Origin of the sequence: Streptomyces sp. NPDC090798 (assembly GCF_044768965.1) — a bacterium.
Taxonomy (GTDB): domain Bacteria; phylum Actinomycetota; class Actinomycetes; order Streptomycetales; family Streptomycetaceae; genus Streptomyces.
This window is the reverse complement of the sequence record NZ_JBIVXA010000008.1, coordinates 1-57,161: the sequence shown is the minus strand read 5'-3', so window position 1 is coordinate 57,161 and position 57,161 is coordinate 1. Positions and strand designations below refer to the sequence as shown.

Genomic DNA, 57,161 nt, shown 5'->3' with positions numbered 1-57,161 from the left:
GCTCGCCAAGGGCGCGACCTTCGACGAGCTGGTCGCCAAGTCGGCGAAGCGACTTCGGGGCGTCGTGCTCATCGGCGCGGATCGGGCTCTGATCCGTGAAGCCCTTGTGCGACACGCGCCGGAAGTACCCGTCGTCGACCTCGACCGGACCGACACTGGGGCGATGCTCGCGGCGGTTCGGGAGGCGCGGGGGCTCGCCCGCGAGGGCGACACGGTGTTGCTGGCGCCGGCCTGTGCCTCCATGGACATGTTCGCCAACTACAACAAGCGCGGGGACGCGTTCGCGGAGGCGGTCCGCGAACTCGGCGCGAGCGCCTGACGGCGGGTCTCGGACGGTCCGGGCGCGCCCGGGACCCTTGGGAGGGACGCGTGACGCCATTGTGGGGATCCCCATCGCCCTCCGGGACGCCCTCCCGGGGCACGGCGGACTCCGGGACGCCCTCCCGAGGTACGGCGGACTCCGGGACGCCCTCCCGAGGTACGGCGGACCCCGGGACGCCCTCCCGGGATATGGCGGACGGAGCCGGTGATGGTCAGTAGCCGTACTGGCCGTCCCCCCGTCCAGCGTGCCCCACGGCGCCCCGCCGGACGCCCCCGTCCCTCGCGCGACAACCCCCTGCGTCTGCTCCGCCTGCGGGCCCGCAAGGCCTGGGACCGTCCGCTCACCGCGTACTATCTGATCTTCGGCAGCAGCCTGCTGATCACCGTGCTGGGCCTCGTGATGGTCTACTCGGCCTCGATGATCACGGCGCTGCAGCTGTCGCTGCCGGGGTCGTTCTTCTTCCGCAAACAGTTCCTCGCGGCCTCCATCGGCACCGTGCTGCTCCTGATCGCCATGCGGGTACCGGTGAAACTGCACCGGGCGCTGGCGTATCCGATCCTGGCCTGCGCGGTCTTCCTGATGATCCTCGTGCAGGTCCCGGGGATAGGGATGGCGGTCAACGGCAACCAGAACTGGATCTCCCTCGGCGGCTCGTTCCAGATCCAGCCCAGCGAGTTCGGCAAGCTCGCGCTCGTGCTGTGGGGAGCCGACCTGCTCGCCCGCAAGCAGGACAAGGGCATGCTCGCGCAGTGGAAGCACATGCTGGTGCCGCTCGTCCCGGGCACCTTCCTGCTGCTCGGGCTGATCATGCTCGGCGGTGACATGGGCACGGCGATCATCCTCACCGCCATCCTCTTCGGACTGCTGTGGCTGGCCGGAGCGCCCACGCGGCTGTTCGGCGGCGTGCTGGCGGTCGCCATGACCATCGGTTTCATCCTGATCAAGACGAGCCCCAACCGTATGTCCCGGCTCGCCTGCATCGGTGCCACCGAACCCGGCCCGAACGACACCTGCTGGCAGGCCGTGCACGGCATCTACGCCCTGGCCTCCGGCGGACTGTTCGGTTCCGGCCTCGGCGCCAGTGTGGAAAAATGGGGCCAACTCCCCGAAGCGCACACCGACTTCATCTTCGCCATCACCGGGGAGGAACTCGGCCTCGCGGGGACGCTGTCGGTACTCGCCCTCTTCGCGGCTCTAGGCTATGCGGGTATCCGCGTGGCCGGACGCACGGAGGACCCCTTCGTGAGGTATGCCGCGGGAGGCGTGACCACCTGGATCACGGCCCAGGCCGTGATCAACATCGGTGCGGTGCTCGGTCTGCTGCCGATCGCCGGAGTCCCGCTCCCGCTGTTCTCCTACGGAGGGTCCGCCCTGCTGCCGACCATGTTCGCCATCGGGCTGCTGATCGCCTTCGCACGCGACGAGCCCGCTGCGCGGGCGGCGCTTGCGATGCGGCAACCCCGCTTTGGTAGAAAGCGTGCTGCGGTGAGAGGCTCCGCGGGGGCCGCGGGGCCTCGGAGATGGAACACGATGCGACGGCGTGCCTCGGCGGCGCGTTCGTCCGGAGAGCGGTGAATTTCGGTGCATGTCGTACTCGCCGGCGGGGGGACCGCCGGCCACATCGAGCCCGCGCTCGCCCTCGCGGACGCCCTGCGCAGGCAGGACCCGACCGTGGGGATCACGGCCCTGGGCACGGAACGCGGACTTGAGACCCGGCTCGTACCGGAGCGGGGCTACGAACTCGCGCTGATCCCCGCCGTCCCGCTGCCCCGCAAGCCCACCCCCGAGCTGATCACCGTCCCGGGGCGGCTGCGCGGCACGATCAAGGCGGCCGAGCAGGTCCTGGAGCGCACCAAGGCGGACGCGGTCGTCGGCTTCGGCGGCTATGTGGCGCTGCCCGCCTACCTCGCGGCCAAGCGCCTCGGCGTGCCGATCGTGATCCACGAGGCCAACGCCCGGCCGGGCCTCGCCAACAAGATCGGTTCCCGGTACGCGGCGCAGGTCGCCGTCTCGACCCCGGACAACAAGCTGCGCGGCGCCCGCTACATCGGCATCCCGCTGCGCCGCTCGATCGCCACCCTCGACCGGGCCGCCGTACGCCCCGAGGCGCGCGCCGCGTTCGGTCTCGACCCCTCGCTGCCGACCTTGCTGGTTTCCGGCGGCTCGCAGGGCGCACGGCGCCTCAACGAGGTCGTTCAGCAGGCGGCTCCCTACCTCCAGCAGGCCGGCATCCAGATCCTGCACGCGGTCGGCCCGAAGAACGAACTGCCGCAGGTCCACCAGATGCCGGGAATGCCCCCGTACATCCCGGTACCGTACGTGGACCGGATGGACCTCGCGTACGCCGCGGCCGACATGATGCTCTGCCGCGCGGGCGCGATGACCGTCGCCGAACTCTCCGCCGTCGGGTTGCCCGCCGCCTACGTCCCGCTGCCCATCGGCAACGGCGAGCAGCGGCTGAACGCCCAGCCGGTGGTCAAGGCCGGTGGCGGCCTCCTTGTCGACGACGCGGAGCTGACGCCTGCGTGGGTTCAGCAGAACGTGCTGCCCGTGCTCGCCGACCCGCACCGGCTGTACGAGATGTCCCGCGCCGCCAGCGAGTTCGGTCGCCGGGACGCCGACGACCTGCTCGTCGGCATGGTGTACGAGGCGATCGCCTCTCGCCACCGCTAGGACCGTATGAGGGAAGGCAGGGAGCGTGGCCGGACCGACGACCGCCGAGCGCGGCGAACGGCAGAAGTTGGAGTCCGGCTCGCCCCGCCGCAGGCGGCTGCGTCGCCTTCGTATGCTCATCATCCTTTTGATCGCGGTGATGTTGGTGACGGCGGCCGCGCTCTGGCTGCTCTACGGCTCGCCGTGGCTGCGGACCGAGAAGGTGTCGGTCTCCGGGGTGCGGGTCCTGACGGACCGGCAAGTGCGCGACGCGGCCGACGTGTCGGTCGGAGCGCCGCTGATTTCCATCGATACCGATGCCATTGAGGCGCGATTGCGTCAGAAATTGCCCCGAATTGACTCGGTTGATGTCGTCCGTTCCTGGCCGCACGGAATCGGGCTGAAAGTGACCGAACGCACCCCGGTGCTCATTCTCAAAAACACCGGAAACGGCGGCAAGTACGTCGAAGTGGACGCCGAGGGCGTGCGTTTCGCGACGGTTTCGGCCGCCCCGACGGGTGTGCCCACGCTGGAATTGGCGGTGTCCGGAAAGTCCAAGGCGGCGGTTCTGCGCCGCTTCCCGGTCGACCGGCTGGTGCGCGAGGCGGTGGGGGTGGCCGGGGACATTCCGGCCGCCGTCCGTCGCGACACCCGGATCGTCAAGGTCCGTTCGTACGACTCGATCTCGCTGGAGTTGAGCGGCGGGCGCAGCGTCGAGTGGGGGAGCGGCGAGAAGGGCCGTGCGAAGGCCAGGACGCTCACCGCTCTCATGAAAGCAGCTCCAGGGGCCCGGCACTTCGATGTGAGTGCCCCCATCGCCCCTGCCTCATCGGGGAGTTGACGCACATCAGTGCAGGCCAGCACCCTGGTTGGGCAGCGCTACGGCTGATCACATAGGGTGAAAAGAAAAACGGGAGGTTCGGCGTGTTCGTTGAACGTGCGCCACTTGTCGACTTAGTGTCCTGTTCGGAAGAGTCCAAGGAACAGACACACTGGTAACCCTAAACTTCAGCGTTAGGGTTCGGGTCGGCGTTCGGACCGTCCCATTCGGCATCAGTCGTCGGATCGCGAGCGTGCGAGGCGACGACACGTAACTCGAGGCGAGAGGCCTTCGACGTGGCAGCACCGCAGAACTACCTCGCAGTCATCAAAGTCATCGGTGTCGGCGGCGGTGGTGTCAATGCCATCAACCGGATGATCGAGGTCGGTCTCAAGGGCGTCGAGTTCATCGCCATCAACACGGACGCGCAAGCTCTGTTGATGAGCGACGCCGACGTCAAGCTCGACGTCGGCCGCGAACTCACGCGCGGACTCGGCGCCGGAGCCAACCCGGCCGTCGGCCGCAAGGCGGCCGAGGACCACCGCGAGGAGATCGAGGAGGTCCTCAAGGGGGCCGACATGGTCTTCGTGACGGCCGGTGAAGGCGGCGGCACCGGCACCGGCGGCGCACCCGTCGTGGCCAACATCGCCCGCTCGCTCGGCGCCCTCACCATCGGCGTGGTCACCCGCCCCTTCACCTTCGAAGGACGGCGTCGTGCCAACCAGGCCGAGGACGGCATCGCGGAACTCCGCGAAGAGGTCGACACCCTCATCGTCATCCCGAACGACCGGCTGCTGTCCATCTCGGACCGCCAGGTCTCCGTCCTCGACGCTTTCAAGTCGGCGGACCAGGTCCTGCTGTCGGGTGTTCAGGGCATCACCGACCTCATCACCACGCCCGGTCTGATCAACCTCGACTTCGCCGACGTCAAGTCCGTGATGTCCGAGGCGGGTTCCGCGCTCATGGGCATCGGCTCGGCCCGCGGCGACGACCGCGCCGTGGCGGCGGCCGAGATGGCGATCTCCTCGCCGCTCCTGGAAGCCTCCATCGACGGCGCACGCGGCGTGCTGCTCTCCATCTCCGGCGGCTCCGACCTCGGCCTTTTCGAGATCAACGAGGCCGCCCAGCTGGTCAGCGAGGCCGCGCACCCCGAGGCCAACATCATCTTCGGCGCGGTCATCGACGACGCGCTCGGCGACGAGGTGCGGGTCACCGTGATCGCCGCCGGCTTCGACGGCGGCCAGCCGCCGGCCAAGCGGGACAACATCCTCGGCTCCACCTCCGCCAAGCAGCGCGAGGAGCCCGCGCCGGTACGGGCCGCCGAGAGCCGTCCGTCCTTCGGCTCGCTCGGCAGCGTCACGCCGAAGGAGGCCCCGGAGCCCACCCCGGAGCCGGTCAACGAGGTCCAGGTCGCTCCGCCGGTCCCGCCGTCCCGCGCCTACTCGGACAGCGCGGCCGAGGAGCTGGACGTGCCGGACTTCCTGAAGTGATAGGACATCGCTCCGAAACGAGCACCGTGAGCGGCGCGCACTTCGCCTTCACCGACCGGTGGGGCGGGGTGAGCGCCGTTCCGTACGAGGAGCTCAACCTCGGCGGAGCGGTCGGCGACGACCCCGACGCCGTACGGACCAATCGTGAACTGGCCGCCAAGTCGCTCGGACTGGACCCGGCCCTGGTCGTCTGGATGAACCAGGTGCACGGGCCGGACGTGGCGGTGGTCGACGGACCATGGCTCTCCTCGCAGATCCCGTCCGTCGACGCGATCGTGACCGCGCGGCGCGGTCTCGCCCTCGCCGTCCTCACCGCCGACTGCACGCCGGTCCTGCTGGCCGACCCGGTCGCCGGGATCGCGGCCGCGGCCCACGCGGGACGGCCCGGCATGATCGCCGGGGTCGTCCCCGCCGCCGTACGGGCCATGGTGGAACTCGGCGCCGAGCCCGAGCGGATCGTCGCCCGCACCGGACCCGCGGTCTGCGGCCGGTGCTACGAAGTGCCGGACGAGATGCGCGCCGAAGTCGCCGCCGTCGAGCCGGCGGCGTACGCCGAGACCAGCTGGGGCACTCCCGCGGTCGATGTGACCGCCGGAGTGCACGCGCAGTTGGAACGGCTCGGGGTGTGCGACCGGGCGCAGTCACCGGTGTGCACGCTGGAGTCGGACGACCACTTCTCGTACCGACGAGACCGCACGACCGGGCGGCTCGCGGGCTATGTCTGGCTGGACTGATGGGGCATGACGGACCGTAAGGCTCAACTCGCCGCAAATCTGGCGAAAGTGGAAGAGCGCATCGCGGCGGCCTGTGTGGCCGCCGGGCGCAAGCGTGAAGAGGTGACCCTGATCGTGGTCACCAAGACCTATCCCGCCAGTGATGTGCGGATCCTGTCGGAGCTCGGTGTGCGCCACGTCGCCGAGAACCGGGACCAGGACGCGGCGCCCAAGGCCGCGGCTTGCTCGGATCTGCCCCTCTCGTGGCATTTTGTCGGTCAGTTGCAGACCAACAAGGTACGTTCTGTGGTCGGTTACGCGGATGTGGTGCAGTCCGTGGACCGTGCCCGACTTGTCACGGCCCTGTCGAAGGAAGCGGTGCGGGTGGAGCGCGAGGTGGGCTGCCTCATCCAGGTCGCGCTGGACGCGCAGGAGAGCGGCCGGGGTGAGCGGGGAGGCGTCGGAGTCGGCGGAATCGAAGAGTTGGCCGACCTCGTCGCCGGGGCGCCCGGGCTCCGGCTCGACGGACTGATGACCGTCGCGCCGCTCACCGGCGGGTACGCCGGGCGCCAACAAGCGGCGTTCGAGCGGCTGATGGATTTGTCGACTGCTATGCGCCGCACGCATCCTGCTGCGAACATGGTGTCCGCAGGGATGAGTGCGGACCTCGAGCAGGCCGTGGCGGCCGGAGCGACACATGTACGCGTCGGTACGGCGGTACTCGGAGTCCGACCCGGGCTCGGGTAACGTCGCCAAGAAGTCGGACCACAGCAGAAAATATGGTCATTACCGCCACTGGCGGGCATAACGACCTCGTGGATCGCGGGCACTTGGCACTTCGTCAGCCGATCCACCACAGAGCGGAGGACTCAGAGCATGGCCGGCGCGATGCGCAAGATGGCGGTCTACCTCGGCCTCGTGGAGGACGATGGGTACGACGGCAGGGGATTCGACCCCGATGACGAGTTCGAGCCCGAGCTCGACCCGGAGCCCGAGCGTGACCGGCGGCGGCACGAGCCGCCCCACCAGTCGCATCAGGCACACCAGTCCCAACGGGACGAATCGGTACGAATGGTGCAGCCTCCGGCACCTCGCGATCCGGTGCCGCATTCCGCTTCGCTCACTGCGGAATCCAGCCGTCCGGCGCGGATCGCGCCCGTGGCATCCATCACACAAGAACGCGCAAGCCTGGAGAAGAACGCACCGGTGATCATGCCCAAGGTCGTGTCGGAACGAGAGCCGTACCGGATCACCACACTTCACCCGCGGACCTACAACGAGGCCCGTACCATCGGGGAACACTTCCGTGAGGGCACCCCGGTGATCATGAATCTGACTGAGATGGATGACACAGATGCGAAGCGACTTGTCGACTTTGCGGCCGGTTTGGTGTTTGGTCTCCACGGCAGCATCGAGCGGGTGACGCAGAAGGTGTTCCTGTTGTCGCCTGCTAACGTCGATGTCACGGCGGAGGACAAGGCCCGCATCGCAGAGGGCGGGTTCTTCAACCAGAGCTGAGACGCAGGACCGGATCAAGGTACGGAAACAGGGGAGAGGGAAGCGCGGATCATGAGCGTGGTCGGGCAGGTTCTCTACGTCGCGCTGACGTGTTTCCTCGTCGTGTTGATTTTCCGGTTGGTCATGGACTACGTCTTCCAGTTCGCCCGCTCATGGCAACCCGGCAAGGCGATGGTGGTCGTTCTCGAGGCCACCTACACTGTCACCGATCCACCGCTCAAGCTTCTGCGGCGGTTCATTCCGCCGCTGCGTCTCGGGGGCGTGGCGCTTGACCTGTCCTTCTTCGTACTGATGATCATCGTCTACATCCTGATCTCCGTCGTGAGCCGGCTGTGAACGATACGGTCTTGCCGAATGCCGACGACTACGTTGAGGTGAAGAGATGCCGTTGACCCCCGAGGACGTGCGGAACAAGCAGTTCACGACCGTCCGCCTCCGAGAAGGCTATGACGAGGACGAGGTCGATGCCTTCCTCGACGAGGTCGAAGCCGAACTGACGCGACTGCTCCGCGAGAACGAGGACTTGCGCGCCAAACTGGCGGCGGCCACGCGCGCGGCTGCGCAGAACCAGCAGCAGGGCATGCGCAAGCCGCCCGAGCAGCAGGATCAGCAGGGCCCGCCGCAGGGCATGCGAGGTCCCGGTGCGCCCGTACCCGCCGGCATATCGGGCCCGCCGCAGCAGCAGATGGGTGGCCCCATGGGTGGGCCGCCCCAGCTGCCGAGCGGTGCGCCGCAGCTGCCCGCGGGCCCCAGCGCCCAGGGCGGCCAGCAGGGCCAGGGCCCCATGGGTCAGGGTCCGATGGGCCAGGGCCCCATGGGTCAGGGTCCGATGGGCCAGGGCCCCATGGGCCAGGGCCAGATGGGTCAAGGCCAGATGGGCCAGGGTCCGATGGGCCAGGGCCCCGGCCAGCAGATGCAGCAGCAGATGCCGGGCCAGATGCAGCCCCAGATGCAGCAGCAGATGGGTGGCCCGATGGGCGGACCCATGGGTGGCCCCATGGGCGGTCACGGCCCGCAGATGGGACAGCCCGGTCAGGGTCCCGGTGGCGACAGCGCCGCCCGGGTGCTCTCGCTGGCCCAGCAGACCGCTGACCAGGCGATCGCCGAGGCCCGCTCCGAGGCCAACAAGATCGTCGGCGAGGCTCGCAGCCGCGCCGAGGGTCTCGAGCGTGACGCCCGTGCCAAGGCCGACGCGCTGGAGCGGGACGCGCAGGAGAAGCACCGCGTCGCGATGGGCTCCCTGGAGTCCGCCCGCGCCACGCTGGAGCGCAAGGTCGAGGACCTGCGTGGCTTCGAGCGCGAGTACCGCACGCGTCTGAAGTCCTACCTGGAGTCGCAGCTGCGCCAGCTGGAGACGCAGGCGGACGACTCGCTCGCCCCGCCGCGCACTCCGGCCACGGCCTCCCTGCCGTCGCCTTCCGCGCCCTCGATGGCTCCGGCCGGCGCGAGTGCGCCGTCCTACGGCGGTCAGGGCATGGGCGGCGCTCCGGCACCGGCCGCGCCCTCCTACGGCGGGCAGCAGCAGATGTCGCCGGCCATGACCCAGCCGATGGCTCCGGTACGGCCCCAGGGGCCGTCGCCGATGCAGCAGGCTCCCTCGCCGATGCGTGGGTTCCTCATCGACGAGGACGACAACTGACGGCCTTGCGTACGCCTTAGGCGTCGGCAGCGTTCAGGGCGGAGCCCCGGATCTTTCCGGGGCTCCGCCCTTTTGCCGTGCTGTTTCGGGCGGCGAGGTTTCGGGCGGCCGTGCGGTTCCTTGGGGCATCTGTACGGGGCACGAAACGCCGAAGGCCGGGTCCCACCAAGATCTTTGGTGGACCCCGGCCTTCGTTCTTCGGCTCCGGGTGGGTGGGGGCTGGTCGCGCAGTTCCTCGCGCCCCTTGGGTCGGGGCTTCGGCCCGAGTCTCCGGGCCGCGCGGGTCGTTTGGCTGCGGGCCCGGTCTCAAGGGCGCTGGCGCGCGTCTTTTGGCTTGTCCGGCGTTTGGGGTCGAGGCCGTTCAGGCCGATAGGGTGGCCGGGGGGCGCAGCCCCGGCTCAGGGACGCGGGGAACTGCGCGACCAGCCCCCACCGGGCCGCAGCCGACGAACCCACCCGGGGGTCTGGGGGCGGAGCCCCCAGGTGGGGATGGGACGGGTAGGGGCGGCGGGGGCGAGGAACAGCCCCCGCCGCCGCCCGGGGCTACGCCTTGCGGAGGCGGAAGGTGAGGGACAGGCCCTCGTCGGTGAACGGAGCACCGTAGGTGTCGTCGGCCTCGCCCTGGGCGAAGTCGGTGGCGAGGACCTCGTCGGCGATCAGCGCAGCGTGCTCGCTCAGAGCGGCGATGACGGCCGGGTCGGTGGACGTCCAGCGCAGAGCGATGCGGTCGGCCACGTCGAGGCCGCTGTTCTTGCGGGCCTCCTGGATCAGCCGGATCGCGTCACGGGCGAGGCCCGCCTGCCGCAGCTCCTCGGTGATCTCCAGGTCCAGAGCGACCGTGGCACCCGAGTCGGACGCCACCGACCACCCCTCGCGCGGGGTCTCCGTGATGATGACCTCGTCCGCGGCCAGCGTCACCGTCTCGCCGTCGACCTCCACCGAGGCGGTGCCCTCGCGCAGGGCGAGGGAGAGGGCCGCCGCGTCCGTCTCGGCGATCACCTTGGCGACCGCCTGGACGCCCTTGCCGAAGCGCTTGCCCAGCGCGCGGAAGTTCGCCTTGGCCGTGGTGTCGACCAGCGAGCCGCCCACCTCGGAGAGGGAGGCGAGGGAAGTGACGTTGAGCTCTTCGGTGATCTGCGCGTGCAGCTCCCCGTCGAGGGACTCGAAGCCGATCGCTCCGACCAGCGCACGGGAGAGCGGCTGCCGCGTCTTGACGCCCGACTCCGCGCGCGTGGCGCGGCCCAGCTCCACCAGACGCCGGACGAGGACCATCTGCCTCGACAGCTCCGGGTCGATGGCGGACAGGTCCGCCTCCGGCCACGAGGACAGGTGTACGGACTCGGGCGCGCCCGGCGTCACGGGGACGATCAGGTCCTGCCAGACCCGCTCGGTGATGAACGGGGTCAGCGGGGCCATCAGCCGCGTGACCGTCTCCACGACCTCGTGCAGGGTGCGCAGCGCGGCCTTGTCGCCCTGCCAGAAGCGGCGGCGGGAGCGGCGCACGTACCAGTTCGAGAGGTCGTCGACGAACGCGGAGAGGAGCTTTCCGGCGCGCTGGGTGTCATACGCCTCCAGTGCCTGTGTGACCTGGTCGGTGAGCGCGTGCAGCTCGGAGAGCAGCCAGCGGTCGAGGACCGGACGGTCGGCCGGAGCCGGATCGGCCTCGGAGGGGGCCCAGTCGGAGGTGCGGGCGTACAGGGCCTGGAAGGCGACCGTGTTCCAGTAGGTCAGGAGCGTCTTGCGCACCACTTCCTGGATCGTGCCGTGGCCGACGCGGCGGGCCGCCCAGGGGGAGCCGCCGGCCGCCATGAACCAGCGCACCGCGTCCGCGCCGTGCTGATCCATCAGCGGGATCGGCTGCAGGATGTTGCCCAGGTGCTTGGACATCTTGCGGCCGTCCTCGGCGAGGATGTGGCCCAGGCACACGACGTTCTCGTACGACGACTTGTCGAAGACGAGCGTGCCGACCGCCATGAGGGTGTAGAACCAGCCGCGGGTCTGGTCGATGGCCTCGGAGATGAACTGCGCCGGGTAGCGGCTCTCGAAGAGCTCCTTGTTCTTGTACGGGTAGCCCCACTGCGCGAACGGCATCGAACCCGAGTCGTACCAGGCGTCGATGACCTCCGGCACGCGCGTCGCCGTCCGTCCGCAGCCGTCCTGAGGGCACGCGAAGGTGACCTCGTCGATGAACGGGCGGTGCGGGTCCAGGTTCGACTGGTCGGTGCCCGTCAGCTCGGAGAGCTCGGCGCGGGAACCGACACAGGTGAGATGGCCCTCCTCGCAGCGCCACAGCGGGAGCGGGGTGCCCCAGTAGCGGCTGCGGGACAGCGCCCAGTCGACGTTGTTGTTCAGCCAGTCGCCGAAGCGGCCGTGCTTGACGGACTCCGGGAACCAGTTGGTCTTCTCGTTCTCCTGGAGGAGACGGTCCTTGATGGCGGTGGTGCGGATGTACCAGGACGGCTGCGCGTAGTAGAGGAGCGCGGTGTGGCAGCGCCAGCAGTGCGGGTAGCTGTGCTCGTACGGGATGTGCTTGAAGAGCAGACCGCGCTGCTGGAGGTCCTCCGTGAGCTTTTCGTCCGCCTTCTTGAAGAAGACACCGCCGACGAGCGGGACGCTCGCCTCGAAGGTGCCGTTCGGGCGGACGGGGTTCACCACCGGCAGTCCGTACGCCCGGCAGACCTTGAGGTCGTCCTCACCGAAGGCCGGGGACTGGTGGACCAGACCCGTACCGTCCTCGGTCGTCACGTACTCGGCGTTGACCACGTAGTGGGCCTCGGCGGGGAACTCGACCAGCTCGAACGGACGTTGATAGGTCCAGCGCTCCATCTCGGCGCCGGTGAAGGTCTCACCGGTGGTCTCCCAGCCCTCGCCGAGCGCCTTCTCGACGAGCGGCTCGGCGACGACGAGCTTCTCGTCGCCAGAGGGGCCCTTCGTCGCGACGACGTAGGTGACCTCGGGGTGCGCGGCGACCGCGGTGTTGGAGACCAGCGTCCACGGGGTCGTCGTCCACACCAGGAGCGCGGCCTGGCCCGCCAGCGGACCGGAGGTGAGCGGGAAACGGACGTAGACGGACGGGTCGACGACCGTCTCGTAGCCCTGCGCCAGCTCGTGGTCCGACAGACCCGTCTCGTCGCGCGGGCACCACGGTGCCACGCGGTAGTCCTGGACCAGCAGACCCTTGTTGAAGATCTCCTTGAGCGACCACCACACGGACTCGACGTACTCGGGGTCCATCGTGCGGTAGGCGTCGTCCAGGTCGACCCAGTAGCCCATGCGGTTCGTGAGCTCGGTGAACGCGTCGGTGTGGCGGGTCACGGACTCGCGGCACTTGGCGTTGAACTCGGCGATGCCGTACGCCTCGATGTCCTGCTTGCCGGTGAAGCCGAGCTCCTTCTCCACCGCGAGCTCGACCGGGAGGCCGTGGCAGTCCCAGCCGGCCTTGCGGGCCACGTGATAGCCGCGCATGGTGCGGAAGCGCGGGAAGACGTCCTTGAAGACGCGCGCCTCGATGTGGTGGGCGCCCGGCATGCCGTTCGCGGTGGGCGGGCCCTCGTAGAACACCCACTCGGGGTGGCCCTCGGACTGCTCAAGGCTCTTGGCGAAGATCTTCTGCTCGCGCCAGAAGTCGAGCACGGCGTGCTCGAGGGCGGGCAGGTCAACCTGGGCGGGCACCTGGCGGTACGTCGGCGTTGTCATCAGCGAGCTTCCTCCGGCGGACTTTCTGCCTTCCGTCCGGAGGGACGAGAGCCTGGGCAGCCATCTCCTGGATGCTGCGGACGCCGTGCGCGGCGCGCTCCCGCGGTACCACCCTCCTTGGCTCCCCGGTGCGTGCTGTGCACCAGTGAGCCCCCTCATTGGGGTCGCGATGCCGGTTCTACCGGCCGCTGCTCGCTCGCTGCGGCTTTCTTCCGGCGGCTCCGGGGTGATCTTCGCGTCGCGCTCGCCCCCGGGCTTCCACCGTCCCCGGGTCGCTCTTGGCCGCGTACGCCGCTACTCGTCCCCATCCACGCTTCTCGCTGCGCCCAGTGTACGGCGCCGCGCGGACAGCGGCCGACCGGTTTTCCGGGGTACGCCGCGGGGGCCGCCCGGGGCGGTGCCGCGGCCCGCGCGGTGACCCGAATGGCGAGGCGTGGGCGTCCGGATCCTGGGACGCCGGACCTGGCGGATTACCCGGCGGGGAGCTGGGCACAACGCATGCAGGTTCGTCGCGCGGGACCCGCGGGACGGACGAAACGTCGGTGGGCCCGGTTGCCGCGGGCCGGAAGTCGATTTATCGTCCCAGCACGATTTGCGCGCAAAATCACAATGTGTGAAGGGGCCGCGGCCATGGTGGCGAAGAAGACCGCCGTACAGCAGTCGGCGTCCGGCAGATCCACGGGTCCGGCGGCCAAGGACGTGAGTGGGAAGAAGAGCGCGTCGGTGGCGCCCGTGGCACACGCGGCCAACCCGGTGAAGACCGCCACGAAGACCGTCACCAAGACGGCCACGAAAGCCGCTGTCGGCAAGAAGGCGGCGGCCACCGGGAAGGCGGCTGCCGGTAAGGCCGCCGGAGTCGGGAAGACGGCCGCTGCGAAGACCGCCACCGGCAAAGCGGCCGCTACGAAGAGGGTCACCAAGAAAGCGGTCGTCAAGAAAGCGGTCGCCGAGGAAACGGTGGCCGAGGAAGCGGTGGCCAAGGAAACGGTGGCCCGGAAGGCGGTGGCCAAGAAGGCCGACGGGAAGAGCGCGGCCAGGAAGAGCACCGGCACGGCAAGGAAAAGCACCAGTACGGCGAAGAAGTCGGTCGCTTCCGCGACCGAAGGCGCGGCCAAGGCCGCGAAGACGACGGGAGCCACGACGGTGGTTGCGAAGAAGACTCCTGGCACGGCCACGGCGGCGCAGAACCCCACCGCGGTTCCCAAGGCGCGGATCGCCGCGGTGGAGCCCGGCGAGCTCGCGGTGCGCCCCGGTGAGGACCCCTGGACTCCGGAGGAGGTCGCGGAGGCGCGTGCCGAACTCCAGTCCGAGGCGCTACGGCTGAGCACCGAGATCTCGTCGTCCGAAGAGTCGATCGCGGGCCTGATGCGCGACTCCGGCGACGGCGCGGGCGACGATCAGGCGGACACCGGCACGAAGAACATCACGCGCGAGCACGAGATGGCCCTGGCGGCCAACGCGCGCGAGATGCTGGAGCAGACCGAGCGAGCGCTGGAGCGGCTCGACGCGGGCACGTACGGGCTCTGCGAGAACTGTGGCAACCCCATCGGCAAGGCGCGGATGCAGGCCTTCCCGCGAGCCACCCTGTGCGTCGAGTGCAAGCAGAAGCAGGAACGCCGCTACTGAATGGTGCGGGAGGGCTCCTGCGCACGTGGGCGCCGGGGGGTGTGCCGTACCCTCGTCCTCAGTCAGGCACCTAGGTCGAGGGACTCACTCACGTGGCAGAGGCGGAGCGCATCATCGGTACGCCGGATACCCCAGGAGCGGGGGGCGCCGAGCCGGAGCAGTCCGGCGTGGAAGGGACCGGGGCCCCGGCCGAGGGGCCCAGGGGCAGGCGCAGGATCGCCGTCCTGTTCACGGTCGCCGCCCTGGCGTACGCCCTCGACCTGGTCAGCAAGCTGATCGTGGTCGCGAAGCTGGAGCACCACGCGCCGATCCGGATCATCGGGGACTGGCTGAGGTTCGAGGCGATCCGCAACGCGGGAGCGGCCTTCGGCTTCGGCGAGGCGTTCACGATCATCTTCACGGTGATCGCCGCGGCGGTGATCGTGGTGATCGCGCGGCTCGCGCGCAAGCTCTACAGCCTGCCCTGGGCGATCGCGCTCGGTCTGCTGCTGGGCGGTGCGCTCGGCAACCTGACCGACCGGATCTTCCGCTCGCCCGGGATCTTCGAGGGCGCGGTCGTGGACTTCATCGCGCCCAAGCACTTCGCGGTCTTCAACCTGGCCGACTCGGCGATCGTCTGCGGCGGCATCCTGATCGTGCTGCTGTCCTTCCGCGGGCTCGACCCGGACGGCACGGTTCACAAGGACTGACCGGTTCACAAGGACTGACCGGTCCACACGGCCTGATCGGCCCGCACGGAATGTCGTACGGGGACGTCTGGCCGGACGTCTGAAGGCAGGTCCACGGGCACTGCTGTTCGGGCGATGGTCCGGCGGTGTCCGACCCGTCCGGCATACTCGACGGGTGAGTACCATTCCCGAGATCCGCAACCTGCCCGTGCCCGACGGCCTGGAGGGCGAGCGCGTCGACGCCGCCATCTCCCGCATGTTCGGCTTCTCCCGCACGAAGGCCGCCGAGCTCGCCGCGGCGGGGAAGGTCACGGTCGACGGCTCGGTGGTCGGAAAGTCCGAGCGGGTGCACGGCGGCGCCTGGCTGGAAGTGGAGATGCCGCAGGCTCCCGCCCCCGTGCAGATCGTCGCCGAGCCCGTCGAGGGCATGGAGATCGTGCACGACGACGACGACATCGTCGTGATCATCAAGCCGGTCGGTGTGGCCGCGCACCCGAGCCCCGGCTGGAACGGTCCGACGGTGATCGGCGGCCTCGCGGCGGCCGGATACCGGATCTCGACCTCGGGTGCCGCCGAGCGGCAGGGCATCGTGCACCGGCTGGACGTGGGCACCTCCGGGCTGATGGTCGTGGCCAAGTCGGAGCGCGCGTACACCTCGCTGAAGCGGCAGTTCAAGGAACGCACGGTCGACAAGCGGTACAACGCGCTGGTCCAGGGGCACCCCGACCCGATGAGCGGCACCATCGACGCGCCCATCGGCCGGCACCCGAACCACGACTACAAGTGGGCGGTGACGGCCGAGGGCAAGCCGTCCGTCACGCATTACGACCTGATCGAGGCGTTCCGTGCGGCCAGCCTGCTCGACATCAAGCTGGAGACCGGCCGCACCCATCAGATCCGTGTCCACATGGCGGCCCACCGCCACCCCTGCGTGGGCGACCTGACCTACGGCGCGGACCCGACGATCGCCAAGCGGCTCGGTCTGACCCGGCAGTGGCTGCACGCGGTGCGGCTCGGCTTCGAGCACCCCGGGGACGGGCAGTGGGCGGAGTTCGAGAGCGACTACCCCGAGGACCTGCAGAAGGCGCTCGACAAGGTGCGTGAGGAGAGCTACGCGTGAGCGGCTCGGACGGGGCGCGGGGCGGCTCCTACGTGGTGCGGGTGGCCGAGGACGCCGCGGACCGCGAGGCGTGCTTCGCGGTGCGCAAGGAGGTCTTCGTCGGCGAACAGGGCGTCCCCGAGGACATCGAGTACGACGCGTACGACGCCGGTGCCCTGCATGTGCTGGCGATCCGCGAGGACGGGGTGCCGCTGGGCACCGGGCGGCTCCTGTACGGCCCGGAGGCCGGCGCCAAGACCGACGGCGACCTGACGGTCGGCTCGCTCGGCCGGCTCGCCGTGACGAAGGCGACGCGCGGGCTCGGCGTCGGCGTGGCCCTCGTACGGGCCATCGAGGACGCGGCACGCGCGCGTGGGCTCGCCGCGGTGGACCTGCACGCGCAGACGCAGGCGATGGGTTTCTACGAGCGGCTCGGGTACGTGGCGTACGGCGAGGAGTTCCTCGACGCCGGGATCGACCACCGGGCGATGCGCAAGGCTCTGTGAGACGGGGTTCGTCGCACGCGGGTTGCCGGGAGGGCATTGTCGTAGGCGCGTGGCACGCTTGAGGTCTGGCTTTTCCTTGATCGCCTAGACCTTGCCGGAGCGCTGACCGTGGATCAGTTGGCCCTGTTGTTCGTGCTGATGCTCGGGGCCGTGGTGAGCGTCCCGGTGGGAGACCGGTTCGGGCTGCCGGCGCCCGTCCTGATGACGCTCCTCGGGATCGTGCTGGCCGTGCTGGACTTCGTGCCCAACGTGGATGTCCCGCCGGACCTGATCCTGCCCCTGCTGCTGCCTCCCCTGCTGTACGCCTCGGTGCGACGCACCTCCTGGAGACAGTTCACCGCCAACAAACGGCCGATCTTCCTGCTCGCCGTGGCGCTGGTGTTCGTCACCACGGCGGCCGTGGCCTTCGTCGCCGGCGCCATCGTGCCAGGGCTGCCGGTCGCCGCCGCCGTCGCCCTGGGCGCGCTGGTGGCACCGCCCGACCCGGTCGCCGCGACGGCCGTCGCGGGTCAACTCGGGCTGCCCCGCCGACTGGTGTCGATCCTGGAGGGCGAGGGGCTCTTCAACGACGTGACGGCCATCGTGCTCTACCACGTCGCGATCGCCGCCGCGGTGAGCGGCACCTTCTCGCCATGGCGGGCCGGGCTCGATCTCGTGCTGTCCGCCGTGGTCGCGCTCGCCGTCGGGCTGGCGCTGGGGTGGGCGGCGAACAAGCTGATGTCGCTGCTCGGTGACGCCACGCTGCAGATCGGGATGACGCTGCTGGTGCCCTTCGCGTCGTACGTCCTGGCGGAGGAACTGCATGGGTCAGGGGTGCTCGCCGTGCTCACCACCGCCCTGTTCCTCGCGGAGTACGCCACCGATGCCGACGACGTCATGACGCGGCTCGCCGGGTACACGTTCTGGGACGTGGTGGACACGCTGGTCACCGGGGTCGCGTTCGGGCTGATCGGGCTCGAGCTGCACAACGCGATCAGGACGGCGTCGGGGCGGTGGGGGGAGATGCTGGGGTGGGCCGCCGCGATCGTCGCCGTCGTGGTGTTCGTACGGCTGGCGTATCTGATGCCGGCGACGTGGCTGACGAAGCGGCTGCACGCGAAACGGGACTACGACGAGGAGATTCCGACCTCGTGGCGGGAGACCGTGATCATGTGGTGGTCGGGGATGCGGGGGGTCGCGTCCGTGGCCCTCGCGCTGGCCATTCCGTTGAAGATGGACGACGGGTCGCCGTTTCCCGACCGCGACGAGATCATCTTCATCGCGTTCGGGGTGATCATGGCGACGCTGGTGCTCCAGGGGCTCACGCTGCCGTGGCTGGTGCGAAGGCTCGGGGTGCGGGCCGACGAGGATGTCGAGAAGGCGTTCGAGAAGGAGCTGGCGGTTCGGGCGGCGAAGGCGGCGAAGCGGAGGCTCAAGGAGATCGAGGAGGTGGAGGAGCTGCCGGAGGAGTTGTCCGAGCAGCTGATTAGGCGGGCCTTCGACATCGGGATGCGGATCAGTCCGGATCTGGGGGACGAGGAGCGGAGGGAGGCGCATGAGCAGCGGGCTCGACGGGTGAAGCGGCTGCGGCGGATCCAGGGGGAGATGCTGAGTGCGGCGCGGCATGAGGTGCTGTCGGCGCGGAGTGAGCCGGGGGCGGATCCGGAGATCGTGGACCGGGTGCTGCGGCACCTGGACGTGCGCAGCCTGCGTTGAGGGTGCTCTCCCGCCCGCGCACCGCCCGTTTCCAGCCCGCTGACAAGTGACGGTCGCCTGTGGGGGTGATGCGCCGTCGGCGGCTGCGGGGGAGAGACGCCACGGATACTCTGCGCGGCCTGCGGCCTGCGGGCAGTGCGGAGGGTGCGGGCGGTGCGGGGGTGGGGTCCTGGGGTGGTCAGCCTCGGCCTGGGCCTGTTCGTGGGGGGTCGGGGATGTGGGGGGTCGTGGGGGCGGTTATCGCGCCGTCGGTGTCGTCGTGGTCCGGGCGGTGGGGGCGGCCGTTGGGCCAGAGCGGGGGCAGGATCGCTTCGGTCGTGTTGACGCGGGGGAGGGCGTAGGGGTGTACGTCGGTGAGCCAGCGGATCATGCGTTCGCGCACGGTGACCCGTACCGTCCAGATGTCGTCCGCGTCCTTCGCGGTCACCAGGGCGCGCACCTGCATGGTGTTGGGGGTGGAGTCGGTGACGGCGAGGCCGTAGTCGCGGCCGTCCCAGGCCGGGCACTCGCGCAGGATGTCGCGGAGCTGCTCGCGCATCGCCTCCACGGGCGCCGAGTGATCGACGTGGAAGAAGACGATGCCGGTCATCTGGGGGGTGCCGCGGGACCAGTTCTCGAAGGGCTTGGAAGTGAAGTACGAGACCGGCATCGTGATCCGGCGCTCGTCCCACGTGCGTACCGTCAGGAACGTCAGTGTGATCTCCTCGACGGTGCCCCACTCGCCGTCCACCACGACCGTGTCACCGAGGCGCACCATGTCGCCGAAGGCGATCTGCAGCCCGGCGAAGAGATTCGCCAGCGTGGACTGGGCGGCGACACCGGCGACGATGCCGAGGATGCCGGCCGAGGCCAGCAGCGAGGCACCGGCCGCGCGCATCGCGGGGAAGGTGAGCAGCATCGAGGCGACGGCCACCACGGTGACGATCGCGGACACCACCCGTTGGATCAGGGTCACTTGCGTGCGCACCCGGCGGACCCGCGCCGGGTCGTGGTGGGCGTTCGCGTAGCGGGTGTAGGAGGTCTCGACGATCGCCGTCGCGATGCGGACCACGAGCCACGCGGCGGACCCGATGAGGATCAGGGTCAGGGTGCGGCCGACGCCGACCCGGTGTTCCACGAGCAGCTTCGCCTGGTCGTACGAGCCGCGTAGCAGGGCGGCGAACAACACGAGCTGGAAGGGGACCCGTGCGCGACGCAGCAGGCCCCACAGGGAGGCTTCCTGGTGCCGGGTGTCGGCCTTGCGCAGTACGTGGTCCACGGCCCACCCGATGAGCAGCGTGAGCACGACCGAGCCACCGACGACGATCAGGGGACGCAGTACGTTCTCCATGCCTGAGACCGTAACCGGCTCGGGGCCGCCCTGAACATCTCGCCCTGGTCCCTGGGCCTCGATCCGGTGTTGTCAGTCGTGGCTGGCACCATGGGGCGCATGAACATCATGCTCTTTCACTCGACCTACGGGCCCCGGCCCGCGGTGCGCGCGGCGGCCGACCTGTTGCGGGCCGCGGGGCACGAGGTGTGGACCCCGGACCTCTTCGAGGGACGCACCTTCGAGACCGTGGAGGAGGGCATGGCCTTCAATGACGGGATCGGCAAGGAGGAGCTGCTCAGACGCGCCGTGCTGGCCGCCGCTCCCTACTCCGACCGCGGCCTGGTGTACGCGGGGTTCTCGCTCGGCGCGTCCATCGCGCAGACCCTGGCGCTCGGCGACGAGAAGGCCCGTGGGCTGCTGCTCCTGCACGGCACGTCGGACATCGCCGAGAGTGCGTCGGTGGACGAGCTGCCGGTCCAGCTGCACGTCGCGGAGCCGGACCCGTTCGAGACGGACGACTGGCTGAGCGCGTGGTACCTGCAGATGGGCAAAGCGGGCGCCGACGTGGAGATCTACCGGTACGCGGGCGCCGGGCACCTGTACACCGACCCCGACCTGCCCGACTACGACGAGGAGGCCGCCGAGGCCACCTGGCGGGTGGCGCTCGGCTTCCTCGACTCGCTGTAGCGGTCCGTCGCACCGGGGTGACAGGCTTCCAACAGACGGGCCCGGGCCATCTGTCGGATGACCCGGGCCCGTCTGTTCACCTACGATCAACTGCGACTACCGGCGTTGTGGAACGTCGCAGACCCTAGCCTGGGAAGCACTCCTTGGGCGGGTGCACCTGCGACGGGAAGTGACCGGACCACACCCAGGACGTCGGCTTGGAGTCGTAGATCCTGAACCACCGCTCCCCCGAGGGGGTCTTGGTGGTCGAGCACTGGATCCGCAGGGTCGTGCCCCGCGGCTCCGTGCGGTACCTCGTCGACGAGGAAGTGGGCTCGGCGTATATGGGAGAGCTTTCGGCCGTGGTGAGGTTGACGAACGCCGGTGCCGCTGCCGCCGTGGCTTCCTGCGCCTCGGCGGATGTGGCGGTGAGTCCGGCGAGGGCCAGGGCGGCGCCGAGCACTGCGGTCTTCGTCAGGACACTTTGGGGGGTGGCCATGTGACTCCAATCGTAAGGAAATTGTCGGATCGTCAGTGCGACGATCCGACAATGTGTGCGACGCTACCAAGATCTTCCCGGCCGTGCCCGGAATTGTTCTCTACACCGGGTCGTAGGTGCGCTCGACCTTCTGTGTGCCGGTGAGCGTGCGGTACGAACGGGCCCAGGCCGAGGTCGCGTTGACGTTCGTGCGGTCGGACACGACGTAGTAGTCCATCTGTGCGCGGTCGGCGGTGATGTCCAGGACGCCGTATCCGTGGCGGTCGGTGTCGACCCAGTGGACGTGCCGGTTCGCGGCGCGGATGATCGGCGAGGCGATCGCGGACACGGTGCCCTCGGGGACCTTGACGATGTCGTCGAGGTTGTCGGAGGTCACCGAGGTGATGACGAACTCCGTGGCGGCCGAGGCCGACAGGGGGTAGGTGCCCGCGTCCACGGGCACGTCGTTCGCCCACGACATGTGGATGTCGCCGGTCAGGAAGACCGTGTTGCGGATGGCGTTGGAGCGCAGGTGCGCCAGCAGTTCGCGGCGGTCGTCCGTGTAGCCGTCCCACTGGTCGGTGTTGAGGGCGATGCCCTCCTGGGGCAGGCCGAGCAGCTTGGCGAGCGGCTTGAGCAGGTCGGCGGAGAGGGAGCCGATGGCGAACGGCGAGATCATCACCGAGTTGCCGACCAGCCGCCAGGTGGTGTCGGACACCTTCAACCCGGTCTTCAGCCAGTCGAGCTGGGCGCGCCCGGTGATCGTACGGTCCGGGTCGTCGACCGTGCCGCTGGCGGTGGACGCCTGCTGGGAGCGGAAGGACCGCAGGTCGAGCAGGGAGAGGTCGGCGAGCTTGCCGAAGCGCAGCCGGCGGTAGGTGGTGCCCTCGATCGCCGGGCGTACCGGCATCCACTCGAAGTAGGCCTGCTTCGCGGCGGCCTGACGTGCCGCCCAGGTGCCCTCGGCGCCCTCGGTGTGGTTGACCGCGCCGCCCGACCAGGAGTTGTCGGCGAACTCGTGGTCGTCCCAGATCGCCACGACCGGCGCCTTGTGGTGCAGGGTCTGGAGGTCGGGGTCGGTCTTGTACTTGCCGTGCCGCGTGCGGTAGTCGGCGAGGGTGATGATCTCGTTCGCGGGGGAGTGCGGCCGGACGACCGTGCCGCGCGCCGCGTACTCGCCTGACTTGTACTCGTAGATGTAGTCGCCCAGGTGCAGCCAGGCGTCCAGGTCGCCGCGCGCGGCCAGGTGCCGGTAGGGGGAGAAGTAGCCGGCCTCCCAGTTGGCGCAGGTGACGACGCCGAAGCGCAGCCCCGTCACGGCGGCGTTGGCGGCAGGGGCGGTGCGGGTGCGGGCGACGGGCGAGTCGGTGCCGCCCGCGGAGAAGCGGAACCAGTAGTCCGTGGCCGGTTCCAGGCCGCGGATGTCCGCCTTCACGGTGTGGTCGGAGGCGGCCGTCGCGGTGAGGGAGCCCTTGGAGACGATCGTGGTGAACGCCTTGTCCTTGGCGACGGTCCAGCTGACTTCGGTGTCCGGGCCGACGCCGGAGCCGGGTATCGCCTCGGAGGTGGGCGTCACCCGGGTCCACAGCAGGATGCCGTCCGGGAGCGGGTCGCCGGAGGCGACGCCGTGCAGGAAGGCGGGGGCGTCCGCGGCGGCGTGGGCCGGCAGCGCGGCGGCGAGCGGGCCGGCCAGGACAGCGGTCGCCGCCGCGGCCTTGACGACCGTACGGCGGCGGGGCGAGGGGGAGTTGACGCCCTGAGATGCCTCGGATGATCTGTATCGACTGGTCACGACCGATCAGGTTACTGATCGGTATGCGCGAGAGCGGGCGAACCTCGAAAGTTCGCCCGCTCTTCACGCGGAGGCCGGATTCCCCGTCGGCGTCAGCCCTTGAGAGCCGCGTCCACCACCTTGTCGAAGTCGGCCACCGTCAGCAGCGGGGTGCCGCCGTTGAGCTGCTTGCCGTCCATGACGAAGCCCGGGGTGCCGGTCACGCCCTCCTTGTTGTCGTCGAAGGTCTTCGACATGGCCATCGCCCAGGCGTCGTAGGTGCCCTTCTTCACCGCGTTCTGGAACGCGGTGTTGCCCTTCAGCGCGGGAACGGTGTCGGCGGCCTTGAGGAGGTAGGCGTCGTCCTTGAACTTGTCGGTCGTCTCGTCCGGGTGCCACTTCGCCGAGTACAGCGCGGTCTTGTACTCCAGGAACGCCTCGGGGCTGACGTTCAGCGCGGCGCCCAGGGCGCTCAGCGCGTTCTTGGAGCCCTGGCCGTTGTCCTTGTCGTCGATGAACGTGGCGCCGACGTACTGGAACTTGAACTTGCCGTCGTCGATGTCCTTCTTCACGGTCGAGCCGACGGTCTGCTCGAACTGGGCGCAGACCGGGCAGCGCGGGTCCTCGTAGACCTTGAGGGTCTTCTTGGCGGTGCTCTTGCCGATGACGACGGTGGTGCCCTTGGTGCCCGTGGTGTTGGCCGGGGCGACGACCTTGGCGTCCTTCAGGCCCGCCCAGTAGCTCGGCTTGTTGTTCTGCACGACCGCGTAGCCGACGCCGCCGGCTATCGCGAGGACGGCGACGATGGAGCCGGCCACGATGGCCTGGCGCTTGACCTTGTCGCGCTTGGCCTGGCGCTCGCGCTCGAGGCGCAGCTTCTCCCGGGCCGCCGTCTTCGCCGCCTGGCTGTTCCGCTTGCTCATGTTGGTGATCTCCATGGGGGACGCGCACACGTCGTATGCGGGATTACGTATGGGGGACTGCTGGTGCTCAAGGGCTGTCACGCAGAAGCGTTGGCTCAGGCGAAAGCGGCCGAGAGCGGCGGTCCACGCCGTCCCAGGGAGTGCACGAACAGGCGGGTGCGGGCGCCCGCGCTCCGGCGCGCGGGGCGCGGCAGCCGGCGTACGGGGGCGAGCCGTACGGTCACCGCGGCGACCGCGATCAGCAGGGGCCGGAACGTGGCCGCGGCCACCGCGCCCAGCAACTGGTCCAGGGCGCGGTCGCCGCGGCGCAGCCAGGCGGCCGCGAGCAGCCCGACGGTGACGTGGGCGGCGAGCAGCAGCCAGGCGGCGGCCGGGTCGGTCTGCGCGAGCAGGGCGGCGGCACGGCCGCCGCTGCCGCCGGTCACGTGGGCCAGCGGTGAGCCCACACTGCCGCCGCCGCACAGCACGTCGAAGCCGACCGAGCGCAGTGGGCCCGCGACGGGGCCGCCCGCCCTGCCGTAACAGACGTGCTGGCCCGTGGTGAACACGGTGTCGGCGGTCAGCTCCAGCGGGATGAGCAGGGCGGCGATCCGGCCGAAGCCGCGTTCGCGGCCCGCCAGCGCGTACGCGATGGCGAAGACGGCCGCGGCGATCGCCGCCACGGTGCCCAGCGGCAGCGGGACCCGGGACAGCAGCACATGCGACGCGGTGGAGAGCGTCACGACGACAGCCGTGAACAGTGCCGCGCGCACGGCTCTGAGCTGGGTCCCGGATATGTCCATAGCGGAGCCGAGTGTCCCACGTGCTCCCGTAAGGGCCCCCTAAAGGGTTCCTATGTGTTACGGGAGCGTTGTGGGTCCGTCGTCCGGGGTGCCTACAGGCCCGGGATCCGGCCGTTGCGGAACAGGTCGACGAAGATCTGGTGGTCGGCACGCGCGCGGGCGCCGTAGCTGTGCGCGAAGTCCACCAGGAGGCCCGCGAAGCCGTCCTCGTCGGCGGCGATCGCCGCGTCGATGGCCCGCTCGGTGGAGAACGGGACCAGCTCCGAGTGGCCGCTCTCGTCGTCGGCCGCGGCGTGCATGGTGGCCGTGGCCCGGCCGAGGTCGGCGACGACCGAGGCGATCTCCTCCGGGTCGTCGATGTCGCCCCAGTCCAGGTCCACCGCGTACGGCGAGACCTCGGCGACCAGCTGGCCGGCGCCGTCCAGCTCGGTCCAGCCCAGCCACGGGTCGGCGTGCGCCTGCAGGGCGCGCTGGGAGATCACCGTGCGGTGGCCCTCGTGCTGGAAGTACTCGCGGATCGCGGAGTCCGTGATGTGCCGGGAGACGGCCGGGGTCTGGGCCTGCTTGATGTAGATCACGACATCGTTCTCCAGGGCGTCGCTGTTGCCCTCCAGAAGGATGTTGTACGAGGGCAGTCCCGCGGAGCCGATGCCGATGCCGCGGCGGCCGACGACGTCCTTCACCCGGTAGGAGTCCGGGCGGGCCAGGGAGGACTCCGGGAGTGTCTCCAGGTAGCCGTCGAAGGCCGCGAGCACCTTGTAGCGGGTGGCCGCGTCGAGCTCGATGGAGCCGCCGCCGGGAGCGAAGCGGCGCTCGAAGTCGCGGATCTCGGTCATCGAGTCGAGCAGCCCGAAGCGGGTCAGCGAGCGGGCGTCACGCAGTGCGTCCAGGAGCGGGCCCTCGGCCGTGTCCAGCGTGAAGGGCGGCACCTCGTCGCTCTTGGCGCCGGTGGCCAGGGCGTGGATGCGCTCGCGGTAGGCGGCCGCGTACACCTTGACCAGCTCGGTGATCTGGTCGTCACTGAGCGCCTTCGCGTACCCGATGAGGGCCACGGAGGCGGCGAATCGCTTGAGGTCCCAGGTGAAGGGGCCGACGTACGCCTCGTCGAAGTCGTTCACGTTGAAGATCAGGCGGCCGTTGGCGTCCATGTACGTGCCGAAGTTCTCGGCGTGCAGGTCGCCGTGGATCCACACACGGGAGGTGCGCTCGTCCAGGTACGGTCCGCCGCGCCTCGGCCCGAACCCGATCTCCGCGGTGAGGTCGTGGTAGAAGAGGCCCGCCGTGCCCCGGTAGAACGCGAAGGCGGAGGCCGCCATCTTGCGGAACTTGACGCGGAACGCGGCCGGGTCGGCGGCCAGGAGCTCGCCGAAGGCGGTGTCGAAGACGGCGAGGATCTGCTCGCCGCGTTGCTCGGCGCTGAGCTGCGGGACCGACATCGCTGGGTGCCTCCTGGTGCAGGTGGTGCGTGACATGAGGGAAGGACGTGCCCGTCCGCCGGGACGGTTGCTTCCGTCCACTCCCAACGGACGAAGGTACCCGGGAGTGCCCGCGCGCCCCGCATGAAGGTACGGGTGATCGGCCCGCCCGTCACCCGACCACCGCCCCTCATCGAGGCGCTTCGCGCCCAGTGTTCGTCTCCAGTGTCAGTGGCGCGTCATAGACTTCGACGCTGTCCCCCCAGACTGTCCGCAGCCTGTCGACGATTGTTCTTCTTGGAGGCCGAAGCCGTGTCAAAGCCGCCGTTCACGCACCTGCACGTCCACACCCAGTACTCGCTGCTGGACGGTGCCGCGCGGCTCAAGGACATGTTCGACGCCTGCAATGAGATGGGCATGACGCACATCGCCATGAGTGACCATGGCAACCTTCACGGGGCGTACGACTTCTTCCACACGGCGAAGAAGGCGGGTGTCACGCCGATCATCGGCATCGAGGCGTACGTCGCCCCCGAGTCCCGGCGCAACAAGCGCAAGATCCAGTGGGGCCAGCCCCACCAGAAGCGCGACGACGTGTCCGGTTCGGGTGGGTACACGCACAAGACGATCTGGGCGGCGAACCGGACCGGCCTGCACAACCTCTTCAAGCTCTCCTCGGACGCGTACGCCGAGGGCTGGCTCCAGAAGTGGCCCCGGATGGACAAGGAGACCATCTCCCAGTGGTCCGAGGGGCTCATCGCCTCCACCGGCTGCCCCTCCGGCGAGCTCCAGACCCGCCTGCGCCTCGGCCAGTACGACGAGGCACTGAAGTCGGCCGCCGAGTACCAGGACATCTTCGGCAAGGACCGCTACTTCCTGGAGCTGATGGACCACGGCATCGAGATCGAGCGCCGGGTCCGTGACGGACTCCTGGAGATCGGCAAGAAGCTCGGCATCCCGCCCCTGGTGACGAACGACTCGCACTACACGTACGCGCACGAGGCGACCGCCCACGACGCCCTGCTGTGCATCCAGACCGGCAAGAACCTCTCCGACCCGGACCGCTTCCGCTTCGACGGCACTGGCTACTACCTGAAGTCCACGGACGAGATGTACGCCGTCGACTCCTCGGACGCCTGGCAGCAGGGCTGCGCCAACACCCTCCTGGTGGCCGAGCAGATCGACACCGCCGGCATGTTCGAGGCGAAGAACCTCATGCCGAAGTTCGACATCCCCGAGGGCTACACCGAGGTCACCTGGTTCCAGGAGGAGGTGCGCCTCGGCATGGAGCGCCGCTTCCCCGGCGGCGTCCCCGAGGACCGCCAGAAGCAGGCCGAGTACGAGATGGACGTCATCATCCAGATGGGGTTCCCGGGGTACTTCCTCGTCGTCGCCGACTTCATCATGTGGGCCAAGAAGCAGGGCATCGCCGTGGGCCCGGGCCGTGGCTCGGCGGCCGGTTCGATCGTCGCGTACGCCATGGGCATCACCGACCTCGACCCGATCCCGCACGGTCTGATCTTCGAGCGGTTCCTCAACCCCGAGCGCGTCTCCATGCCCGACGTCGACATCGACTTCGACGAGCGTCGGCGCGTCGAGGTGATCAGGTACGTGACCGAGAAATACGGGGCCGACAAGGTCGCCATGATCGGCACCTACGGAAAGATCAAGGCGAAGAACGCCATCAAGGACTCCGCGCGCGTCCTGGGCTACCCGTACGCCATGGGCGACCGCCTCACCAAGGCCATGCCCGCCGACGTCCTTGGCAAGGGCATCGACCTCAGCGGCATCACCGACTCCTCGCACCCGCGCTACAGCGAGGCCGGCGAGATCCGCGCGATGTACGAGAACGAGCCGGACGTGAAGAAGGTCATCGACACCGCCAAGGGCGTCGAGGGCCTGGTCCGGCAGATGGGCGTGCATGCCGCCGGCGTCATCATGTCCAGCGAGCCCATCGTCGACCACGCCCCGGTCTGGGTGCGGCACACCGACGGTGTGACCATCACGCAGTGGGACTACCCGCAGTGCGAGTCGCTCGGCCTGCTGAAGATGGACTTCCTCGGCCTGCGCAACCTGACGATCATGGACGACGCCGTCAAGATGGTGAAGTCCAACAAGGGCGTCGACCTCGACCTGCTGGCCCTCCCGCTCGACGATCCGACGACCTTCGAACTGCTCCAGCGCGGCGAGACCCTCGGCGTCTTCCAGTTCGACGGCGGCCCCATGCGTTCGCTGCTGCGCCTGATGAAGCCCGACAACTTCGAAGACATCTCCGCCGTCTCGGCGCTCTACCGTCCCGGCCCGATGGGCATGGACTCGCACACGAACTACGCGCTCCGCAAGAACGGCCTCCAGGAGATCACGCCGATCCACAAGGAGCTGGAGGAGCCCCTCCAGGAGGTCCTGGCGGTCACCTACGGCCTGATCGTGTACCAGGAGCAGGTGCAGAAGGCCGCCCAGATCATCGCCGGGTACTCGCTCGGCGAGGCCGACATCCTGCGCCGCGTGATGGGCAAGAAGAAGCCCGACGAGCTGGCGAAGAACTTCGTCCTCTTCCAGGAGGGTGCCCAGAAGAAGGGCTACAGCGCCGAGGCGATCCAGGCCCTGTGGGACGTGCTGGTTCCGTTCGCCGGATACGCGTTCAACAAGGCGCACTCGGCGGCGTACGGCCTGGTCTCGTACTGGACCGCGTACCTGAAGGCGAACTACCCCGCCGAGTACATGGCGGGCCTGCTCACCTCGGTCAAGGACGACAAGGACAAGTCCGCGATCTATCTGAACGAGTGCCGGCGCATGGGCATCAAGGTGCTGCCGCCCAATGTCAACGAGTCGGAGCAGAACTTCGCCGCGCAGGGCGACGACGTGATCCTCTTCGGCCTCTCCGCCGTGCGCAACGTCGGCACGAACGTCGTCGAGTCGATCATCAAGAGCCGCAAGGCCAAGGGGAAGTACGCCTCCTTCCCGGACTATCTCGACAAGGTCGAGGCCGTCGCCTGCAACAAGCGCACCACGGAGTCGCTGATCAAGGCGGGCGCGTTCGACACGATGGGGCACACCCGCAAGGGCCTCACCGCGCAGTTCGAGCCGATGATCGACAACGTGGTGCAGGTCAAGCGCAAGGAGGCCGAGGGCCAGTTCGACCTCTTCGGCGGCATGGGCGACGAGGACACCAGCGAGCCGGGCTTCGGACTCGACGTCGAGTTCACCACCGACGAGTGGGACAAGGCCTATCTGCTCGCCCAGGAGCGGGAGATGCTCGGTCTGTACGTCTCCGACCACCCGCTCTTCGGCCTGGAGCACGTGCTGTCCGACAAGGCCGACGCGGGCATCTCCCAGCTCACCGGAGGTGAGCACGCGGACGGCGCGGTCGTCACCATCGGCGGCATCATCTCGGGCCTCCAGCGCAAGATGACCAAGCAGGGCAACGCCTGGGCGATCGCCACGGTGGAGGACCTCGCCGGTTCCATCGAGTGCATGTTCTTCCCGGCGACGTACCAGCTGGTGTCGACCCAACTCGTCGAGGACGCGGTCGTCTTCGTCAAGGGCCGCCTCGACAAGCGCGAGGACGTGCCGCGGCTGGTCGCGATGGAGCTTCAGGTCCCCGACCTGTCGAACGCGGGCACCAACGCGCCCGTGATCCTCACGATCCCAGCGCTGAAGGTCACCCCGCCGATGGTGAGCCGCCTCGGCGAGATCCTCAGCCACCACAAGGGCGAGAGCGAGGTGCGCATCAGGCTCCAGGGCCCGCGCAAGACCACCGTGCTGCGGCTCGACCGGCACCGGGTGAAGCCGGATCCGGCGCTGTTCGGTGACTTGAAGGTGCTGCTGGGCCCGTCCTGCCTGGCGGGCTGACGTACGGCAACCTACGGCGAGTGAGCCACACCGGCTGTAGTGCCCCGGAGGCGAACCGAGCCCAAAAAAGAGGGGGGCGCATCCGTTGTCGGATGCGCCCCTCGGCGTGTGCCTGGGCTTCAACAGCCCTTACGCGTGGCCTCAGTTGTGGCCGAAGCGCTTCTGGTGCTTGCGGGCGACGTCCGCGGGGCTGCCCTGGGCCTGCGACATCGGCGTGTGCGCCTCCGTCGAGGACCGCTGCGCCCGCTCCTGCGCACGCTCGGCCTGCGAGGAGCGGTCCTGCTGGCCGCCCTGCTTGCGGTTCTTGTTCTTGGCCATGGTGATTGCCTCCTGTGGGGCCCTAGGGGTCAGGGCCGGATCCAGATTCACATAGCCTGACAAGCAGTGCATTTCGGAGAATTACCGTGCGTAATAAGGCCTGTCGGAGCGTCATCCCCCGATACGCCACGCCGAAGATCGAGTTCGGGCCGTTAACCTCCGCGCCGTCGGGCAGACTCGAAGGAAGCCCGAAGCGAATCTCCCGGAACCGGAAAGAGGGTGGACCGCGTGGACCGCTGCATCGTCCTGGTGGACGCCGGGTATCTGCTCGGGGCTGCCGCCAGTCTCCTCGCCGGGGAGCCTTCGCGATCCCGGATCACCGTCGACCACGCCGCCCTCATCCAGGGCCTGCGCGAGCGCGCCGAGTCCGACACGGAGCGGCCCCTGCTGCGCATCTACTGGTTCGACGGCGCCCCCGACCGCGTACCGCAGCCGGAGCACCGCCGGCTGCGCGTGATGCCGCGGGTCACGGTGCGCCTCGGCGCACTGACCCGCAGCGACGGGCGGTGGGCGCAGAAGGGCGTCGACGCCGCCATGCACGCCGAGCTGACCGAGCTGGCCCGCAACCGCGCCTGCTCCGACGTGGTCCTGGTGACCGGCGACGGGGATTTGCTGCCGGGCATGATGGCCGCCAAGGAGCACGGCGTCGCCGTACACCTGTGGGCCGTGCAGGCCGCTGACGGCGACTACAACCAGTCCGAGGACCTGGTCGCCGAGGCCGACGAGCGACGGGTGCTGGACCGGGCGTGGATCACCAAGGCCGTACGGGCCAAGGACCTCGGCGGGATCTGCGCGCCGCAGCCCGTGCCGCGCCCCGAGATCGCCGCGATCCTCTCCGCGCCGCTCCCCGACTCGTCGCTCGGCTCCGCGGCCGAGCGACCCTCCGAGGCCGCGGAGCACAGCCCCGTCGCCGAGTCGCAGAACGGGGCCGAGGAGCGGGTTCCCGCCCCCAAGGGCGTGCCCACGCCGAAGGACCTGGCCGCACTGCGCGCACCGGGCGTCCACGCCCCCCAGCACCCCGCCGGCGCGACGCTGCGGTGGTCGTCCGACAAGGGGTGGATCGAACGCCCCGGGGGCGCCACGGAGTCCACTGAGGCCGCCGCGCTGCCCACGCTCGCCCAGCTCACGTCCGCCGAGCAGCGATGGGCCGACCGCGAGGAGGACATCACCACGGTCGGCGGCGATCCGTACGAGGTGGGGCAGGTCTTCGCGCGCCGCTGGATGGAGCGGCTCACCGACCCGAGCCACCTGCAGAAGCTGTCCACGATGTACCCGCGGGTGCCGCACCGCGTGGACGGCGAGCTGCTGCGTTACGCCGCGCGCTTCGGGCTGCTCGCCCACAAGGACGACCAGATCGACGAGCACGACCGGTATGCGATCCGGGCGGGGTTCTGGCGGGAGATCGATGTGCGTACGGCGGCGGAGCACGCCCCTGCCGGGGAGTGAACCGGGGGAGCGGTCGAGCCCCGGGTGTGCTTCTCGGGTGCGGCGGGGCTCGAGATTCGCTCCAGAGCGGCTTGTGAGTGGGCCCGGCTGACGGCCCCGGGCGCATAACGGGGCATCGGACCCCGTAGGCTCGTCCTTCGTGAGTACGCGCACGGCACAGGCAGTCCAAAACGGGCACAGGGGCGATGTCGTGTGCTCGGTGCGCGCGCTGACCAAGACCTATCCGGCCGTCCGCGGACGCCGGGGCAGCCCGGGTACGCCCGAGGTGCGGGCCACCGACGGGGTACGGCTGGACATCAGGCGCGGCGAGATCTTCGGACTGCTCGGGCCGAACGGCGCCGGGAAGTCGACCCTCGTACGCCAGCTGACCGGGCTCATGCGCCCCGACAGCGGCAGTGTCGAGATCCTCGGGCACGACATCGTGCGCCACCCCGAGCGGGCCGCGCGCATCCTCGCCTACCTCGGACAGGAGTCCACCGCCCTCGACGAGCTGACCGTGTCGCTGGCCGCGGAGACGACCGGGCGGCTGCGCGGGCTCGAACTGCGCGAGGCGCGGGCCGAGCGGGACGCCGTGCTCGACGAGCTGGGCCTCACCCCGCTCGCCTCCCGCCCCCTGAAGAAGCTCTCCGGCGGCCAGCGGCGGCTGGCCTGCTTCGCCGCCGCGCTGGTCGGGCGGCGGCCGCTGCTCGTCCTCGACGAGCCGACCACCGGCATGGACCCCGTGGCCCGGCGGGCCGTGTGGTCCGCCGTCGACCGGCGCCGGGCCGAGCACGGCGCCACCGTGCTGCTGGTCACCCACAACGTCATCGAGGCCGAGACCGTGCTCGACCGGGTCGCCGTCCTCGACCGGGGCCGCGTCATCGCCTGCGACACGCCGGCCGGGCTGAAGGAGCGGGTCGCGGGCGAGGTGCGGGTCGAACTCGTCTGGCGCGAGAGCGCCCCGCTGGACGTGCCCGAGGTCGCCGCGCTGCGCGCCCGGGCCGTCGAGTCGGGCCGCCGCTGGACCCTGCGGCTCGCCCCGGAGGAGGCCCGCGCGGCCGTCGCCACGGTCACCGGGGGCGCCGCGTTCGCCGCGCTCGACGACTTCACGCTGGCCACGCCGAGCCTGGAGGACGTGTACCTCGCGCTCGGCGGCAATGCGCAGGGGTTGGTGAAGGCGTGAGCGCGCGCGGTCCGGGATCCGTAGGGGAGTGGGAGTCTGTACGGACGGGGAGGGGCGTCGTGGGTGTGGAAAGCGGCGTGGGAATCGGCGCCGGAAACAGGGACAGGACGGCTGCCGGAGTGAAGAGGAGCAGCTCGACGTGAGTGTCGTACCCGCTGAGGCGCTGCCGGGCAGTGCGCTGCCCGTGGCCGAGGACGCCGGTGACGCTGCCGAACTCGGGCCGCGGGCGCGGCTGTGGCCCTCCCTCGCCGCCATGTACCGGGCCCAGCTCTCCCGCGCGCGCGTGGCGCGGATTCCGCTGCTGTTCGTGGCCACGGTCCAGTCCGTCGGCATCATGGTCATGATGCGAGGCGTGGTGGACGGCGGGGGCGAGGCCCGGTCCATCGTGGCCGGGGCGTCCGTCCTGGTCGTCGCCTTCGTCGGGCTCAACCTGCTGGCCCAGTACTTCGGACAGCTGCGGGCCGGCGGCGGGCTCGACCACTACGCGACCCTGCCGGTGCCGCCGGCCGCCGTCGTGCTCGGTGCCGCGGGTGCGTACGCCTCCTTCACCGTGCCCGGGACCGTGGTCACCGCCGTCGTCGGCTGTGTCCTGTTCGGGCTGCCGATGGCGCATCTGTGGGTGCTCGTCGCGGTGATCCCGCTCGCCGGCGCCGCGCTCGCCGGGCTCGGGGCGGCGCTCGGACTGCTCGCGCCCCGGCCCGAACTCGCCACGCTGCTCGGACAGTTGGGGATGTCGGCGGCGCTGCTGCTCGGGGTGCTGCCGGCGGACCGGCTGCCTACGATGGTGCAGTACGGCCGTGATCTGCTGCCCTCCACCTACGGCGTCGAGGCCTTCGCGCGGAGCTTCGGGGCGCACCCCGACTGGGCCTTCGTCGCCGGTGACCTCGCCGTCTGCGCGGGCGTCGGGGTGGCCTCGCTGGCGGTGGCGACCTGGGCGTACCGCCGGGCGGCCGTCCGGTGACGCGGCTGACAGCCGGGCCTGGCACGATGTCAGTGTGACCGCACCGCTGACTCCGCCTCCGCCGCCGCATCAACCGCCCTCCGACGACGCCCATGTCTGGCAGGCTCCACCCGCCGGGGGTGTCGCGGGGACCGTCGGGTACGAACAGGACGGGCCCGGGATGAAGATCGAAGTGCGGGACGCCGCCGTCGTCACGGTGGCGATGGCGCTCGCCGGAGTGCTGCTCGGTGTGCTGTGGTGGTGGCTGGCGCCGCATGTGCCGCTGATCGCGGACGACAGCGCGGTGTATCTGAAGGACACCGAGGGTGAGCAGGCCATCGGGGTCGACGGGACGTTCACGCTGCTCGCGCTGGCGTTCGGTGCGGTCAGCGCGGTGGTGGTGTTTCTGGTGCGGCGGCGTGGGGGTGTGCCGCTCGTTGTCGCGCTGGCGGTGGGGGGTCTGCTCGGGTCGCTGCTCGCCTGGCGGATCGGGGTCTGGCTCGGGCCGACGCAGAACGTGGTCGCCCATGCCAAGGCTGTGGGCAAGGGGGTGACGTTCTCCGCGCCGTTGAAGCTCGGGGCGAAGGGGGCGTTGCTGGCGTGGTCCCTGGCGGGGCTGGTGGTTCATCTCGGCCTCACCGCGTTGTTCGGTCCCCGCGACCCGGATCCCTACGCGAGCCCGTACGGGGCTCCGACCCCACCGCAGCCTCCGACGGTCTGAACCGGGGGCACGAGCGGCTTTTCCTCGCCCCCGCCGCCCCTACCCGTCCCATCCCCAGGGGCTTCGCCCCTTCGACCCCGCCAGGGGCGCTGCGCCCCCTGGACCCCCGCCTCGCCCGAAGGGCTTGTCCTCAAACGCCGGACAGGCTGAAAGAAGTGGCCCGGCCGGGGTGGGCGGGGGATGCGGGGCGAAGCCCCGCCCCAGGGGCGCGGGGAACTGCGCGCTCCGCCCCCCACCGGCCGTCAGCCGAGCGCGCGTGGGTCATGGAGGCCGGTGGCCGTGGTTCGAGCGGCCCTTCTTCGTGCGCCACTTGCGTTTGCGGGTTCGTTTCGACATGCCTCTCGTGCTTAACGCAGGATGACGCGTCCGTCGAGGGGTCACGCACGGGCGACCGGCGCGGACACCGCTTCCGTGAGGTGCGCCAAGTCGTCGGGGGCGAGCTCCACCTCAAGACCCCGGCGGCCGGCCGACACGCAGATCGTGGCGTGGTGCTGGGCCGAGGCGTCCAGGACCGTACGGAGTTTCCTGCGCTGGCCCAGCGGGGAGATGCCGCCGCGGACGTAGCCCGTGGTGCGCTCGGCGGCGGCCGGGTCTGCCATGGCGGCGCGCTTGCCGCCCACCGCCGTGGCCAGGGCCTTCAGGTCCAGTGAGCCCGCGACGGGGACCACGGCGACCACGAGGGAGCCGTCCACGTCCGCGACCAGGGTCTTGAAGACGCGGTCGGGGGAGACACCCATCGCCTCGGCGGCCTCCTCGCCGTAGGAGGGGTGCGCGGGGTCGTGCTCGTAGGCGTGCACCGTGTACGCGACGCCCGCCGCCGTCAGGGCCACGGTCGCGGGCGTGCCCCCGGACTGCTGCTGCTTCTTCGACTTCTTCGCCAAGGTGCCGGTGCCTTCAGTTGAGACTTGTCGGGTTGCGCGTCAGTTCCGCCGCGGGCAACGACGGCAGATTACGGATGATGGCGGTCTCGGCGCGCAGGAGTTTCAGCTCTTCGTGGAGGCGGGTGGCCGTGTCGGGGGCCTGGAGCAGCTTCTGCTTGGCGGGGATGTCGAGCATCACGGCGGCCGCCACCAGGTAGGAGACCACCGCCGGGTCGTCCGGCAGGTCCGCGCCGGTGGACAGCGAGCGTTCGCGGGCGCCGGCCAGCCGCTTCTGGTACTGGCGGAAGGCCCGCAGGACGCCCTCGGCGAGCGCGCCGGCCTCGTCGCCGGGTTCCTCCGGAAGTTCCTCCAGCTCGGCCGTCAGGAACGCGCCTGAGGCGTCCACCGACAGGAGCCGTACCCGCGTGGTGCCGGTGGCCAGTACCTCGAAACTGCCGTCGGCGCGCTCCCGGATGGTGGCCGCGTCCGCGACGCAGCCCACCTCGTGGAAGGCCTTGAGCGGGTCCTCGCCGAACCCGGCCGCGGGACCGCGCTGCGGCAGCGCGGTCTGGTCCGGCATGCCGGGTGCGGTGGGCGCGGCCTCGTGGCCGTCGCGGATGGCGACGACGGCGAACCGGCGCGGTTCGTCCTCGGGGGTCTTCAGCAGTTCGCGCATCATGGCGCGATAGCGCTCCTCGAAAATGTTCAGGGGAAGCACGAGCCCCGGGAACAGTACTGAGTTCAGGGGGAAGAGCGGGAGCCGGACGGTGGTCACGACGCGAAAGCCTAATGGTCGCCGGAGCGGGCGCGTCCGCCGTGCTCACTCCGTGGATGGAGGGGGATGTCCGAGGCGACCTCCAGGCGGACCCCGTCGCGCAGTTCCAGGAACTGGCCCAGCGGGTCGTCGGAGACCCGGTCCCAGGGGAACGAGGTCGCGTACGGGCCGATCAGACGGAGCTGGTCCAGGGCGTCCTGCCAGCGCTCCAGCCTGATCAGGACGTAGGTGAGGAGGTTGCGCACCTCCGCGGGCCACGGGTCGGCGGGAGCGTATGCCGCCGAGACCGCGATCGCCAGGTCGGCCGCCTCGTCGAGCCGCTCACGCGGGATGACGGCCCGGCCGCCCTCGGTCAGATAGGCGAAGGCCGCGCGCACCGGAAGCGCCTGTACGAGTGAGCCGGGCAGCGCGTCCTGGGCGGCCCGCTCGGCGAAGTCGAAGCACTCGCGGTGCGAGCCGTACCAGGCGGCCGACAGGTACTTCAGGGCGGCCACATGGCAGCCGTAGTGGTGCGGGGAGCGGCGTACGGCCTCGGCCCACAGCTTCTCGAACTCGGTGTGCCCGGCGTTGGTGCCACGGGCGTGGTCGAGCGCGATCCGCCAGGGCACCGGGTCGCGCGGGTCGCCCTCGGCGGCGGCGCCGATCAGCGGGCCGACCTCGCGCAGCAGCTCGGCCCGGGCGGGCGACTCCCACCAGCGTCGTACCGCGAGCTCGGCCTTGACCAGGAGCGCGTCCGGGTCGTGCGGGGACTCGCTCTGCCAGGTCTGGAGCCACTCGTCGCGGGTGCGCGCGAAGGCGGCGAGGCGTCTCGCGTAGCGGTCGCGGTTCTCCCACTCGGCGGCCTCACGGGTGGCGGCGAGCAGTTTGGCCGCGATGTCGTACTCACCGCGGGCCGCCGCGACGAGGGCCGGCGCGAGCCGTTCGTCCGGGGCGTCCAGCAGTACCTCGTCGTCGGCGGGCAGTCCGGCGGCGAGGCGCGAAGTGTTCTTGACCATCCGGGCCGTACGGAGGAACGCGCGCAGCAGTGCCATGGTGTCGACCATTGAAAGCCGCAGGTCGGAGCTGTACCAGAGGGTGTGCGGTGACACTTTCGTAACCCTCGTTTGGTTGTATGTCGGATAGTCAAGGGTGGGTAAAAAGTGACTGTTGTTCTACTATTGAACACCTGTCAACAGGATGGCCGGAAGCTGTCCCACGGGCCCCTCAGCTGCGGCGCAGCAGCCGCGTCGCCCCCGCGGCCACCGTCGTCGCCAGGATCCAGCCCAGGAGGATGACCACCGCGGCCAGCCACTGCCAGCCGCCGTGCAGTTGCCAGACGCCCACCTGGCCGAGGTCGATCACCGGCAGCAGCAGGTCGAGGGCGAACAGCGCGGCGTTCCACGGCGGATGGCCGCCGTTCACCGGGGTGTGGGTCGCGTGTGAGAAGGCGATCGAGGACGCCGCCCACAGCACCGCCATCCACAGGGCCGCCCGGCCGGGCCGGTACCCGTAGGCGACCGTCCAGTCCTGCGCGTACCCCCACAGCTTGGCCGCGAGCGGCAGGGTCTCGCGGCGGCGGCGCTGCTTGGCGAGCAGCACCTCGCGCGCGTCCTCGTCCTCCCCGGAGTCGCGCAGCACGGTGGCCAGCCGCTCGTACGGCTCCGGGCTGTACTCCGCGGTCGCCGCCGCCACCCACTCCAGGCGCCGGGTCAGCGGGAAGGCGCCCTGCGGTACGAGGTTCTCGTAGCTGAAGCCGCCCATGTGGAGGTTGCCGGGGGCCGGCCAGCTGTCCGCCCGGTCGACGAGATTGACGATCCGCGCGCCCGACAGGACCACCTTGCCCCGCTCGGGACGCTCCCCGAGGAAGCGCAGCTCGGGCGTCTGCACCCGCAGCAGGGACAGCTCCTGGTCGTCGTCGAAGGTGAAACGGGCCCGCTCGAAGTCGAGGGCGTCCCCGAACCGTCCGTCGTCGAGGCGGATCCCGCCCTGGCACTCGAAGCGCTGCACCAGCGTCCCGCGCGCCGGGGTGGTGCCGCCGGTCAGCAGGGGATTGCCGAGGCCCGCGGGGGTCATGTAGAGCGTGCGGTTGACGGTCAGCTGGGGAGCGTTCAGGGCGAGCCGCGAGTACGGGTTGTTCAGCCTGCTGCCGCGCAGGCTGAGCGAGACGCCGACGGTGGCGCCGCGCAGGCTCAGCTCACCGTGCGACTCCAGCATCTCGGCCTGCAGGTCCTGTCCCACGGTCATGCCGTCGCCGGTGAGCGAGCGGCCGCGCCGGTCCCGGTAGACCACGGCCTGGTTGAGCAGCAGATCCGTACCGATGTGCGCGTCGGTCAGCCGCACCCCGTTGTGGAAGCGGCAGCGGGGTAGATGCAGATCGCCCTCGGTGTGCACCCGGGCCGCCTCCAGGCGCGGCACCGAGCAGTTGACCAGGCGTACGGTCGTGAAGTGCGCCTCCGGCAGCAGGATCTCCTTCTCGAACCGGCAGCCCTTCAGCTCGACGTACGGCACCACCGTGCCGCCCGCGAGGTCGAGGACGTCCGTGATCTGCACGCCGGTCAGCTTCAGGGAGGCGACCCGGCCCTGGAGGGCGGGCGGGCCGTCGAGCAGCAGCCAGGCCACGATCCGGGCCCGGACACTGCGCTCGGGCCCCCAGGGATGGCCGCCGTGCGGATCGTCCACGGTCGTGTCCCCGCCGCGCAGGTCGTACACGCTGCCGTTGCGGAAGGCCTGCCACATCCCGGCCTCGGTGGCGGTCAACTCGTCCGGGAGATCCCCCCTGCGGAGGCCGGCACCCTCGGTCACGTCACGTCCCTCCCTCCCCAGCTACTCGCGGGTTCGTACAGCCGTTCATGCCCGCTGTGTGACGGGCCGAACGCTCCTGGTGACGGAGATCTCCAGGGGGAGCCTGGGACGGCTTGTATCAGCCATTGATACAGGCGTCCGGCGTCTTATCGCCGTCTGAGAGAATTGGGACCGTGCTGCAATCTCTTCGTATGGCCCGAATCGATCTGCGCGGCGACGCCCTCCCCGAGGGCTCCGCCCTGCGCGACCTGCTGCCCCGAGCCGACTTCGACGTGCAGGCCGCCCTGGAGAAGGTGCGTCCGATCTGCGAGGCCGTGCATCATCGGGGGGACGCGGCGCTGATCGACTACGCGGAGAAGTTCGACGGGGTGCGGCTGGAATCCGTACGGGTTCCGGCCCAGGCGCTCACCGGCGCCCTGGAACAGCTCGACCCGGCCGTGCGCGCGGCCCTGGAGGAGTCCATCCGCCGCGCCCGCCTGGTCCACCGCGAGCAGCGCCGCGCCGCGCACACCACGCAGGTCGTGCCGGGCGGCTCGGTCACCGAGAAGTGGGTACCGGTCGAGCGCGTCGGCCTGTACGCGCCCGGTGGACGGTCGGTCTACCCCTCGTCCGTGATCATGAACGCGGTTCCGGCGCAGGAGGCCGGAGTCGCCTCCATGGCGCTCGCCTCCCCGCCGCAGAAAGAGTTCGGGGGTCTCCCGCACCCCACGATCCTCGCCGCCTGCGCCCTCCTCGGCATCGACGAGGTGTACGCGGTCGGCGGTGCCCAGGCCGTCGCGATGTTCGCGCACGGAACCGAGTCCTGCGCGCCGGCCAACATGGTCACCGGCCCCGGCAACATCTGGGTCGCCGCCGCCAAGCGCTACTTCACGGGCAAGATCGGCATCGACACCGAGGCCGGTCCCACCGAGATCGCGATCCTCGCGGACGAGACCGCCGACCCGGTGCACGTGGCCTCCGACCTGATCAGCCAGGCCGAGCACGACCCGCTCGCCGCCGCCGTCCTCGTCACGGACTCCGTCGAGCTGGCGGAGGCGGTCGAGAAGGAGCTGGAGCCGCAGGTCGCGGCCACCAAGCACATCGAGGACCGGATCGTCCCCGCGCTGCGCGGCAGGCAGTCCGCGATCGTCCTCGTCGACGGCGTGGCGGAGGGCCTGCGGGTCGTCGACGCGTACGGCGCCGAGCACCTGGAGATCCAGACGGCGGACGCGGCCGCCGTCGCCGGCCGGGTGAAGAACGCGGGCGCGATCTTCGTCGGCGCCTGGGCGCCGGTGTCGCTGGGCGACTACTGCGCGGGCTCCAACCACGTGCTGCCCACCGGCGGCTGCGCCTGCCACTCCTCGGGGCTGAGCGTCCAGTCCTTCCTGCGCGGGATCCACATCGTGGACTACACGCGCGACGCCCTCGCCGAGGTGGCGCACCACGTGGTGACGCTCGCGGAGGCGGAGGACCTGCCGGCCCACGGGGCGGCGATCAAGGCTCGTTTCGGGTGGAAGGTTCCAGAGAGCAAGTGACCGGTATCGACGATCTTCCCGTACGGGACGAGCTGCGCGGCAAGTCCCCCTACGGCGCGCCCCAACTCGACGTGCCCGTACGGCTGAACACCAACGAGAACCCGTACCCGCTGCCCGAACCGCTCGTCGAGCGGATCGCCGAGCGGGTCCGCGAGGCCGCCCGCAACCTCAACCGCTACCCCGACCGCGACGCGGTGGAGCTCCGTACGGAGCTGGCCAAGTACCTGACGAGGACCGGCGGGCACCGGGTCGGCGTCGAGAACGTCTGGGCGGCCAACGGCTCGAACGAGGTCATCCAGCAGCTGCTGCAGACCTTCGGCGGTCCCGGCCGTACGGCGATCGGCTTCGAGCCCTCGTACTCGATGCACGCGCTCATCGCGCGCGGCACGGGCACGGCCTGGATCGCGGGCCCCCGCGACGAGGACTTCACGATCGACCTGGCGGCCGCCACGCGCGCCGTCGCCGAGAGCCGCCCGGACGTCGTCTTCATCACCACCCCCAACAACCCCACGGGCAACGCGGTACCGGGTGAGACGGTCCTCGCGCTGTACGAGGCGGCGCAGGCCGCCAAGCCGTCCATGGTCGTGGTCGACGAGGCGTACATCGAGTTCAGCCACGGCGACTCGCTGCTGCCGCTGATCGAAGGCCGGCCGAATCTCGTCGTGTCGCGGACGATGTCGAAGGCGTTCGGCGCGGCCGGACTGCGCCTGGGCTATCTCGCCGCGCACCCCGCGGTCGTCGACGCGGTCCAGCTCGTACGGCTGCCCTACCACCTGTCGGCCGTCGCGCAGGCCACCGCCCTGGCCGCCCTGGAGCACACCGACACGCTGCTCGGGTACGTCGAGCAGCTGAAGGCCGAGCGGGACCGCCTGGTCGCCGAACTGCGTGCGATCGGGTACGAGGTGACCGAGTCCGACGCGAACTTCGTCCAGTTCGGGCGATTCGACGGCGAGGGCGGTTCCCACGAGGCCTGGCAGAAGATCCTCGACCGGGGCGTCCTGGTCCGGGACAACGGCGTACCGGGATGGCTGCGGGTCTCCGCCGGCACCCCGGCCGAAAACGACGCGTTCCTGGACGCGGTCCGTGAGTTGAAGAAGGAGCAGAGCGCATGAGCCGCGTCGGAAGAGTGGAGCGGACGACCAAGGAGACGTCGGTCCTCGTCGAGATCGATCTCGACGGGTCCGGCAAGGTCGAGGTGTCGACGGGCGTCGGCTTCTACGACCACATGCTCGACCAGCTCGGCCGGCACGGTCTGTTCGACCTGACCGTGAAGACCGAGGGCGACCTGCACATCGACTCGCACCACACCATCGAGGACACCGCCCTCGCGCTCGGCGCCGCCTTCAAGCAGGCGCTCGGCGACAAGGTGGGCATCTACCGCTTCGGCAACTGCACGGTCCCGCTGGACGAGTCCCTCGCCCAGGTGACCGTCGACCTGTCGGGCCGCCCGTACCTCGTGCACACCGAGCCCGAGAACATGGCGCCGATGATCGGCGAGTACGACACGACGATGACCCGGCACATCCTGGAGTCCTTCGTCGCCCAGGCCCAGATCGCACTGCACGTGCACGTGCCCTACGGGCGCAACGCGCACCACATCGTGGAGTGCCAGTTCAAGGCGCTCGCCCGGGCGCTGCGATACGCCTCCGAGCGCGACCCGCGCGCCGCCGGCATCCTCCCCTCCACGAAGGGCGCGCTGTAAAGCCATGACAGGCCTCAACACCATCCTCATCGTCGTCGGACTCTTCCTCCTGGGCGGTGTCTACTCCTTCGTCAAGCAGAAGATGCCCGCGAGCCTCATCGTGCTGCTCTCCATCGGCGCCGCGATGTGTCTGATCGCGGGCGTCATGAGGCTGGAGGTGTGGAATTGACCGCTCCTAAGAAGGTCGTCGTTTTCGACTACGGCTTCGGGAACGTGCGTTCCGCCGAACGTGCCCTCGCGCGCGCGGGCGCCGAGGTCGAGATAACGCGTGACTTCGACAAGGCCATGAACGCGGACGGGCTGCTGGTGCCCGGCGTCGGTGCCTTCGCCGCCTGCATGAAAGGTCTCAAGGACGCCCGCGGCGACTGGATCATCGGCCGACGGCTGTCCGGCGGCCGCCCGGTGATGGGCATCTGCGTCGGTATGCAGATCCTCTTCGCGCGCGGCATCGAGCATGGCGTGGAGACCGAGGGTCTCGACGAGTGGCCCGGCACGGTCGGGCCGCTCCAGGCCGACATCGTGCCCCACATGGGCTGGAACACGGTCGAGGCCCCGGCCGGCTCCCAGCTCTTCACGGGGCTCGACGCCGAGGCGCGCTTCTACTTCGTGCACTCCTACGCCGTCCACGACTGGTCCCTGGAAGTCGGCAACCCGGCGCTGCGCGCACCCCTGGTGACCTGGTCGACGCACGGCGAGCCCTTCGTGGCGGCCGTCGAGAACGGCCCCCTGTGGGCCACGCAGTTCCACCCCGAGAAGTCCGGCGACGCCGGAGCCCAGCTCCTCACCAACTGGATCGGAACACTGTGAGCAAGCTCGAACTCCTCCCCGCCGTCGACGTCCGCGACGGCCAGGCCGTCCGGCTCGTGCACGGCGAGTCCGGGACGGAAACTTCTTACGGCTCCCCCCTTGAGGCCGCCCTCGCCTGGCAGAGCTCGGGCGCCGAGTGGCTGCACCTCGTCGACCTGGACGCCGCGTTCGGCACCGGCGACAACCGCAAGCTGATCGCCGAGGTCGCCGGCGCCATGGACATCAAGGTCGAGCTGTCCGGCGGCATCCGCGACGACGACACGCTCGCCGCGGCCCTCGCCACCGGCTGCACCCGGGTCAACCTCGGCACCGCCGCCCTGGAGACCCCCGACTGGGTCGCCAAGGTCATCGCCGAGCACGGCGACAAGATCGCGGTCGGTCTCGACGTACGCGGTACGACGCTGCGCGGCCGCGGCTGGACCCGCGACGGCGGCGACCTCTTCGAGACGCTGGAGCGCCTCAACGCCGAGGGCTGCGCGCGCTACGTCGTCACGGACATCGCCAAGGACGGCACGCTCCAGGGCCCGAACCTGGAGCTGCTGCGCGATGTGTGCGCCGCCACGGACCGCCCGGTCGTCGCGTCGGGCGGGGTCTCCTCCCTGGACGACCTGCGCGCCATCGCCGAACTCGTGCCGCTGGGCGTCGAGGGCTCCATCGTCGGCAAGGCCCTCTACGCCAAGGCGTTCACCCTGGAAGAGGCCCTGGAGGCGGTAGCCAAGTGAGCGACGTACGACGTGTCACGACCGGCGCACCCTGGGAGGACGCCTTCGGCTACTCCCGCGCGGTGGAGCTGCCGAACGGCTTGGTGCTGGTCTCCGGCTGCACGTCGATAGTGGACGGCGAGATCGCCGGGGGCGGCCCCTACGAGCAGGCGATCAACGCGTTCAACGTCGCGTTCGCGGCGCTGGAGCAGCTGGGTCTGGGCCGGGACGACGTGGTACGGACGCGTATGTACGTCACCCATGCCCGGGACGTGGACGACGTCGGGCGCGCTCACAAAGAGCTGTTCGACGCCGTCCGGCCCGCCGCATCCATGATCATCGTCTCCGGCTTCGTGGACCCCAGTCTGGTCGTCGAGGTCGAGGTGGAGGCGTTCCGCCCCAGCGGAGAACCGGGAGTGCCCGCAGCATGACCCTTGCCGTACGAGTCATCCCCTGCCTGGACGTGGACAACGGCCGGGTCGTCAAGGGCGTCAACTTCCAGAACCTGCGCGACGCGGGCGACCCCGTCGAGATGGCCAAGGTGTACGACGCCGAGGGCGCCGACGAGCTGACGTTCCTGGACATCACCGCGTCCTCGGGCAACCGCGAGACCACCTATGACGTGGTGCGCCGCACGGCGGAGCAGGTCTTCATCCCGCTCACCGTGGGCGGCGGCGTACGCACCGCCGAGGACGTCGACAAGCTGCTGCGGGCGGGCGCCGACAAGGTCGGGGTCAACACGGCCGCGATCGCCCGGCCCGAGCTCATCCGGGAGATCGCGGAGCGGTTCGGGCGGCAGGTGCTGGTGCTGTCGGTCGACGCCCGGCGCACTCCCGGGGGGACCTTCGAGGTCACCACCCACGGCGGGCGCAAGGGCACCGGCATCGACGCGGTCGAGTGGGCGCACCAGGCCGCCGAGCTGGGCGCCGGCGAGATCCTGCTCAACTCGATGGACGCGGACGGCACGAAGGACGGCTACGACATCGAGATGATCGAGGCCGTCCGGGGGCACGTCTGCGTGCCGCTCATCGCCAGCGGGGGCGCGGGCCGGCTCGCCGACTTCCCGCCCGCCATCGCCGCCGGCGCCGACGCGGTGCTCGCCGCGTCCGTCTTCCACTTCGGGGATCTGCGGATCGGCCAGGTGAAGGAGGCGCTGCGGGGGGCGGGGCACTCCGTTCGCTGACGCCGGCGGTGCGCGCGGTGCGCTGAGCCCCGGTCACTGGGTGGCCGGGGCTCACTTGTCGCCAGATGCAAAAGATAAGTTGCGCAAAATATGTTGTGCAACTTTTCTTTCGTATCTATGGTCGGGGGCATGGCAAGCAAGGAGAACCGCCGGATCACGGACATGGGCACGCTCAAGGCGCTGGCCCATCCGTTGCGGATGAAGCTCTACCGGGGGCTCATCGTGGCCAGGGTCGCCACCGCCTCCCAGCTGGCGGAGCAGGTGGACGAGGCCGTCTCACTGGTCAGCTACCACCTGCGCAAGCTGGCCGAGCACGGCGTGATCGAGGAGGCGCCGGCACAGAGCGCCGACGGTCGGGAGCGCTGGTGGCAGCCCGCCTCGGACGGGGTCAGCATCCGCGACGAGGATTTCCGCGGCGCGCCCGAGAAGGCCGCTGTGTACACCGCGGCCAGTCGGCTCTTCTCCGAGCAGCGCACCGACCTGTACCGCCGTTACCTCGACGAACGCGCTCACTGGACGCCCGAGTGGAACCGCGCCGCCGAGTCCTCCGAGTCCGCGATGCGGCTGACGGCCGGTGAGCTGTCCGAGCTGGTCGCGGACATGCATGCCCTGCTCAAGGCCTACACGGAGCGGGGCCGGGCCGCCGAGGAGGCCGGTGAAACCGAAGGCCGCGAGAACGTCGCGGTGCACACGTACGCCTTCCCGTTCCGCGTCTGAGTCGCGTCTGGTCCGCATCTGGTCCGGGTCTGATCCGGGTCTGATCCGGGTCTGGTCTGGTCCGCGTCTGAACCCGGTCTGAGAGGACACACCCCATGAGCGTCACCGCGGTGCGGTCGGACGCGGCCGACGAGCGGCCCGCCCACCGTGACTCCAACGTGCTGCGCTGGCTCGGCGCGTACACCTCGTCGGCGATCGGCGACAACGTCTACTACATCGCCGTGTCCTGGGCCGCAGTCCAGGCCGGGACGCCCGCGCAGGCCGGGCTCGTGTCGGCCGCCGGCGCCGTCCCCCGCGCCCTGCTGATGCTCGGTGGGGGAGTGGTCGCCGACCGGTTCGGGCCGCGTCGCGTGGTCGTCGGCAGCAGCGCGGTGCGCTGTGCCCTCGTCCTGACCGCCGCCGGGCTGCTCCTCGCGACGAGCCCCGGACTCTGGGCGCTGGGCGCGGTGGCCGTGGTCTTCGGGGTCGTGGACGCCGTCTTCCTGCCCGCCGCGGGCGCTCTCCCCGCCCTGCTCGCCCCCCGGAGCCAGCTCGCCCGGGTCCAGGGCATGCGGGGCCTGTCGACCCGGCTCGCCACCGTACTCGGCGGTCCGCTCGGCGGCCTGGGCGTGGCCCTCGGCGGTACCGCCGGAGCGTTCGGACTGGCCGCCCTGCTGATCGGGGTGTCCCTGCCGATGCTGCTGACCATACGGGTGGGGCAACGGCCCGGGGACGACGAGAAGGCGCGCGGAGCGGTCATGGCCGAACTCCGCGACGGGCTCCGGCGCATCCGCCGGCACCCGGTCCTCCGCCCGTTGGTGCTCGCCATCGCCCTCTCCGACCTGGGGTTCGTCGGACCGATGAACCTCGGCCTGACCCTGCTCTCGCAGCAGCGCGGGTGGGGGTCGTCGGGGATGGGCTGGGTGCTCGCCGGGTTCGGGACCGGCGCGGGTGCCGCGTCCCTGCTGCTCGCCCTGCGGGGGCGGGTACCCCGCGCCGGACTCGTGATGGCGGTGACGACCGTCGCGGGTTCGGTGGCCATCGGGGGGCTCGCGCAGGTGGCGTCCGCCGTCGCCGGGGCGTGTGTGGCCCTGCTCATCGGACTGCTGGCCGGGCTGGGCGGGGCCCTGAGCGGTGCGCTGGTGCAGGCACAGACCGAACCCGCCTACGCCGGTCGGGTCATCTCGGTCTCGACCCTGGTCAGCTTCGGCGTCGCGCCGCTCACCTTCCCGGTGGTCGGCTGGGCCGTCGACCGGTGGGACACCGGCCCGGTCTTCACGGCCTGCGCCGCGATCTGCGCCCTGAGCGGGATCATCGCCCTCTGCTCCCGCCCCCTGCGCCGCGCCGAGCTGCCGCGCTGAGCGGGCCGCCCGGGGCCTCGGCAGGTCCTGCGGTCCGGAGGGAGCCCCACCCGGTTGATCCGGAGCCCCACCCGGTTCAGTGAGCCCGCTCAGAGCCCCAGCTGCTTCGTCTCGCTCAGCTTCGCGATCGCGTCCTTGTCGCCCTCCAGCTCCACGTCGGCCGTCTTCTGCCGGCCCAGGGCGAACATCAGCAGCTCCGAGGGCTCGCCGGTCACCGTCACGACCGGTGTGCCCCGGTGAGCGACCGCCGTCTGACCGTCCGGGCGGCGCAGCACCAGGCCGGTCGGGGCGCCACGGCCGGCGAGGCGGGCGGTGCGCTCCAGGCGGGACCAGAGGGCGTCCTGGAAGACCGGGTCCAGCGGGCGCGGCGTCCAGTCCGGCTGGGCCCTCCGCACGTCCTCGGTGTGGACGTAGAACTCGACCGTGTTCGACGCCTCGTCGATCTGCTTCAGCGCGAAGGGCGAGAAGCGCGGCGGGCCCGTACGGATCAGCTGGATCAGCTCCTCGTACGGCTTCTCGGCGAACTCCGCCTGCACCCGCTCCAGACGCGGCGCGAGCTGTTTGATCAGCAGCCCGCCCGCGGCGTCCGCGCGGCGCTCGCGCACCACCACGTGCGCGGCGAGATCACGGGTGCTCCAGCCCTCGCACAGGGTCGGCGCGTCCGGGCCCTCGGTCTCCAACAGGTCGGCGAGGAGAAGTCGTTCACGCTTGGCATGGGTCGACATGCCAGCAAGCCTACGACCGCCACAGGAGTCCGCCCACCCGTCGACCGGCCACCCCGGCCCCAGAGGGGCTTCGCGCCGCCCCTGGCATCTCAGTGGACACCGGCAGGCGGGGGACGAGCGGTCCGGCCTGTGGACAACCGGCGGGTACGTCCCACGGGCGCGGCACAATGGTCGGCATGACCAGCACGCCCCCGCCCAGCAGCTCCAGCGGCCTGGATCCCGAGATCGCCGCGCGCCTCAAGCGCAGCGCCGACGGACTCGTCCCCGCCATCGCCCAGCAGTACGACACCGGTGAGGTGCTGATGCTCGGCTGGATGGACGACGAGGCGCTGCATCGCACGCTCACCACGGGCCGCTGCACGTACTGGTCGCGCAGCCGCCGGGAGTACTGGGTGAAGGGCGACACCTCCGGCCACTTCCAGTGGGTGAAGTCCGTGGCCCTCGACTGCGACGCCGACACACTCCTGGTCCAGGTCGACCAGGTGGGCGCCGCCTGCCACACGGGCGCCCGCACCTGCTTCGACGAGGACGTGCTCCTCAAGGAGGCGGCCTCCGCGGACACCCAGGGCGCCGATTCCGGCGTACCGACACTGGATCAGTAAGGTCAGCCGCCATGGACCTCGAGACGTTCCGCAAGCTGGCCACCGACCGCCGTGTCATCCCCGTCAGCCGCAAGCTCCTCGCCGACGGCGACACGCCGGTCGCGCTCTACCGCAAGCTGGCCGCCGAGCGCCCCGGCACCTTCCTCCTGGAATCCGCCGAGAACGGCCGCGCGTCCTTCTCGTGGTCCCGCTACTCCTTCATCGGCGTCCGCAGCCAAGCCACCCTGACCGAGCGCGACGGGCAGGCCCACTGGCTCGGCACCCCGCCCGTCGGGGTTCCCGTCGAGGGGGACCCGCTGGCCGCCCTGCGCGCCACCATCGAGGCCCTGCACACACCGCACGGAGAGGGCCTGCCCCCGTTCACCGGCGGCATGGTCGGCTATCTCGGCTACGACATCGTGCGCCGCCTGGAGAAGATCGGCCCCGGCGAGCGGGACGACCTGAAGCTCCCCGAGCTGACCATGCTGCTCACCAGCGACCTCGCCGTCATGGACCACTGGGACGGCTCGGTCCAGCTGATCGCCAACGCGATCAACCACAACGACCTCGACACGGGCGTCGACGAGGCCTACGCGGACGCGGTCGCCCGCCTCGACGCCATGGAGGCCGACCTCTCCCGCGCGGTCTCCCAGCCGCCCGCCGCGCTCCCGCCCTCCGAGCTGCCCGAGTACACCGCCCTGTGGGGCGGCCCGGACTTCCAGGACGCCGTCGAGGACGTCAAGGAGCGCATCCGGGCGGGCGAGGCCTTCCAGGTCGTCCCCTCCCAGCGCTTCGAAACGCCGTGCACGGCGAGCGCGTTGGACGTCTACCGCGTCCTGAGGGCGACCAATCCCTCCCCGTACATGTACCTCTTCCGCTTCGACGGCTTCGACGTCGTCGGCTCGTCTCCCGAGGCCCTGGTCAAGGTCGAGGACGGGCAGGCGATGGTGCACCCCATCGCGGGCACCCGGCCGCGCGGCGCCACCGTCCAGGAGGACCAGGCCCTCGCCGACGAGCTGATCGCCGACCCCAAGGAGCGCGCCGAGCACCTGATGCTCGTCGACCTGGGGCGCAACGACCTGGGGCGGGTCTGCGAGCCCGGCTCCGTCGAGGTCGTCGACTTCATGTCCATCGAGCGCTACTCGCACGTGATGCACATCGTGTCCACCGTGACCGGACGCGTCGCGGCGGGCCGTACGGCCTTCGACGTCCTCACCGCCTGCTTCCCGGCCGGCACCCTCTCCGGCGCCCCCAAGCCGCGCGCGATGCAGATCATCGACGAACTCGAACCGTCCCGGCGGGGACTGTACGGCGGCTGCGTCGGCTACCTCGACTTCGCCGGCGACTCCGACACCGCCATCGCCATCCGTACGGCTCTGCTGCGCGACGGCACCGCGTACGTCCAGGCGGGCGCCGGCATCGTCGCCGACTCGGACCCCGTCGCCGAGGACGACGAGTGCCGCAACAAGGCCGCCGCGGTCCTGCGCGCAGTGCACACCGCCAACCGGCTCGGCCGGTAGGAGGCGACGGAAACCGGGGCCTGCCGTACGAGTTCGGGCAATAGGACGAGGCTCACGTGAACCCCGGGTGACGGTTCGCCCGGGGTTCGGGCGATAGTGGAGTACGTGACAGCCGTACCTCCCCCCCGATCCGAAGCCGCAGGACCCGCCCGGTCCGGCCGCCGTAGCCTCGCCGTCGCCCTGCTCAGCGGCGCCCTCGGCGCGGCCGTGGCGCTGCTCTCCACCCGGCAGAGCTGGTCGGAGGGCACCGCGACGGTGGCCGGCGGCGCCTTCCCGCTGACCGCCAAGGGCAGCGACGTCACGGGCGTGCCCGCGGCGCTCGCCATAGTGGGCCTCGCCGCACTCGTCGCCGTCTTCGCCGTCCGCAGCTCCGGGCGCTTCCTCGTCTCCGCCCTGCTCGCGCTCTCCGGCGCGGGCACGGTCGTGGCCGCGGTGCTCGGCGCGAGCGACAGCTCCGCCCTCGACGAGAAGGCCGCGGCCGCCTCCGGCGACACCGCCGCCACCGCGAGCGCCCTCAGCCACACCGCCTGGCCCTACGCGGCCGCGGCGGGCGGCGCGCTCATCCTCCTCGCGGGGCTGCTCGCGCTGCGCTACGGACGGCAGTGGCCCGCGATGTCCGGCCGCTACGAGCGCGACGGGACGCCCCGGCCGCGCAAGGCCAAGCCGGTCGACCCCGACCGGCCCGAGGACATCTGGAAGGCGCTCGACCGGGGCGAGGACCCGACGGGGCCGGATCCGGCCGGGACCTGACCCCGCGGCCCAGGACGTGATCCAAACGGCAGGTCCTGGGACCGGAACCGGTCGGACCGGCCGGGCTCTGCGGCCCGGGACGTCGGTCGTGACGTGCAGAATGTGACGTGCCAGTCGCCACCCCGCGCTCCCGCCGCAGGCATGCGTACGGGAGAATGGACGATGAGCGTCCGACTCACACACGTAATCAGCAACGAGGAGCAAGTCATGGCGGGCAGCAGCCACGGTCACACCCCGGCCGCCTGGACCGGTGTCATCATCGCCTTCATCGGTTTCTGCGTGGCGGGTGCCTTCATGGTGATGGCCAACCCGCTGGGCTTCTGGGCCGGCATGGTCATCGTCGTCCTCGGCGGTGTCGTCGGCATGGCCATGCGCGCGGCGGGTCTCGGCCAGCCGAAGAAGACCGCGCACCCGGTCGCGCACCCGGTCCGCGAGGCCGTCGGCGCCGAGAGCTGACCCCGTAGGGCTTCTCGAGAGGCGGTCCCGGCACTCCCGCCGGGACCGCCTCTCGCGCGTCCGCCCCGGGCGCGCCACGCCCGCGACGAGCGCGCCACGCCCGGGACGGGCAGAATGCCACGGGTGAACGCCGAAACCCGCAGGGCGACGCGGCCCCGCCCCGCCGAGTGGGTCGTGCCGCGGAGACTCGTCGTCCCCGCGGGGGTGCTCGCGGCCGTCGTCGGCGCCTTCGCGTACGTCGGGGCCGTGGACCCCAACCAGCCCGGGCACTACCCCGTCTGCCCGCTGCTGCGCTACACGGGCGTGTACTGCCCCGGCTGCGGCGGTCTGCGCAGCGCGCACGCCTTCGTGCACGGGGACTTCGCGACAGCGCTCACGGACAACGCGCTCGCCGGCACGGGCTACTTCGTCTTCGCGGTGGTGTGGACCGTCTGGGCGGTCCGCTCGGCGCGCGGACGGCCGTTGCGGATCGACCTGGGGCCCGTGCACCTGTGGAGCGCGGGCGTGTTGCTCCTGGTCTTCACCGTTGTCCGGAACCTGCCCTTCGGTGGCTGGCTGCATCCTTGATCAAATGACAAATGTCCAGGTAGTGGGACCGGCGTCAACCGGATGTGATGCCCAGCCCTTCCTCCGGATACCATCGGAGTGACCCATCATGACCGTCGGGACGGCGGTCTGGGGTCGACAGGCTCAACCGTTCACCGTCAGGGAAGGGGGCCGCTCGCGTGAGTGTGCTCGACGAGATCATCGACGGAGTCCGTGCCGACCTCGCGGAGCGGCAGGCGCGCGTCAGCCTCGACGAGCTCAAGGAGCGCGCGGCGAAGGCTCGCCCGGCCAAGGACGGCGTGGCCGCCCTGCGTGGCGACGGCGTCAAGGTCATCTGTGAGGTCAAGCGCTCCAGCCCGTCCAAGGGCGCGCTCGCCGCGATCGCCGACCCCGCGGCCCTGGCCGCGGACTACGAGGCGGGCGGCGCGGCCGTCATCTCGGTCCTGACCGAGCAGCGCCGCTTCGGCGGCTCGCTGGCCGACCTGGAGGCCGTCCGCGCCCGGGTCGACATCCCCGTGCTCCGCAAGGACTTCATCGTCACGTCGTACCAGCTGTGGGAGGCCCGCGCGTACGGCGCCGACCTCGCGCTGCTGATCGTGGCCGCCCTCGACCAGGCCGCCCTGGAGTCCCTCATCGAGCGCGCCGAGTCCATCGGGCTCACGCCGATCGTCGAGGTGCACGACGAGGACGAGGTCGAGCGGGCGGTGGACGCCGGCGCGAAGGTCATCGGTGTCAACGCACGCAACCTCAAGACCCTCAAGGTGGACCGCACCACCTTCGAGCGGGTCGCTCCCGAGATCCCGTCCGGCCTCGTCAAGGTCGCCGAGTCCGGCGTCCGCGGGCCGCACGACCTCATCGCGTACGCCAACGCCGGCGCCGACGCGGTCCTGGTGGGCGAGTCCCTCGTCACCGGCCGCGACCCGAAGACGGCGGTCGCCGACCTCGTCGCGGCCGGGGCCCACCCCGCGCTGCGCCACGGACGGAGCTGACACCCCGGTGCACAGCGCGCCCCACGCCACCGCCGTCACCCGTCCGGGCCCACGCCCCGACGGGGGAGTGGCGTGCGTGCGGGCGGCTGCCGCCGGGGCGCGCGATCCCTACGCCCGGCTCGCCCGCGGCTGTCGGCCCCGCGGCTGCCGGGCACCGGCCCGCCGCGTCCACGGGCGCCGTGTGCGGTACGTCATCGGTGATGAACCGGGCCAGGTCAACGGCATGCGATGGCCCGCCGGCGCACGCATACAGGCGCCGCTCCGGGCCCGCCGCACCCCGCGGTGAGCTGACGGCCCCGACTCCCTCCTGCCACGTCGTGGCGGCCGCTCGCCGTCGCGACGGGAGCCCGGCTCGGCCGCGGGCTTCCCGGCCGCCGCTTTTCGCTGCCTCGGCTCGTTCCCGGGCTTCGTCTCCGGCTGCGGGAGGGTGGGCGGGAAGCGGACGGTGTCGTCCGGGCGACCTGTGCGTGCGCGACTGACGTGACCCCTGTCCGACCTGTAACCGGGGCTGTCGCCCCTGCGAGGTATCCGCATGCCCAGCGAGTTCTTCATTCCCGACCCCGAGGGTCAAGTTCCCACCGCCGAGGGGTACTTCGGCGCGTTCGGCGGCAAGTTCATCCCGGAGGCGCTGGTCGCCGCCGTGGACGAGGTCGCCGTCGAGTACGACAAGGCGAAGGCGGACCCCGAGTTCGCCCGCGAGCTCGACGACCTGCTCGTCAACTACACCGGGCGCCCGAGCTCGCTCACGGAGGTGTCCCGGTTCGCCGAACACGCCGGTGGCGCGCGCGTCTTCCTCAAGCGTGAGGACCTCAACCACACCGGGTCCCACAAGATCAACAACGTGCTCGGCCAGGCCCTCCTCACCAAGCGGATGGGCAAGACCCGCGTCATCGCCGAGACCGGCGCCGGTCAGCACGGCGTGGCCACCGCCACCGCCTGCGCGCTCTTCGGCCTCGAGTGCACGATCTACATGGGTGAGATCGACACCCAGCGGCAGGCACTCAACGTGGCCCGCATGCGCATGCTCGGCGCCGAGGTCATCGCCGTGAAGTCGGGCTCCCGCACCCTCAAGGACGCCATCAACGAGGCCTTCCGGGACTGGGTCGCCAACGTCGACCACACCCACTACCTCTTCGGGACCGTCGCGGGGCCGCACCCCTTCCCCGCCATGGTCCGCGACTTCCACCGTGTCATCGGCGTCGAGGCCCGGCGGCAGATCCTGGAGCGCGCCGGACGGCTCCCCGACGCGGCCATCGCCTGCGTCGGCGGCGGGTCCAACGCCATCGGCCTCTTCCACGCCTTCATCCCGGACGCGGAGGTACGCCTCATCGGCTGCGAGCCCGCCGGGCACGGCGTGGAGACCGGGGAGCACGCCGCGACCCTGACCGCCGGTGAACCCGGCATCCTGCACGGGTCGCGGTCGTACGTCCTCCAGGACGAGGAAGGGCAGATCACCGAGCCCTACTCCATCTCGGCGGGCCTCGACTACCCGGGCATCGGACCCGAGCACTCCTACCTCAAGGACAGCGGCCGCGGCGAGTACCGCGCGGTCACCGACGACGCGGCCATGCAGGCCCTGCGCCTGCTCTCCCGCACCGAGGGCATCATCCCGGCGATCGAGAGCGCCCACGCGCTCGCCGGGGCCCTGGAGGTCGGCAAGGAGCTGGGCAAGGACGGGCTGATCCTCGTCAACCTGTCCGGGCGCGGCGACAAGGACATGGACACGGCCGCCCGCTACTTCGGCCTGTACGACACCGCCGCCGACGCCGTCGTCGAGCCGGACGCCGGCAGTGACACCGCCGAGATCGAGGGGGACGCCAAGTGAGCGGCAACATCCAGCTGTTGAGCGACACCCTCGCCGCCGCGAAGGCGGAGGGGCGCTCCGCGCTCATCGCGTACCTGCCGGCCGGGTTCCCGACGGTCGACGGCGGGATCGCGGCCGTCAAGGCCGTCTTCGAGGGCGGCGCGGACATCGTCGAGATCGGTCTGCCGCACAGCGACCCCGTCCTCGACGGTCCCGTCATCCAGACCGCCGACGACATCGCCCTCAAGGGCGGCGTCAAGATCGCCGACGTCATGCGCACGGTCCGCGAGGCGCACGGGGCCACCGGGAAGCCGGTGCTCGTCATGACGTACTGGAACCCCATCGACCGCTACGGCGTCGAGCGCTTCACCGCCGAACTGGCGGAGGCGGGCGGCGCGGGCTGCATCCTGCCCGACCTGCCCGTCCAGGAGTCGGCGCTGTGGCGCGAGCACGCGGAGAAGCACGGCCTCGCGACCGTCTTCGTCGTCGCGCCCAGCAGCAAGGACGCCCGGCTCGCCGAGATCACCGCGGCGGGCAGCGGCTTCGTGTACGCGGCCTCGCTGATGGGGGTCACGGGCACGCGGGAGTCCGTGGGGGTCCAGGCCCAGGACCTGGTGCGGCGCACCAAGGCCACCACCGAGCTGCCGGTCTGCGTCGGCCTCGGTGTCTCCAACGCCACCCAGGCCGCCGAGGTGGCCGGCTTCGCCGACGGCGTGATCGTCGGCTCGGCCTTCGTCAAGCGCATGCTGGACGCGGCGGACGAGGCCGCGGGTCTCGAGGCGGTCCGCGCCCTCGCGGGCGATCTGGCGAAGGGCGTGCGCGGCACCGCCTGAGACACCTTCCGGCGCGTACGCGTTCTGTTGCGTACGCAACGGACAATCCGCTCACTCGAACGGGTGGACCTGGGACCGGGGAGGCGCGCTGCGCCTCCCCGGTTCGTTCTGCCGGTTGTGAGCGAGAAGAACCGTGACGGAAAGCGCACCGCCCGCGAGCGGATGGCGGTCGAGCGAGAGAAGCAGAAGGCCTCGGACAGGCGCCGCCGGGCGCTGATCGTGGGCGCGTCGGTGGTGTGCGTCCTGGCCCTTGCCGGGGTGGTGGGCGTCCTGGCCGCCAACTCGGGCAAGGACAAGAAGAACGCCGCCTCGGGCCCGGCCGTGTCGCCCTCGGGCGCGACCGGCAAGGACGGCCTCGCGATCCCCGTCGGCAAGGACGGCGCCAAGTCGACCCTCACGGTCTGGGAGGACTTCCGCTGCCCAGCCTGCCAGGCCTTCGAGACGGTGTACCGCCCGACGATCCACGAGCTGGTGGACGCCGGAAAGCTCAAGGTCGAGTACCACCTGGTCACGCTCATCGACGACGGCAGGGGAGGCAGCGGCTCCCGGCACGCGGCCAACGCCGCGGCCTGTGCCCAGGACGCCGGAAAGTTCACGGCGTACCACGACGTGCTGTACGAGAACCAGCCCAGCGAAACCACCGACGACTTCTCGAACGACAGCAAGCTCATCGAGCTGGCGGGCAAGGTCGACGGCCTGGACACCCCCGCCTTCCGGAAGTGCGTCAAGGACGGCACGCACAACAGCTGGGTCGTGAAGTCGAACGCGGCCTTCCAGAGCGGCGGATTCCGCGGCACGCCGACCGTGCTGCTGGGCGGCAAGAACATCTACGAGGACCGGACGATGACCCCCGCGAAGCTCAAGCAGATGGTGGAGGCGGCGAACAAGGCCTGAGTCCCGCGCCGGCCCTGTGCCCCCGGCTCGGACACGGGCCGGGGGCGGCTCATGTCGTGGCTCACGTCCTGACCCGAGTCGTGGCCTCTGTCACGGTCTTTGGCAGGGCCTCTGGCAGGGCCCCTGTTATGGACCCGTAGCCGGGCTGCTTGCCGTGGGTCCGGTCCGGCAGGGTAGCGTCGACCCTGCCATGGAACTTGCCTACATTCCCAGCCCGTCGCACGGTGTGGTGCACCTCGGCCCCATTCCGCTGCGCGGCTACGCGTTCTGCATCATCATCGGCGTCTTCGTAGCCGTCTGGCTCGGCAACAAACGCTGGATCGCCCGGGGCGGGCGCCCCGGCACGGTGGCCGACATCGCCGTGTGGGCCGTCCCGTTCGGCCTCGTCGGCGGCCGGCTCTACCACGTGATCACGGACTACGAGCTGTACTTCAGCGACGGCCGCGACTGGGTGGACGCCTTCAAGGTGTGGCAGGGCGGCCTCGGCATCTGGGGCGCGATCGCGCTCGGTGCGGTGGGCGCGTGGATCGGCTGCCGCCGACGCGGCATCCCGCTCCCCGCCTGGGCCGACGCCCTCGCCCCCGGCATCGTCTTCGCCCAGGCCATCGGGCGCTGGGGCAACTGGTTCAACCAGGAGCTGTACGGCAAGGCGACGGACGTGCCGTGGGCGCTGCACATCACGTCCTCCACGGACGGGCGCGTGCCGGGGTACTACCACCCGACGTTCCTGTACGAGTCGCTGTGGTGCGTCGGTGTCGGCTTCCTCGTCATCTGGGCGGACCGCCGCTTCAAGCTGGGCCACGGGCGGGCGTTCGCGCTGTACGTCGCCGCGTACTGCGTCGGCCGCGGCTGGATCGAGTACATGCGTGTCGACGACGCCCACCACATCCTGGGCCTGCGTCTCAACGACTGGACCGCGATGGTGGTCTTCCTCCTCGCGGTGACCTACATCGTCGTGTCGGCGCGGCTGCGGCCGGGACGCGAGGAGGTCGTCGAGCCGGACGGGGACACCCCCGACGGAGATGCCGTGGCCCTCGACAAGAAGGCCGACGACAGGGCTGACGACAAGGCCGACAACAAGGCTGATGACAAGGCCGACGAGACGACCGACAAGAAGTCCGACGGCAAGAAGCCCGACGCGAAGACGGACACCGAGGCCGACGCGAAGACGGGCACCGAGTCCGACGAACCCGCGCAGTCCAAGGAGCCCGTGGAGCCCGCGCAGGCCAAGGAGCCCGCGGAATCCGGGGAGTCCGTGGAGGCGGCGAGGGGCGAGGCCGAGTCGGCCAAGAAGGTCTGAGTTCCTCCGGTATGTCGAAGGGGGGTGGGGGGGGGGGGGGGGGCGCCCCCCCCCCCCCCCCCAAGCCCCCGGGGGGGGGGCCCCCCGGGGGGGGGGGCCCCCCCCCCCCCCCCGCCCCCCCCCCCCCGGCGGGGGGGGGGCGGGGGGGCCCCG

55 protein-coding genes (1 of these 55 running past the window's edge) are annotated in these 57,161 nt (G+C 70.7%); 42 read left to right on the top strand and 13 right to left on the bottom strand.

Annotation, left to right across the window (positions count from 1 at the left end; all coding sequences use genetic code 11):
* From murD to ACIQTP_RS18900, 10 genes are all read left to right on the top strand, one after another.
* Positions 1-319 carry the final stretch of a UDP-N-acetylmuramoyl-L-alanine--D-glutamate ligase gene (murD, locus tag ACIQTP_RS18945; RefSeq protein WP_403401134.1) on the top strand. It extends 1,106 nt beyond the left edge of the window, so the window shows 319 of its 1,425 coding nt (coding positions 1,107-1,425); the start codon falls outside the window, past its left edge; the stop codon is at positions 317-319.
* A gap of 210 nt (positions 320-529) precedes the next feature.
* Positions 530-1,897 (top strand): putative lipid II flippase FtsW, encoded by a 1,368-nt coding sequence (gene ftsW / locus ACIQTP_RS18940; RefSeq protein WP_403401132.1) that lies wholly within the window; start codon positions 530-532, stop codon positions 1,895-1,897.
* A gap of 6 nt (positions 1,898-1,903) precedes the next feature.
* Complete coding sequence (gene murG, locus ACIQTP_RS18935; protein ID WP_054231490.1) at positions 1,904-2,995, top strand: undecaprenyldiphospho-muramoylpentapeptide beta-N-acetylglucosaminyltransferase; 1,092 nt, start codon at positions 1,904-1,906, stop codon at positions 2,993-2,995.
* A gap of 25 nt (positions 2,996-3,020) precedes the next feature.
* The gene (locus ACIQTP_RS18930) at positions 3,021-3,815 is read left to right on the top strand and encodes a cell division protein FtsQ/DivIB (protein WP_403401130.1); all 795 of its coding nucleotides are present in this window, start codon (positions 3,021-3,023) and stop codon (positions 3,813-3,815) included.
* A gap of 275 nt (positions 3,816-4,090) precedes the next feature.
* Positions 4,091-5,284, top strand: a complete 1,194-nt coding sequence (gene ftsZ / locus ACIQTP_RS18925; RefSeq protein ID WP_067363745.1) for a cell division protein FtsZ — start codon at positions 4,091-4,093, stop codon at positions 5,282-5,284.
* 26 nt (positions 5,285-5,310) lie between these two features.
* On the top strand, positions 5,311-6,018 hold the full coding sequence (gene pgeF / locus ACIQTP_RS18920) for a peptidoglycan editing factor PgeF (protein ID WP_403401127.1): 708 nt from the start codon (positions 5,311-5,313) through the stop codon (positions 6,016-6,018).
* Between the two features lie 6 nt (positions 6,019-6,024).
* A complete protein-coding gene (locus ACIQTP_RS18915; RefSeq protein ID WP_403401126.1) occupies positions 6,025-6,744 on the top strand; it encodes a YggS family pyridoxal phosphate-dependent enzyme in 720 nt (239 codons plus the stop codon).
* A 129-nt stretch (positions 6,745-6,873) separates the two neighbouring features.
* Positions 6,874-7,515: a cell division protein SepF gene (gene sepF / locus ACIQTP_RS18910; RefSeq protein WP_054231485.1), complete on the top strand. Its 642-nt coding sequence runs from the start codon at positions 6,874-6,876 to the stop codon at positions 7,513-7,515.
* 51 nt (positions 7,516-7,566) lie between these two features.
* Complete coding sequence (locus ACIQTP_RS18905) at positions 7,567-7,851, top strand: YggT family protein (protein WP_075026383.1); 285 nt, start codon at positions 7,567-7,569, stop codon at positions 7,849-7,851.
* 46 nt (positions 7,852-7,897) lie between these two features.
* Complete coding sequence (locus ACIQTP_RS18900) at positions 7,898-9,154, top strand: DivIVA domain-containing protein (protein WP_402037397.1); 1,257 nt, start codon at positions 7,898-7,900, stop codon at positions 9,152-9,154.
* Between the two features lie 543 nt (positions 9,155-9,697).
* On the opposite strand, the gene ileS is transcribed toward ACIQTP_RS18900, so the two are convergent.
* Complete coding sequence (gene ileS / locus ACIQTP_RS18895; RefSeq protein ID WP_403401123.1) at positions 9,698-12,850, bottom strand: isoleucine--tRNA ligase; 3,153 nt, start codon at positions 12,848-12,850, stop codon at positions 9,698-9,700.
* Positions 12,851-13,480: 630 nt separating this feature from the next.
* Between ileS and ACIQTP_RS18890 the strand changes: the two genes are divergently transcribed.
* From ACIQTP_RS18890 to ACIQTP_RS18870, 5 genes are all read left to right on the top strand, one after another.
* A complete protein-coding gene (locus tag ACIQTP_RS18890; RefSeq protein ID WP_403401122.1) occupies positions 13,481-14,476 on the top strand; it encodes a TraR/DksA family transcriptional regulator in 996 nt (331 codons plus the stop codon).
* A 92-nt stretch (positions 14,477-14,568) separates the two neighbouring features.
* Positions 14,569-15,165: a signal peptidase II gene (lspA, locus tag ACIQTP_RS18885; protein ID WP_402037404.1), complete on the top strand. Its 597-nt coding sequence runs from the start codon at positions 14,569-14,571 to the stop codon at positions 15,163-15,165.
* Positions 15,166-15,319: 154 nt separating this feature from the next.
* Positions 15,320-16,264, top strand: a complete 945-nt coding sequence (locus ACIQTP_RS18880) for an RluA family pseudouridine synthase (RefSeq protein WP_402037405.1) — start codon at positions 15,320-15,322, stop codon at positions 16,262-16,264.
* Positions 16,261-16,749 (top strand): GNAT family N-acetyltransferase, encoded by a 489-nt coding sequence (locus ACIQTP_RS18875; protein WP_403401120.1) that lies wholly within the window; start codon positions 16,261-16,263, stop codon positions 16,747-16,749. Before ACIQTP_RS18880 ends, ACIQTP_RS18875 begins: the two co-directional genes overlap by 4 nt.
* Positions 16,750-16,857: 108 nt before the next feature.
* Entirely contained in the window at positions 16,858-18,444 is a 1,587-nt protein-coding gene (locus ACIQTP_RS18870; protein ID WP_403401119.1) for a Na+/H+ antiporter, read from the top strand.
* Positions 18,445-18,622: 178 nt separating this feature from the next.
* Here ACIQTP_RS18870 and ACIQTP_RS18865 read toward each other — a convergent pair whose 3' ends face one another.
* Complete coding sequence (locus ACIQTP_RS18865) at positions 18,623-19,774, bottom strand: mechanosensitive ion channel family protein (RefSeq protein ID WP_403401117.1); 1,152 nt, start codon at positions 19,772-19,774, stop codon at positions 18,623-18,625.
* A 99-nt stretch (positions 19,775-19,873) separates the two neighbouring features.
* Here ACIQTP_RS18865 and ACIQTP_RS18860 point away from each other — a divergent pair, with 99 nt between their 5' ends.
* Positions 19,874-20,443, top strand: a complete 570-nt coding sequence (locus tag ACIQTP_RS18860) for a dienelactone hydrolase family protein (protein WP_402037413.1) — start codon at positions 19,874-19,876, stop codon at positions 20,441-20,443.
* Positions 20,444-20,567: 124 nt separating this feature from the next.
* Here ACIQTP_RS18860 and ACIQTP_RS18855 read toward each other — a convergent pair whose 3' ends face one another.
* From ACIQTP_RS18855 to ACIQTP_RS18835, 5 genes are all read right to left on the bottom strand, one after another.
* Positions 20,568-20,921 (bottom strand): hypothetical protein, encoded by a 354-nt coding sequence (locus ACIQTP_RS18855; protein ID WP_403401115.1) that lies wholly within the window; start codon positions 20,919-20,921, stop codon positions 20,568-20,570.
* A gap of 100 nt (positions 20,922-21,021) precedes the next feature.
* The gene (locus tag ACIQTP_RS18850) at positions 21,022-22,692 is read right to left on the bottom strand and encodes an alkaline phosphatase D family protein (RefSeq protein WP_403401113.1); all 1,671 of its coding nucleotides are present in this window, start codon (positions 22,690-22,692) and stop codon (positions 21,022-21,024) included.
* 92 nt (positions 22,693-22,784) lie between these two features.
* On the bottom strand, positions 22,785-23,594 hold the full coding sequence (locus ACIQTP_RS18845; RefSeq protein WP_403401111.1) for a thioredoxin domain-containing protein: 810 nt from the start codon (positions 23,592-23,594) through the stop codon (positions 22,785-22,787).
* Between the two features lie 95 nt (positions 23,595-23,689).
* Positions 23,690-24,376, bottom strand: coding sequence for a hypothetical protein (locus ACIQTP_RS18840; RefSeq protein ID WP_403401109.1), 687 nt, complete (start codon positions 24,374-24,376; stop codon positions 23,690-23,692).
* A 92-nt stretch (positions 24,377-24,468) separates the two neighbouring features.
* Entirely contained in the window at positions 24,469-25,812 is a 1,344-nt protein-coding gene (locus ACIQTP_RS18835) for a DUF2252 domain-containing protein (protein WP_168508178.1), read from the bottom strand.
* Positions 25,813-26,103: 291 nt separating this feature from the next.
* On the opposite strand from ACIQTP_RS18835, the gene dnaE reads away from it, so the two are divergent.
* The gene (dnaE, locus tag ACIQTP_RS18830; protein ID WP_403401108.1) at positions 26,104-29,643 is read left to right on the top strand and encodes a DNA polymerase III subunit alpha; all 3,540 of its coding nucleotides are present in this window, start codon (positions 26,104-26,106) and stop codon (positions 29,641-29,643) included.
* Between the two features lie 141 nt (positions 29,644-29,784).
* Here the strand turns inward: dnaE and ACIQTP_RS18825 are convergent, their stop codons facing one another.
* The gene (locus ACIQTP_RS18825) at positions 29,785-29,961 is read right to left on the bottom strand and encodes a hypothetical protein (protein WP_403401106.1); all 177 of its coding nucleotides are present in this window, start codon (positions 29,959-29,961) and stop codon (positions 29,785-29,787) included.
* A 228-nt stretch (positions 29,962-30,189) separates the two neighbouring features.
* Between ACIQTP_RS18825 and ACIQTP_RS18820 the strand changes: the two genes are divergently transcribed.
* The 4 genes from ACIQTP_RS18820 to ACIQTP_RS18805 all read left to right on the top strand — a co-directional run bounded on the left by ACIQTP_RS18820 (position 30,190) and on the right by ACIQTP_RS18805 (position 34,230).
* A complete protein-coding gene (locus ACIQTP_RS18820; protein WP_403401104.1) occupies positions 30,190-31,407 on the top strand; it encodes an NYN domain-containing protein in 1,218 nt (405 codons plus the stop codon).
* Positions 31,408-31,546: 139 nt separating this feature from the next.
* Entirely contained in the window at positions 31,547-32,569 is a 1,023-nt protein-coding gene (locus tag ACIQTP_RS18815) for an ABC transporter ATP-binding protein (RefSeq protein WP_403401102.1), read from the top strand.
* A gap of 139 nt (positions 32,570-32,708) precedes the next feature.
* Positions 32,709-33,530 carry an ABC transporter permease gene (locus ACIQTP_RS18810; RefSeq protein WP_403401100.1) on the top strand — a complete coding sequence of 274 codons (822 nt, stop codon included), beginning with the start codon at positions 32,709-32,711 and terminating at the stop codon, positions 33,528-33,530.
* Positions 33,531-33,564: 34 nt separating this feature from the next.
* Positions 33,565-34,230 (top strand): AAA family ATPase, encoded by a 666-nt coding sequence (locus ACIQTP_RS18805; protein ID WP_403401098.1) that lies wholly within the window; start codon positions 33,565-33,567, stop codon positions 34,228-34,230.
* Positions 34,231-34,607: 377 nt separating this feature from the next.
* Here ACIQTP_RS18805 and ybaK read toward each other — a convergent pair whose 3' ends face one another.
* The 4 genes from ybaK to ACIQTP_RS18785 all read right to left on the bottom strand — a co-directional run bounded on the left by ybaK (position 34,608) and on the right by ACIQTP_RS18785 (position 38,646).
* On the bottom strand, positions 34,608-35,111 hold the full coding sequence (gene ybaK, locus ACIQTP_RS18800) for a Cys-tRNA(Pro) deacylase (RefSeq protein WP_403401096.1): 504 nt from the start codon (positions 35,109-35,111) through the stop codon (positions 34,608-34,610).
* A gap of 13 nt (positions 35,112-35,124) precedes the next feature.
* Positions 35,125-35,865: an LON peptidase substrate-binding domain-containing protein gene (locus ACIQTP_RS18795; protein ID WP_402037433.1), complete on the bottom strand. Its 741-nt coding sequence runs from the start codon at positions 35,863-35,865 to the stop codon at positions 35,125-35,127.
* An 11-nt stretch (positions 35,866-35,876) separates the two neighbouring features.
* Entirely contained in the window at positions 35,877-36,908 is a 1,032-nt protein-coding gene (locus tag ACIQTP_RS18790; RefSeq protein WP_403401566.1) for a hypothetical protein, read from the bottom strand.
* A 160-nt stretch (positions 36,909-37,068) separates the two neighbouring features.
* Positions 37,069-38,646 carry an oxidoreductase gene (locus ACIQTP_RS18785; RefSeq protein ID WP_403401094.1) on the bottom strand — a complete coding sequence of 526 codons (1,578 nt, stop codon included), beginning with the start codon at positions 38,644-38,646 and terminating at the stop codon, positions 37,069-37,071.
* A 191-nt stretch (positions 38,647-38,837) separates the two neighbouring features.
* Here ACIQTP_RS18785 and hisD point away from each other — a divergent pair, with 191 nt between their 5' ends.
* The 10 genes from hisD to ACIQTP_RS18735 all read left to right on the top strand — a co-directional run bounded on the left by hisD (position 38,838) and on the right by ACIQTP_RS18735 (position 46,610).
* Positions 38,838-40,160 (top strand): histidinol dehydrogenase, encoded by a 1,323-nt coding sequence (hisD, locus tag ACIQTP_RS18780; protein WP_403401093.1) that lies wholly within the window; start codon positions 38,838-38,840, stop codon positions 40,158-40,160.
* Positions 40,157-41,272, top strand: coding sequence for a histidinol-phosphate transaminase (locus ACIQTP_RS18775; protein ID WP_403401091.1), 1,116 nt, complete (start codon positions 40,157-40,159; stop codon positions 41,270-41,272). The genes hisD and ACIQTP_RS18775 overlap by 4 nt, the downstream gene beginning before the upstream one ends.
* The gene (gene hisB / locus ACIQTP_RS18770; protein WP_054217455.1) at positions 41,269-41,862 is read left to right on the top strand and encodes an imidazoleglycerol-phosphate dehydratase HisB; all 594 of its coding nucleotides are present in this window, start codon (positions 41,269-41,271) and stop codon (positions 41,860-41,862) included. Before ACIQTP_RS18775 ends, hisB begins: the two co-directional genes overlap by 4 nt.
* 4 nt (positions 41,863-41,866) lie before the next feature.
* Positions 41,867-42,031 (top strand): hypothetical protein, encoded by a 165-nt coding sequence (locus tag ACIQTP_RS18765; protein WP_054231464.1) that lies wholly within the window; start codon positions 41,867-41,869, stop codon positions 42,029-42,031.
* Entirely contained in the window at positions 42,022-42,669 is a 648-nt protein-coding gene (gene hisH / locus ACIQTP_RS18760; RefSeq protein WP_403401089.1) for an imidazole glycerol phosphate synthase subunit HisH, read from the top strand. Before ACIQTP_RS18765 ends, hisH begins: the two co-directional genes overlap by 10 nt.
* A complete protein-coding gene (gene priA / locus ACIQTP_RS18755; RefSeq protein WP_403401087.1) occupies positions 42,666-43,391 on the top strand; it encodes a bifunctional 1-(5-phosphoribosyl)-5-((5-phosphoribosylamino)methylideneamino)imidazole-4-carboxamide isomerase/phosphoribosylanthranilate isomerase PriA in 726 nt (241 codons plus the stop codon). Before hisH ends, priA begins: the two co-directional genes overlap by 4 nt.
* Positions 43,388-43,801, top strand: a complete 414-nt coding sequence (locus ACIQTP_RS18750; protein WP_402037444.1) for a RidA family protein — start codon at positions 43,388-43,390, stop codon at positions 43,799-43,801. Before priA ends, ACIQTP_RS18750 begins: the two co-directional genes overlap by 4 nt.
* On the top strand, positions 43,798-44,553 hold the full coding sequence (gene hisF, locus ACIQTP_RS18745; RefSeq protein WP_403401085.1) for an imidazole glycerol phosphate synthase subunit HisF: 756 nt from the start codon (positions 43,798-43,800) through the stop codon (positions 44,551-44,553). The genes ACIQTP_RS18750 and hisF overlap by 4 nt, the downstream gene beginning before the upstream one ends.
* A gap of 129 nt (positions 44,554-44,682) precedes the next feature.
* Positions 44,683-45,270, top strand: coding sequence for an ArsR/SmtB family transcription factor (locus tag ACIQTP_RS18740; protein WP_403401083.1), 588 nt, complete (start codon positions 44,683-44,685; stop codon positions 45,268-45,270).
* 95 nt (positions 45,271-45,365) lie between these two features.
* Entirely contained in the window at positions 45,366-46,610 is a 1,245-nt protein-coding gene (locus ACIQTP_RS18735) for an MFS transporter (protein ID WP_403401081.1), read from the top strand.
* 89 nt (positions 46,611-46,699) lie between these two features.
* Here ACIQTP_RS18735 and ACIQTP_RS18730 read toward each other — a convergent pair whose 3' ends face one another.
* On the bottom strand, positions 46,700-47,335 hold the full coding sequence (locus tag ACIQTP_RS18730) for a TIGR03085 family metal-binding protein (protein ID WP_403401079.1): 636 nt from the start codon (positions 47,333-47,335) through the stop codon (positions 46,700-46,702).
* Positions 47,336-47,511: 176 nt separating this feature from the next.
* Here ACIQTP_RS18730 and hisI point away from each other — a divergent pair, with 176 nt between their 5' ends.
* The 11 genes from hisI (at position 47,512) to lgt (ending at position 57,008) form a co-directional block, all read left to right on the top strand.
* The gene (hisI, locus tag ACIQTP_RS18725; protein ID WP_403401077.1) at positions 47,512-47,937 is read left to right on the top strand and encodes a phosphoribosyl-AMP cyclohydrolase; all 426 of its coding nucleotides are present in this window, start codon (positions 47,512-47,514) and stop codon (positions 47,935-47,937) included.
* A gap of 11 nt (positions 47,938-47,948) precedes the next feature.
* Entirely contained in the window at positions 47,949-49,436 is a 1,488-nt protein-coding gene (locus ACIQTP_RS18720) for an anthranilate synthase component I (RefSeq protein ID WP_402037456.1), read from the top strand.
* Positions 49,437-49,532: 96 nt separating this feature from the next.
* Positions 49,533-50,186, top strand: coding sequence for a TIGR02234 family membrane protein (locus ACIQTP_RS18715; RefSeq protein WP_403401075.1), 654 nt, complete (start codon positions 49,533-49,535; stop codon positions 50,184-50,186).
* Positions 50,187-50,393: 207 nt separating this feature from the next.
* On the top strand, positions 50,394-50,642 hold the full coding sequence (locus ACIQTP_RS18710) for an HGxxPAAW family protein (protein WP_402037460.1): 249 nt from the start codon (positions 50,394-50,396) through the stop codon (positions 50,640-50,642).
* A 114-nt stretch (positions 50,643-50,756) separates the two neighbouring features.
* Positions 50,757-51,209, top strand: coding sequence for a DUF2752 domain-containing protein (locus ACIQTP_RS18705; protein ID WP_403401073.1), 453 nt, complete (start codon positions 50,757-50,759; stop codon positions 51,207-51,209).
* 158 nt (positions 51,210-51,367) lie between these two features.
* Positions 51,368-52,177 (top strand): indole-3-glycerol phosphate synthase TrpC, encoded by an 810-nt coding sequence (gene trpC, locus ACIQTP_RS18700; RefSeq protein ID WP_402037464.1) that lies wholly within the window; start codon positions 51,368-51,370, stop codon positions 52,175-52,177.
* Between the two features lie 7 nt (positions 52,178-52,184).
* Positions 52,185-52,463 (top strand): tryptophan biosynthesis modulator TrpM, encoded by a 279-nt coding sequence (gene trpM / locus ACIQTP_RS18695; RefSeq protein ID WP_403401071.1) that lies wholly within the window; start codon positions 52,185-52,187, stop codon positions 52,461-52,463.
* A 246-nt stretch (positions 52,464-52,709) separates the two neighbouring features.
* Positions 52,710-54,002, top strand: a complete 1,293-nt coding sequence (trpB, locus tag ACIQTP_RS18690; protein ID WP_403401069.1) for a tryptophan synthase subunit beta — start codon at positions 52,710-52,712, stop codon at positions 54,000-54,002.
* Positions 53,999-54,814, top strand: coding sequence for a tryptophan synthase subunit alpha (gene trpA / locus ACIQTP_RS18685; RefSeq protein ID WP_403401067.1), 816 nt, complete (start codon positions 53,999-54,001; stop codon positions 54,812-54,814). Before trpB ends, trpA begins: the two co-directional genes overlap by 4 nt.
* Before the next feature lie 117 nt (positions 54,815-54,931).
* Positions 54,932-55,708, top strand: coding sequence for a DsbA family protein (locus tag ACIQTP_RS18680; RefSeq protein ID WP_403401065.1), 777 nt, complete (start codon positions 54,932-54,934; stop codon positions 55,706-55,708).
* 190 nt (positions 55,709-55,898) lie between these two features.
* Positions 55,899-57,008: a prolipoprotein diacylglyceryl transferase gene (gene lgt, locus ACIQTP_RS18675; RefSeq protein ID WP_403401063.1), complete on the top strand. Its 1,110-nt coding sequence runs from the start codon at positions 55,899-55,901 to the stop codon at positions 57,006-57,008.
* The last annotated feature ends 153 nt before the right edge of the window (positions 57,009-57,161 follow it).

Excerpts from the sequence above, each read along its gene's own strand:
- hisB (WP_054217455.1), top strand. The coding sequence starts at position 41,269 with ATGAGCCGCGTCGGAAGAGTGGAGCGGACGACCAAGGAGACGTCGGTC.
- ACIQTP_RS18765 (WP_054231464.1), top strand. The coding sequence starts at position 41,867 with ATGACAGGCCTCAACACCATCCTCATCGTCGTCGGACTCTTCCTCCTG.
- ACIQTP_RS18730 (WP_403401079.1), bottom strand. The coding sequence starts at position 47,335 with ATGTCGACCCATGCCAAGCGTGAACGACTTCTCCTCGCCGACCTGTTG.
- sepF (WP_054231485.1), top strand. The coding sequence starts at position 6,874 with ATGGCCGGCGCGATGCGCAAGATGGCGGTCTACCTCGGCCTCGTGGAG.
- hisF (WP_403401085.1), top strand. The coding sequence starts at position 43,798 with ATGACCCTTGCCGTACGAGTCATCCCCTGCCTGGACGTGGACAACGGC.
- ACIQTP_RS18710 (WP_402037460.1), top strand. The coding sequence starts at position 50,394 with ATGGCGGGCAGCAGCCACGGTCACACCCCGGCCGCCTGGACCGGTGTC.
- ACIQTP_RS18865 (WP_403401117.1), bottom strand. The coding sequence starts at position 19,774 with ATGGAGAACGTACTGCGTCCCCTGATCGTCGTCGGTGGCTCGGTCGTG.
- ACIQTP_RS18845 (WP_403401111.1), bottom strand. The coding sequence starts at position 23,594 with ATGAGCAAGCGGAACAGCCAGGCGGCGAAGACGGCGGCCCGGGAGAAG.
- ACIQTP_RS18890 (WP_403401122.1), top strand. The coding sequence starts at position 13,481 with ATGGTGGCGAAGAAGACCGCCGTACAGCAGTCGGCGTCCGGCAGATCC.
- ACIQTP_RS18735 (WP_403401081.1), top strand. The coding sequence starts at position 45,366 with ATGAGCGTCACCGCGGTGCGGTCGGACGCGGCCGACGAGCGGCCCGCC.
- ACIQTP_RS18900 (WP_402037397.1), top strand. The coding sequence starts at position 7,898 with ATGCCGTTGACCCCCGAGGACGTGCGGAACAAGCAGTTCACGACCGTC.
- ACIQTP_RS18860 (WP_402037413.1), top strand. The coding sequence starts at position 19,874 with ATGAACATCATGCTCTTTCACTCGACCTACGGGCCCCGGCCCGCGGTG.
- ACIQTP_RS18740 (WP_403401083.1), top strand. The coding sequence starts at position 44,683 with ATGGCAAGCAAGGAGAACCGCCGGATCACGGACATGGGCACGCTCAAG.
- lgt (WP_403401063.1), top strand. The coding sequence starts at position 55,899 with ATGGAACTTGCCTACATTCCCAGCCCGTCGCACGGTGTGGTGCACCTC.
- ACIQTP_RS18840 (WP_403401109.1), bottom strand. The coding sequence starts at position 24,376 with ATGGACATATCCGGGACCCAGCTCAGAGCCGTGCGCGCGGCACTGTTC.
- ACIQTP_RS18905 (WP_075026383.1), top strand. The coding sequence starts at position 7,567 with ATGAGCGTGGTCGGGCAGGTTCTCTACGTCGCGCTGACGTGTTTCCTC.
- ACIQTP_RS18915 (WP_403401126.1), top strand. The coding sequence starts at position 6,025 with ATGACGGACCGTAAGGCTCAACTCGCCGCAAATCTGGCGAAAGTGGAA.
- ACIQTP_RS18825 (WP_403401106.1), bottom strand. The coding sequence starts at position 29,961 with ATGGCCAAGAACAAGAACCGCAAGCAGGGCGGCCAGCAGGACCGCTCC.
- ACIQTP_RS18835 (WP_168508178.1), bottom strand. The coding sequence starts at position 25,812 with ATGTCGGTCCCGCAGCTCAGCGCCGAGCAACGCGGCGAGCAGATCCTC.
- ileS (WP_403401123.1), bottom strand. The coding sequence starts at position 12,850 with ATGACAACGCCGACGTACCGCCAGGTGCCCGCCCAGGTTGACCTGCCC.
- ACIQTP_RS18855 (WP_403401115.1), bottom strand. The coding sequence starts at position 20,921 with ATGGCCACCCCCCAAAGTGTCCTGACGAAGACCGCAGTGCTCGGCGCC.
- ACIQTP_RS18705 (WP_403401073.1), top strand. The coding sequence starts at position 50,757 with ATGCCACGGGTGAACGCCGAAACCCGCAGGGCGACGCGGCCCCGCCCC.
- hisD (WP_403401093.1), top strand. The coding sequence starts at position 38,838 with ATGGCCCGAATCGATCTGCGCGGCGACGCCCTCCCCGAGGGCTCCGCC.
- trpB (WP_403401069.1), top strand. The coding sequence starts at position 52,710 with ATGCCCAGCGAGTTCTTCATTCCCGACCCCGAGGGTCAAGTTCCCACC.
- ftsW (WP_403401132.1), top strand. The coding sequence starts at position 530 with ATGGTCAGTAGCCGTACTGGCCGTCCCCCCGTCCAGCGTGCCCCACGG.
- ACIQTP_RS18720 (WP_402037456.1), top strand. The coding sequence starts at position 47,949 with ATGGACCTCGAGACGTTCCGCAAGCTGGCCACCGACCGCCGTGTCATC.
- ACIQTP_RS18790 (WP_403401566.1), bottom strand. The coding sequence starts at position 36,908 with ATGGTCGACACCATGGCACTGCTGCGCGCGTTCCTCCGTACGGCCCGG.
- hisI (WP_403401077.1), top strand. The coding sequence starts at position 47,512 with ATGACCAGCACGCCCCCGCCCAGCAGCTCCAGCGGCCTGGATCCCGAG.